This is a genomic window from Flavobacterium bizetiae (genome assembly GCF_024271895.1).
In the GTDB taxonomy this organism is placed as follows: Bacteria; Bacteroidota; Bacteroidia; order Flavobacteriales; family Flavobacteriaceae; genus Flavobacterium; species Flavobacterium bizetiae.
The window spans coordinates 1,387,570-1,445,240 of record NZ_CP091861.1; the positions used below are offsets into that span (position 1 = coordinate 1,387,570).

Sequence of the window (57,671 nt, forward strand, 5' to 3'; positions counted from 1 at the left end):
GCATTCAGAAAGACCCGGACATCGTATGTACGAGCAATATCATTCGTTAGGAGTTGTGGGGATTATTTCGGCATTCAACTTTCCGGTGGCAGTTTGGTCCTGGAACACCGCTTTAGCTTGGATTTCCGGAGACGTTTGCGTTTGGAAACCTTCTGAAAAAACACCTCTTTGCGGGATTGCCTGTCAAAACATCATCGCACAAGTTATTAAAGAAAACAATTTACCGGAAGGTATCTCTTGTTTGATTAATGGCGATTATAAAATAGGAGAATTAATGACGGCTGATACCCGTATTCCGTTAGTTTCTGCTACTGGTTCAACCCGAATGGGAAAAATTGTAGCTCAAACAGTTGCCGGACGTTTAGGGAAATCATTATTAGAACTTGGAGGAAATAATGCGATCATTGTTACTCCTGATGCTGATATTAAAATGACTGTCATTGGTGCTGTTTTTGGTGCAGTAGGAACAGCAGGACAACGTTGTACTTCTACACGTCGTTTGATCATTCACGAAAGTATTTATGATAAAGTAAAAGATGCCTTAGTAGCAGCTTATAAACAATTACGAATAGGAAATCCGCTTGACGAAAATAATCACGTTGGACCACTAATTGATACGCATGCAGTCGAACTGTATACCGTTGCTTTGAACAAAGTAGTTGCCGAAGGCGGAAATATTTTGGTTGAAGGCGGAGTACTTTCAGGAGAAGGTTATGAAAGCGGATGTTACGTAAAACCTGCAATTGCCGAGGCTAAAAATTCATACGCAATTGTACAACACGAAACATTTGCTCCGGTTTTATATTTAATTAAATATTCTGGAGATGTAGATAATGCTATCGAAATTCAGAATGGAGTAGGGCAAGGATTATCATCGGCCATTATGACAAATAATTTACGTGAAGCCGAAAGATTTTTATCTGTTGTAGGTTCTGATTGCGGAATTGCAAACGTAAACATCGGAACTTCAGGAGCTGAAATTGGTGGTGCTTTTGGTGGAGAAAAAGAAACCGGCGGCGGACGTGAATCCGGATCTGATGCCTGGAAAATCTATATGCGTCGTCAAACCAATACAATTAATTATACAACGAGTTTACCTTTGGCACAAGGAATTAAATTTGATTTGTAAAATCTACTTTTAGATTTAGTATATTAAAAAGGCTTCCATTTTAGGAAGCCTTTTGCTTTTAAGATTATAGATTTATTTCTTTAAAATAGTTTGATTAAATGAACCTTCACTAGTGTATATTTTTACTAAATAAGTACCCGCAGTTAGATTACTTACGTCTATAGTTTCCAGGTTTTTATCAACTGTTTTTACCAGCATACCTGAAATATTATAAATCGCCGCTTTCTCTATATTTTGAGAAGCACTTGTAATTGATAATGAATTGGTAACAGGATTAGGGTATAAAACTGGTTTCGCAATTTCTATCGTTTTTGTTTCTTCAAAATTTGCTTTGCGCAAAGTACTTCCTGTATATTCTGTGCTGATGTAGAATAAGTTGGCAACCGATCCTTTTGTTATTGTATTCGTTCCAACTGGTATCGTAGCAGTAACAATTCCGGCTGCTGCGGTATAAGAAGTATTATTAACTTTTACCGTTCCCGTAAAGTTAGAATCAAAAACCAATGTTAATGTAGAAGCACTTGTTGTGGTATAAGTAATCGTCGTGCTTGATTCGATTTTTAGGCGTTCAGTCAAAGTTAATCCGTTATATGTTACAGATCCCGGTGTGGAATTCATGTTTCCTGTAATAGTATAAAACGAACTTGTTTTTCCTGAAGTTGTAAAATTATGAATCTCATTAGTATTAGGATTGCTGGCTGTTACAGTGATTGTACCACCTCCTGTCGCCGCTGTTCCTGTTCCTACTGTAGCAATAGAATACGAAACTGTAGCTATTGGTGTACCTGAAATCGTAATTGTTTTTGCTGAAGTGTTTTTTACAAAGCTAATTCCGGATGCCGGTAATCCCGTTACTGTTGCGTCAGTTGCGCTTCCTCCCCAAGTAAAAACAACAGCACTTATTGCTGTTCCGCTTGCCACTGTTTGATTATTATTAGAAGTAGAAGAAAGTGTTTGACCATTTACGGCTGAAACAGTAATTGTTCCTGATCCCGTAGCGACTGTTCCTGTTCCTATTGTGGCAATAGAATAAGATAAAGTAGCTGTTGGTGTTCCTGTTATGGTAATCGTTTTATTCGTTGCATTTTTTACAAAGCTAATTCCAGATGCCGGTAATCCTGTTACTGTTGCATCAGTTGCGCTTCCTCCCCAGGTAAATACTATAGAACTAATCGCTGTTCCGGTAGTCACCGTTTGATTGTTATTAGTTGTAGAAATTAATGTTTGTGGGTTTGCTGGTGGAGTTCCTTCTCCTTGTACAGCAACTAAAGAACCGGTGTAATTTGTAAGGGCCGATTTTAGCGCAGCAATTACCAGTGAAGATTTATCATCTACACTATTGTTAAAAGTCCATTTAAGATCACCTCCAGAAACGCGTCCTGCGTATTGCGTTACTTTTGTTTTGGCAGTAGCAGGCTGATCTATAACTAAGTTTTTAACGTATAAAGCAGCATTTGTATCAAAATTGTTATACGTATTTGCGCCTGATTTAGACTTTACATTGCTGCTTACCACTTCTCCTCTTGAAGTAGCCAGATAAGCATCAAAATCTGTTGTAGAATTGGTTTTTCCGGCAATGTTGTATAAAGGATTGGTATCGCCATAAGCTACAAAACGCATATTATTAGTGGCAATATCCGCGTCGAAAGTATTGTTGAATGCTTTAATAGAACCTCCGGCTTCACCTGAAAATGTTCCCATAGTTCCCGCATTATTTACCTGATTCGCTTCATCCCAAATATCACTTCCCTGCAAAGAGGTTAACATCGGGTATTTGCTATTTCGATAATAATTTCCTTCTACAAAAAGGGATGATCCCAGAGTTGATCCGGCGCCATATTTTGCAACACCATCATAATAATTATTGTAAATGTGTGCAGAGTAATAACGAACGCGAGGATGACGAGAATCTGAATGATCAAACCAGTTATGATGGTAGGTTATGTATAATCCTGTCGTAGTTCCTTCGCTTAAACCTAAAAGACTTGCTTTTCCGTTATCCCAAAAATGATTGTAAGAAAAAGTAACATAAGTAGATCCTTTGTTATCCATTGCTCCATCACCTTTAATCTGGTCAGCATCAGAACCTGCGTTGCCATAAAATAAATCGCAATTATGTACCCAAACGTGATCGTTTTTATCTTGCAAGCCAACATTGTCGCCAGCAGTACTGTCACAATTCATGAAGCCAAGATTATTAACTTCAATATTCGATGCCGATTTAAGGCGTATACCCATTCCGTTTATAACAGCATCATTTCCAATACCTTCTATTGTTAAATAGCTGTTGGCATTGTTCGCATTTTCGATAGTAATATCTCCGCCTTCCATTACGGTCATATCTGTGATATTTCCGATAAGACGAATAATAAACGGACGTGTATCTTTTCCTTTTTTAATGCCATATAAAATGTTTTGTAAACCAACACAAGGGTTTGTACTCGCACCTGTAATGTCCATCGATATGGTGTTTTTTGTATTTTGGGTAATGTATAAAATTACAGCTCCGGTTTTTGGCGTTCCATCAGCATTATAACCGCCGGGAACTCGTCCTCCATCAAAAGCAAAACCATTGCGATCGTGAGCTAAAACGGTGAGGTTGCTTGTTGTAGAACCTGTTCCTTCATTTCCTGAAATTACAGGCTTTATTTTTACAGTATAAGTTCCGGCTTTAAGTCCCGGAATATCTGCGCGAAAATAAGATCCGTAACTTCTAATAAGCTGATCGTCTATTTTTTTATCTACCAGACCGTTTCCGGTATAGTAAACATTATAAGTTTGAGCATTACTTACCGGCTGCCATTTTACAAAAGCAGATTCCAGCCAGCCAGAAGCTTCGTTAATTTGAACTTGTTGTGCCCATGTTTGAATACTGACAAGAAAGAATGTCAGGAATAGTAGGTTTTTTTTCATAATTGTGGTTTTTTCGTTAATAAAGTTTTTGTGGTTTTTTGGGTATCGAAACAATTAAATTAATTGTAATCGATTACACAAAAGTATTATTAATTTTTGATATTTAAAAAAAAGTTATAAAAAATAAATTATAGTTTAAAAATTACACCATATAAATGAGTATTATGTAATAAATTGCATTAAATGCAATTTATTACATAATGACAAAAACCGTTGTGTGCCTTTATTTTTATTGAATTTTTGTAAATGAAAAAACTGGAACTTATTACTATTTGAAAGTAATTTTAATATTGAATAAGATTAAAATAACAGATCCTAAAAAGTAAGAAAAAACAGTAATAAAATAAGTGAATTTTAAATAAATTGAAGTTGAATTTCTTTTTTATGAAGGAATATTTGCGAATGATTAGTCTAAAAAAGAAGATAAAGGGAGAGTAGATTTAAAGCTAAACCAGATGATAAATGAAAAATCTTTGAACGAATTTTAAGAAATATTCGAAATAATATTTAAGCTTTTTGGAGACAATATTTTAATTTAAAACTTCAATAGAAAGCATAAAAAAAGCCTTTCTGATTTCTCAAAAAGGCTTTGTATTTATTATTAAAAGAATTAATCTTTACTTGATAACTTAGATAGTAATCTTAAGAATTCGATATATAACCAAACCAGAGTAATCATTAATCCCATAGCGCCGTACCATTCCATGAATTTTGGCATTCTTTCCTGAACTCCTCTTTCGATTTGATCAAAATCTAAGAAAAGGTTCAAAGCAGCAATGATGATTACAAAAACACTAATTCCGATACTCATCATTCCGTTTCCGTAGTGAACAGGAGTAAAATTAAAAATTAGAGAAGCGATCCACGAAATCAAATAATACGTGGCAATAGCTAAAGTAGCAGCAATAACTACTGACTTAAATTGTTCTGTAACTTTTACAATTTTAAATTTATATAAACCTAAGCACACTAAAAACGTTACTAAAGTTGCGCTAACAGCGTTGATTACAATTCCCGGATACTTTGCTTCAAAAATCGCAGAAATTCCTCCAATAAATAATCCCTCAAATAAGGCATATCCAGGAGCTAAGTAAGGAGAAAGGTGAGGTTTGAATACTGATACTAAAACCAAAATAAAACCTATTATTGCTCCACCAATTGCTGGTAGTAATGCATTCATTCCGTTAAATGCCATCCACCATGTTACCATTGCAGATCCGCATAATATTAAAAATAAAATAGCTGTTTTATTGATAGTACCTGACAAAGTCATTTCCTGATTGTAATCAATAATTTGAGCTTGGTGTACTTCTTCAGCTTTTGAAACAGCATTTGATGAAAAACGCTTGTTGCTTAAAAATGGATTTTTTGAGTTGAAGTTCATATTTCTAATACATTTAAATGAACCCAAATATATGGAGTTTTTTTGAAGCTCGTATTGTTTAAGTTAAATTTTTAACATGAATTTCTCTTCTGAAATAGAATGTTCTTAAAATAAAAAATCCATTCGCGATAACGAATGGATTTCTTTATATTTTGAGTAAAATTTTAGTTCAATAAATCTAAAACTAAAGAAGGGAATAAACCTAAAACAATATTTAAAGTGATTGAAATTACCGCCACTGCATAAATAAGAAAAGGTTTTCCGGTACGTTCCTGGTTTGGTTCTTTAGAATACATTGCCAATATTAATTTGAAATAATATCCAACACTAATAATAGAGTTGATAACGGCAACAATTACTAAAGCGATATATCCGGCCTCGATAGTTTGATTGAATAAGAATAGTTTAGCAAAGAATCCGGAGAAAATAGGAATACCCGCCATAGATAATAATGAACCTGTCAGGATTGCCGCCAATAAAGGATTTGTTTTTCCTAAACCGTGAAAATTTGTAATATCTTCATTATCCTGATTTTTGCAAACATATAGTATAACACTAAAAGCAGCAATTCCGGCTAATGCATAAGCAGCAGTATAATACAATAAAACACCTGCTGATGTTGCAATAGTTAATAAAGTCATTAACATAAAACCAGCATGAGAAATTCCTGAGAATGCTAACATACGTTTTACGTTTACCTGACGCAATGCCATTATATTACCAACAGTCATAGAGGCAATCGAAATGATTACTACAATGTTTTCAAATGTTCCTAAAAGATCCTGATTGTCTAAAGACGGAACAAAATTTAATGCCGAAACCAATTTATAAAGCGTTGCAATAGCTACAACTTTTGCTAAAGTACTCATTAATGCAGTAGTCAAAGCAGGAGATCCTTCGTAAACATCCGGAGCCCAGAAATGAAAAGGAACTGCAGCAACTTTAAACAACATACCAATAATCATTAAAATCATTCCGATAGGAAACCAGATTGGTAATTCAGCAGATAAAGAAGTTTCATGAATTTCAGCAACATCAAAGCTTCCCATTGCTCCGTAAATCAAACAGATTCCGAATAAAATAATTCCTGATGCAAAAGATCCCATCAAAAAATATTTCATACCTGCTTCATTACTTTTTAAATTTAGTCTTTCGCTTGCTGCCAATACATAAAGCGCAATTGATAAAATTTCGATTCCTAAGAAAAACATTGCTAAGTTTCCAAAAGAAACCATTGCTACTCCTCCAGCCAATAAAAATATTTTTATAGCCACAAAATCAGAGATTTTTGTTGGATGATTTTCGTAAAAATTATGACTTAATGCTACTAAGAAAATAGTTAGAATAATAAATAATGATGAAAACGAAGTAGAGAACTTACTTACCGTAATCATATTATTATAGTAACTTGCTGTTGATCCAAATTCGTAATAGTTAATTGCCAAAACACCCAACAAACCAATAATGGTAATTGGAACAATGGCCTTTCTTAAATTAAGAATTTCAAACAATAGGCAGAAAATACCCAATCCTGTTATAGCTATTAATGTATTCATTTTTGTTTTTTTGATTTAGGAAATCTCAAACTAATGATGCCCTAATTTATTTTTATTAAAATATTAATTTTTATTGATAACGTTTAGAATTGTTTCTAAACTTGGCGTAATCAAGTCTGTAATTGGTTTAGGATAAAATCCGAAGAATATTAAAACCGCAATAATTACTACGAATGAAATTCCTTCATTTACAGAAACATCTGCAAAATTTTTAGAATTCGTTTCTCCCAACATTACATTTTGAAACATTTTAAGCATATAATAAGCTCCTAAAATAATAGTTGTTCCACCTAAAACAGCAAACCAAATATTGATTTGAGAAAGACTATACAAAACAGTAAACTCTCCAACAAAGTTAAAAGTACTTGGTAAAGCTACAGAAGCTAATACTAAAATTAAAAACATAGAAGTGAATTTTGGAGACTGAGTACGAATTCCGCCCATCTCACTAATTTCTCTTGTTTCGAATCTTCTAAAGATAACTTCGGCAGCATAGAATAAACCTACTACAACAAAACCGTGTGCAATCATTTGCAATACCGCTCCGCGTAAACCATCAATAGTCAACGTGTAAGTTCCGGCGGCAATTAATCCAACGTGTGCTAACGAAGAATAAGCTAATAATTTCTTTAAATCTTTTTGTCTTAAAGCAACGATCGATCCGTAGATAACTCCCGCAATTCCTAAACCAATGAAGATATTCATGTATTCTTTTGCAGCCAAAGGTGCAATTGGCAATTGCCAACGAATAACACTGTATAATCCCATTTTTAGCATGATACCAGATAAAAGCATTGTTCCAACAGTTGGTGCTTTTTGGTATACACTTGCCTGCCATGTATGGAAAGGAATAATAGGAATTTTAATTGCATAAGCCAAGAAGAAAGCTAAGAATATCCAAAGTTGTTCAGTAGCTGATAAGTTTACTTTGTATAAATCTTCAATTAAAAAGCTACCAGCTTTTTGGTATAAATAGATAAAAGCAATCAACATGAATAATGAACCTGCAAGTGTATAAATAAAGAATTTAACCACTGCTTTTCTGCGTTCTTCAGCATCACCGTTACCCCAAATAAGAGCAATAAAGTAAATAGGGATAAGTGCTAATTCCCAGAAAATATAGTATAAAAGACCATCTGCTGCAAGGAAAGTTCCTGTCATGGCAAATGCCATAAATAGAATTAAAGCATAAAAACCTTTTGCATTTTTATATTCATTTCCAAAAGAAGAGAATACAATAATTGGCGTTAAAGCCACAGTCAGCAAAAGCATTGCAATTCCTAATCCGTCTGCTTTTAGAGCAAAAGAAATGTTAGGTTTAGTAATCCAGGTGCTTATTAAACTGATGTCGTCACCAGCATAAAAATGATTTAGTAATACAATTGAACAACCTAAAGCCGCCAAACTAAAGAACAAAGCTACTTTAGATGCTAGTTTGTCACCGGCAAAATAAGTGGCAAATGCACCAATTAGAAGAATAATTAATATAAGAGAAACGTTCATAGTTGTAAAATTATTTAGCTAAAAATATATAGGAAACAATGGCGCAAAGACCTAAAACAAAGGCAAAAAGATATAATCCGATACTTCCGTTTTGTAATTTTTTACCCTGAAAAGCGATTTCATTGGTTACTTTTCCTAATCCAAAAACAAGGGCAGATAAACCAGTTTCAATATAGTCTCTGAAAAATCTTGATAATCCGTTAATAGAGCGAACAAATATTGCATCGCAAGCTTCGTCTACATAGTACTTGTTGTATAAAACTTTGGTTAAACCAGTAATGTTTTCATCTGCTTCAGGAACATTATCTTGTTTGAAGTATTTAATGTAAGCAATCAAAATACCTAATAATCCACCTAAAACAGCAACTCCCATCAAGGTATATTCTGTTGTGCCTAAATGATGTTCTTCACCAGCTACTTTTGTGAAAAGAGGCGCTAAATATTCATTTAACCAACTATTTCCAGGTAAGCTAATGATTCCGCCAAAAGTAGCCAGAATAGCTAAAATAATTAAAGGGAAAGTAATTAATCCGTCACTTTCATGTAAATGATGTTTTTGCTCTTCGGTTCCTCTAAAATCTTTAAAGAAAGTAAGGAACATCAATCTAAACATATAAAATGCTGTCATGATAGAAGCAATAGATCCTATAGCGTAAAGCGTTTTACTATGTTCGAAAGCCGTTAATAAAATTTCATCTTTAGAGAAGAAACCTGAGAAAAACGGAACTCCTGAAATAGCCAATGATGAAATTAACATTGTCCAGAAAGTGATTGGCATTGCTTTACGCAAACCACCCATTTTACGCATATCCTGTTCTCCGTGTAAACCGTGAATTACAGAACCTGAACCTAAGAACAAACAAGCTTTGAAGAAAGCGTGTGTTATTACGTGAAAAACAGCTACATCATAAGCGCCAAATCCTAAAGCTAAAAACATTAAACCTAACTGAGAAACAGTAGAGTAGGCCAATACTTTTTTAATATCTGTCTGAACTAAACCAATTGTTGCAGCAACTAATGAAGTGATAGCCCCAATAACAGCAATAACATTTTGAACATCATGTGCTAAATCAAAAACAAAATTTAATCTCGTTATCATAAAGATACCAGCCGTAACCATTGTTGCAGCGTGAATCAATGCCGAAACCGGAGTTGGTCCAGCCATCGCATCAGGTAACCAGGTGTATAATGGGATTTGTGCCGATTTACCACAAGCTCCAATAAATAAACATAAAGCAGCTAATGAAAGCAAAGTAGTATCTAAGTTTGTAGCTCCCGCAATCGCAGTTTTTAAAGTTGCATAATCTAACGTTGAGAACATCGAACCAAGAATAAACATCCCGATTAAAAGACCTAAATCTCCAATTCTGTTCATGATGAAAGCTTTTTTCGCAGCATCATTGTAATCCTGGTTTTTATGCCAGAATCCAATTAATAAGTACGAACAAAGTCCAACACCTTCCCAACCAATAAATAGAACTAATAAGTTACTTCCAATTACAAGTGTAATCATGAAGAATACGAACAAATTCAAATATGCAAAAAACTTGTGCATATTTTCATCATCGTGCATATAACTTATAGAGTATAAGTGTATCAATGAACCAATACCCGTTACAAAAAGCAACCAAAGCAACGATAATTGATCTAATAAAAATCCAAGATTAATTTTGATGTTACTAATTTCAATCCAGTCAAATAAAGAAACCTGAATGGCTTGTTTTGTTTGGCTTAATTGATTGAAAAAGAAAAGTGTTACGGCAAAAGAAACTACTACAGCAGCAGTCCCAATGATTCCTGAAACTGTTTTCCCTAAGCTCTTGCCAAAGAAAACATTGATTAAAAATCCTAAAAAAGGAGATAAAACTAAAAGTAAAGCTAAATTGGTATCCATTTCTATTTATCCTTTTAAATTTTTTAAATTATCGATACTAATCGAACCTAAATTTCTAAAGATCGAAACTAAAATAGCCAATCCAACTGCAACTTCTGCTGCAGCAACTGCCATCGAAAAGAATACAAAGACTTGTCCTTGCGCATCTTGATGATAAGTTGAAAAAGCAACAAATAAAAGGTTAACAGCATTCAACATGATTTCGATAGACATGAAAACGATAATAGCATTTCGTCTGTACAATACACCAAAAATACCAATACAGAAAAGTACAACACTTAAAAAGATGTAGTTTTCAATACCTATTTGATTTAATATATTACCCATTATTTATTTAATTTTTCTTTTTTAGACAATAGTACAGTTCCAATCATAGCTACTAAAAGCAAGATCGAAGCGAATTCAAACGGAACCATATATTCGTTCAATAATATTTTACCTAATACCTTAATCGATTGGAAATCTTCTCCGTTAGACGGGTCGTATTCAACAATTGGCTTAGAGTTGATGAAAATTGCAATTAATACAATGCAAATCAAACAAAAAGAAACAATAGCGCCTAAACGTGTAATTCTAGGTCGGTGTACTTCTCGTTGTTCGTTCAGGTTCATCAACATGATCGTAAACAGGAATAAAATCATAATTGCTCCGGAGTAGACTATAATATGTACAATAGCCAAAAACTGAGCATTTAATAATAAATAGTGACCAGCAATCGAGAAGAAACAAATTACTAAATAGATAGCACTATGAATTGGATTTCTGCTAAAAATGGTCAAAAAAGCGGTAATCACCGTAATAAACGCTAAGAAACAAAATATAATTTGTACAGTTGTTGCGTGTGCAAAATCAGGAATATGTATCATTTAGTTAGCATTATTAAGTTGAGCATTTTTGATCGCCACATCAAGAGGCATCACTAATCTGTCTTTTCCAAAGATGAAATCTTCTCTTTCGTAGCTAGAAGGAACCAATACTTTCGAAGTCGTCAAATAAATGGCGTCTTTTGGACATGCTTCTTCGCATAAACCGCAAAAAATACAACGTAACATATTGATTTCGTAGATCGAAGCATATTTTTCTTCTCTGTACAAATGTTTTTCATCAGCTTTACGCTCAGCAGCTTTCATAGTAATTGCTTCAGCAGGACATGATAAAGCACATAATCCGCAAGCGGTACAGTTTTCACGACCTTGCTCATCACGTTTTAACTGGTGCTGACCACGATAAACCGGACTCATTTCACGCACTTGCTCAGGATAATGAATCGTGATCTTTTTTCTGAATAAGTGTTTAAGTGTGATAAACAATCCTTTCACAATCGCCACAAGATACAATCGCTCTAAAAAAGTCATCTCTTTATTAGAGACCATCTTTTTTCTACCCGATAATGATATAGTTTCTATTGACATTTTTTAATGTATGATTTACGATTTACGGTTTGTATGAAACAAGGCAAATCTGTTTTATTATTATTTTGAAGCTAATCCTGCTATCCGCTATATCTTTATTTTTTTAAAGAAAAAAAATAAAGGATGCCGCTTCTATCAGGGCTAGGCAATACAGTTCTTAGAATCCTAAAGCTGCTGCAATATCATGTCTTAAAATTACAACACCTGTAATCATGATATTAATAATCGAAAGCGGAATTAAAATTCTCCAGCCTAAGTTCATTAATTGGTCATATCTAAATCTCGGAATTGTCCAACGTACCCACATGTAGAAAAATATGAAGAAACATAATTTTGCAAACAATGCAGCAATTCCTAATAGATTAGCAACGTTAACACCTACATTTTCTACCATCCATTGCATTCCAGGATAATTGTATCCACCGAAAAACAAAACAGAAATAATAGTAGCAGAGATAAACATACTCGCATATTCAGCAAATAAATAGAATCCCATTTTCATAGATGAATATTCTGTATGGTAACCTCCAATTAATTCGTTTTCACATTCTGCTAAGTCAAAAGGAGTTCTGTTTGTTTCTGCAAACGAACAAATAAGGAAAATTAAGAATGATAAAGGCTGATAAAAAACGTTCCAGTTCATTCCGGCTTGTTGCTCAGAAATTGTTTTTAAGCTTAAAGTTCCGGTCATCATTAATAAAGCAATTATTGATAATCCCATAGCAACTTCGTACGAAACCATCTGAGACGCAGCACGAATAGCTCCCATTAATGAGAATTTATTATTAGAAGCCCATCCACCAATCATGATGCCGTAAACTCCTACTGATAATACTCCAAAAATGTATAATATACCAATATTAATATCAGTTGCCTGTAAAACTACATCACGGCCAAAAACATGCAATTTATCTCCCCACGGAATAACAGCACTTGTCATTAATGCCGTACTCATGGCAATTGCAGGTCCTACAACAAATAAAAATTTGTTTGGTGTGTTTGGGAAAAACTCTTCTTTCGAGAATAATTTCATACCATCGGCAAGAGGTTGTAATAAACCACCCCATCCTGCACGGTTTGGTCCTACACGATCTTGTAGAAAAGCTGCAACTTTACGTTCAGCCCAGGTAGAATACATTGCCATAACCATCGTTATCGCAAAAACGACAACAATAACGACACTTTTTTCTATAATAAATGCACTTTCCATTTCTTAAGATTTTTTATCATTTGTAGTTAATGGAATTGCAGCCATACTAATTTTTTTACGATCAATATCTCTACCTAAAAGGATCGTTTTTTCTGTATCGATTTCTACTTTCTCTAATTTTTGAGTGTAGTTATTTTGGTTGATAACAGAGTCTTTTTCAAATTCTCTAGGTCCTTCAATTACCCAGTCGTTCACGTTTTTGTGATCAAAACGACAACTGTTGCAAATGAATTCCTCTACTTCGTGGTACTCATCTTTACGACCAGTTACACGCTGAATTTCTCCACCAAACATCCATACAGTTGTTTTACCACAACATCCAGGAGTAGTACATTCTCTGTGAGCGTTGAAAGGTTTGTTGAACCAAACTCTTGATTTAAAACGGAAAGTTTTGTCTGTTAAAGCTCCAACCGGACAAACGTCGATCATGTTTCCAGAAAACTCGTTGTCGATTGCTTTAGATATTCCGGTTGAAATATTAGCGTGATCTCCACGATCTAATACTCCGTGAACTCTGTTGTCTGTCAATTGATCTGCAACTTGTACACATCTTTGACATAAAATACAACGGTTCATATGTAGTTGAATATTCGGACCAATATCTTCTGGTTCAAATGTTCTTTTTTCTTCAATAAAACGTGATTTTGGGTTTCCGTGCTCAAAACTTAAGTTCTGAAGATCACATTCACCAGCCTGATCACAAATAGGGCAATCTAATGGGTGATTGATCAATAAAAATTCAGTTACAGATTTACGGGCTTCAGTTACACGAGCCGATGATTTGCTGTTCACTTCCATTCCGTCCATACATCCTGTTACGCAAGATGCCATTAATTTTGGCATTGGTCTTGGGTCAGCCTCACTTCCTTTAGAAACTTCAACTAAACAACAACGACATTTTCCGCCGCTACCTTTTAATTTTGAGTAATAGCACATGGCTGGCGGAACCAAATCTCCACCAATCATACGTGCAGCCTGCAGGATCGTTGTTCCTGGCTCTACGTCTATACTTTGACCGTCTATGGTTACTTTCATCTCTTTATGATTTGAATGTTGAAAGTCGAAATATTGAAAAGAATTGCTGTCCTTTTTAACATTATGAACTTTATAACTTTCTGCTTTTTATTTTTATACGATTACTTTACCGCCTACTAAATGCTTTACTTGCGAAAAAGGCTCAGCAACAAAGTGATCTCTATTTTTGATTTTTTCAGGGAAACGAACGTGATATTCGAACTCATCTCTAAAGTGACGAATTGCTGCGGCTACTGGCCAAGAAGCTGCGTCACCAAGTGGGCAAATTGTGTTACCTTCAATTTTACTTTGAATACTCCACAATAATTCGATATCCTCCTCACGGCCTTGACCGTTTTCGATTCTCCATAATATTTTTTCTAACCATCCTGTTCCTTCACGACAAGGTGTACACTGTCCGCAAGATTCGTGGTGGTAAAAACGAGCAAAATTCCAAGTGTTTCTTACTACACAAGCAGTGTCGTTGTAAACGATAAATCCTCCTGAACCTAACATCGATCCGGTAGCAAAACCACCATCACTTAAAGATTCGTAAGACATTAATCGGTCTTCACCATTTGCTGTTTTAAAAATTAATTCAGCTGGTAAAATTGGCACTGAAGATCCTCCCGGTACAAATGCTTTCAAAGGTCTGCTAGAAGACATTCCTCCTAAATATTCGTCAGAATTCATGAATTCATCAACGCTTAAACCTAATTCAATTTCGTAAACTCCCGGATTTTTGATGTGTCCTGAAGCAGAGATTAATTTAGTTCCTGTAGAACGACCAATACCAATTTTAGCATAATCATCTCCAGAATTGTTGATGATCCATGGCACAGTAGCGATAGTTTCAACATTGTTTACCACGGTTGGGTTAGCCCAAAGTCCTGAAACTGCAGGGAATGGTGGTTTAATACGAGGATTTCCTCTTTTACCTTCTAATGACTCAATAAGCGCAGTTTCTTCTCCGCAAATATAAGCACCAGCTCCACAGTGAACATATAACTCTAAATCGTAACCTGTACCTAATATATTTTTTCCTAACCATCCGGCAGCCTTAGCTTCGGCGATTGCTCTTTCTAATATTTTGAAAACCCACATATATTCTCCACGAATGTAGATGTATGAAAGGTTAGCGCCTAAGGCAAAACTTGAGGTAATCATTCCTTCGATCAATAAGTGAGGAATGTATTCCATCAAATAACGATCTTTAAAAGTTCCCGGTTCAGACTCGTCGGCATTGCAAACTAAGTGTCTTGGTTTACCTGATTTTTTATCAATAAAACTCCATTTCATTCCTGCAGGGAAACCTGCACCTCCACGACCACGCAGACCTGATTTTTTTACTTCTTCAGTAACTTCATCCGGTGTAAGTGTTTTAAGAGCTTTTTCTACAGACGCATAACCACCATTTTGGCGATATACTTCGTAGGTTTTAATTCCTGGAATATTGATTTTATCTAATAATATTTTTTGTGACATCTTATTTATCGTGTAATATTATTTTATCATCTTTACAATCAGCGATTAACTGATCAATCTTATCTTCTGTCAATTTTTCTTTGTAGAAATCGCCTAATTGCAACATCGGAGCGTATCCGCAGGCACCTAAACATTCTACGCCGGCAATGGTAAACATTCCGTCTGGAGTTGTTTCTCCCATTTTAATGCCTAATTTTTCAGAAGTATAATCCATTAAATTTTCAGCACCATTTAAACAACAACAAGAAGTCTGGCAAAACTCGAACATGTATTTTCCAATTGGCTTTTGGTTGAACATGGTATAAAAAGTAACCACTTCATACACTTCAATTGGTTTTATCTGAAGAATTTCGGCAACTTTATCTTGCAATTCAATGCTAAGCCAGTTGTTATGCGCATCTTGCACTTCATGCAAAACAGGCAACAAAGCTGATTTTTGTTTGCCTTCAGGATAATGACTGATTAATTCATTGATACGGGTGATCAATGCCTCTGTCATATTTATTTCTTGTTTGTAATGTTTACGTTCCATTTTTAATTTTAGATTTTAGATTTTAGATTTTAGATTTTTTTAATCTTTGTCTACAATCTATGATTCTTCAATCATTGTTTAAGTTTTAGATTCTTCAATCTGAATTTTTCAATTCCTAAATTATAATTTTTAAATCTAAATTCTAAAACCTGCATTTTCAATCAGTAATCTAAAATCTATAATCTAAAATTTACAATCTGTTAGGCGTCTAATTCTCCTGCAATTACATTTAAACTTGATAGAATAACAATTGCATCAGAAAGTAATGAACCTTTAATCATTTCAGGATATGCCTGGTAATAAATAAAACAAGGTCTTCTAAAATGTAATCTATATGGAGTTCTGCTTCCGTCAGTAACTAAATAAAATCCTATTTCTCCATTTCCTCCTTCAACAGGGTGGTAAATTTCTGCAACTGGTACAGGAACTTCTCCCATTACAATCTTAAAGTGATAAATTAGAGATTCCATAGAAGTGTAAACATCTTCTTTTGGAGGAAGGTAGTAATCAGGAACTTCTGCATGATATTCGTTTCCGGCTGGCATTTTATCCAACGCCTGACGAATGATGCTTAAACTTTCGCGAACTTCTGCATTACGAACACAGAAACGATCGTAAGTATCTCCTGATTTTCCAACAGGAACAATGAAATCGAAATCTTCGTATGAAGAATAAGGCTGAGCCACACGAACGTCATAATCAACTCCGGCAGCACGTAAGTTTGGACCTGTAAATCCGTACGCCATTGCCTGCTCTGCAGTAATTGCACCTACGTTTACGGTTCTGTCAAGGAAAATTCTGTTTCTTTCGAATAAGTTTTCAAATTCTTGCCAAGCGACAGGAAATTCTTTTAAAAACACATCTAATTTACGGAAAGCTTCTGGTGACCAGTCTCTTTCGAAACCACCAATTCTTCCCATATTTGTTGTTAAACGAGCTCCACAAATTTCTTCGTAAATCTCGTATACTTTTTCTCTAAATTGAAAAACATATAAGAAACCAGTATAAGCACCAGTATCAACACCTAAGATTGAGTTACAAATTAAGTGATCTGTAATACGTGCCAATTCCATTACAATAACTCTTAAGTATTGAGCGCGTTTAGGTACTTCAATATTTAGTAATTTTTCTAAAGTCATCCACCATCCCATATTGTTGATAGGAGAGGAACAATAGTTCATACGGTCTGTAAGAGGTGTAATCTGGTAAAAAGGACGATTTTCAGCAATTTTCTCAAAAGCTCTGTGAATGTAACCAATGGTTGGTTCAGCTTCAAGAATTCTCTCACCGTCCATCAACAGGATATTTTGAAAAATACCGTGTGTGGCTGGGTGTGTTGGCCCTAAATTCAGTACCGAAAGCTCGCTTCCGTCTTCGTTTAGTTTATCCTTAACTATTTTAGCATATCGATGCTCTGGTGATAATAATAGTTCTGACATTTTATAATGTTGAATTATTTATTTTTAGCAATTTGTTGTTGTTCTTCCAAAGAATCTGTCGTCTTTATCAGTTCTTCCGCTGTCTTCCATTGGGAATTCTTTTCGCATTGGGAAAGACACCATTTCATCCATATTCAAAATACGTTTCAATTGCGGATGTCCAATAAAGTTGATCCCGAAGAAATCGTATGTTTCTCTTTCCATCCAGTTTGAACTTAAGAAAATATTCGAAATGGTTTTAATTTCTGGTTTTTCACCATTTAGAAAAACTGTAATTCTGATTCTTTTGTTTTCGTACCAGTTGTGTAAATGATATACTATGGCAAACTGACGATCTGTTTCGTTATCTGGATAATGAACTCCGCATAAATCAGTTAAAAAGTGAAAACGTAAATCAGAATCGTTTTTCAAAAAAAGAATCAAAGCAGTTATTTTATCTGCTGTTGTTTCTAGTGAAAAAATATCTCTTTCTTGGTGAAAGTTAAAAACACTTGTATCAAATGTTTCTGTAAGTTTATCTTGTATCAGGGTATTTTCTAAAGCCATCTTATGAAATGTTATATGAAGCTAGTAATTCTTGGTATTCCGGTGAACTTCTGCGTCTAACAGATTCGCTTTTTACCAATTCCTGAAGTTTCATTACTCCATCAACAATTTGTTCTGGTCTTGGCGGACATCCCGGAACGTAAACGTCAACCGGAATTACTTTGTCAATACCTTGCAAAACTGAATAAGTATCAAAAATTCCACCTGATGAAGCACAAGCTCCAACAGCAATTACCCAGCGAGGCTCAGACATTTGCTCGTAAACTTGTCTTAAAATAGGAGCCATTTTTTTAGAAATCGTTCCCATAACCAGCAACATATCTGCCTGACGAGGAGAAAAACTCACACGCTCAGAACCAAATCGTGCTAAATCGTAGTGTGAAGCCATTGTAGCCATGAATTCGATACCACAGCATGAAGTTGCAAAAGGCAATGGCCATAATGAATTGGCTCTTGCTAAACCTACAACATCATTTAGTTTTGTAGCGAAGAAACCTTCTCCTACAACCCCTTCTGGTGGTGCAACCATATTTACATTTGAATTGCTCATTTTATTTTAGATTTCTGATTTTAGATTTTAGATTTGGAAAATCGTAAAAGCTAAAATCAATTTTTTTAAATCAGTATTAAATTCAATTGAAGCTAAATTTTAAATTTTAATTCGAGATGTATAATCTAAAATCAGAAATTTAAAATCTAAAATCATAATTATTCCCAGTCTAATGCTTTTTTCTTGATGATATAGAAAAAGCCCACTAAAAGAAGCGACATGAAAACAATCATCTTAAGCATTCCTTCAATTCCCAGTTCTTTGAAGTTTACCGCCCAAGGATAAAGGAAAATTACCTCTACGTCGAACAATACGAATAAAATGGCCACCAGGAAGTATTTTACTGAAAACGGGATACGAGCATTACCAACAGACTCGATACCGCACTCAAAGTTCTTATCTTTGGTTTCAGAGCTTCTTTTTGGTCCTAATTTTCCGGAAATAATGATAGTTCCTACCACAAAACCAACAGCTAAAATGAACTGCATTAAAATAGGAATGTAATTGTATTGATCAGATTGCATAAACTTAGGTTTTTTACTTAAAGAATAAGCCACAAAGATAACTTTCAACTCTGTAAATCACAAGCTAAAAAAGGATTTAAGTGTGTTACATAAGGGTGAATATTTGTAATTTTTATTCATTATAAATAATACCAATCTATTTTAAGATTTTTTTAAGATTTGAGCAAAAAAAAACGTCCCGAAATTTCGAGACGTTTTTAAACCATTCAGAGGCAAAAAAAATAAATTGCTATATTTTTCTTAGATTACTGCTACTTTAGCAGCAACTTTCCCTTTTCTTCCTTCTTCTTCTTCATAGCTTACACGGTCACCTTCGCGTAATTCTTCCGCGTTAATTCCTGAAGCGTGAACGAAGATATCTTTTCCTGTTTCTTCGTCTGTAATGAATCCATAACCTTTAGATTCATTGAAAAATTTTACTGTACCTGTACGCATTGTAATTGTAATAATAATTTATAATGAAGCAAATGTAATATATAAATTCATACAAAAGACAATAAGGTGTTAATTTTTTGTAAAAATTATTGATTCACAGTGTTTTCGCTATTTATATTGCATCAATTTTGATATGGAAGTATTTTATTTAAGAATCATTAATTGTAAGAATAAAAGTTAAAAAAGTAGCTTATAGTTTACAAATTTTTCTTATATTATGCACAAGCCGATCGGTAAAACTGTGTAAATGTGGCAAAATACTTGTAATTACTGATGTTCTCCCTTTATCGCATTACAAAATTTAGGTTAAAAAACGAAAAAAATCAAAAAAAATGGCAGCTAAAATTAATAGCTGCCATCTGTAATTTTAAAATTCTGAAAATTTATATCGCATCAATTTTGATGTGTAATTCTTTTAATTGAGCATCATCGATTGTAGCAGGTGCATCGATCATTACATCACGTCCTGAATTATTTTTTGGGAACGCGATAAAATCTCTGATGGTTTCCTGACCTCCCAAAATTGCTACTAATCTGTCAAGACCAAATGCTAGACCTCCGTGAGGTGGTGCTCCAAACTGAAAAGCATCCATTAAGAAGCCAAATTGAGCTTTTGCTTCTTCTTCGGTAAAGCCTAAATATTTAAACATTAATTGTTGAGTCGCTTTATCATGAATACGAATCGATCCTCCACCAATTTCATTTCCGTTTAATACCATATCATATGCATTAGCACGAACTTTTCCAGGTTCTGTTTCTAACAAAGCCATATCCTCTGGTTTTGGAGATGTAAATGGATGGTGCATTGCATGGTAACGACCGCTTTCTTCATCAAGTTCTAATAATGGGAAATCTACAACCCAAAGTGGTGCAAATTCTTCCGGATTACGCAATCCTAAACGAGTTGCCAATTCCATACGAAGTGCAGAAAGCTGAGCACGTGTTTTGTTTGCCGGACCAGAAAGTACAAAAATCATATCTCCAGGTTTTGCACCTGTAATTTTTGCCCATTGTCCTAAATCATCCTGATCGTAGAATTTATCTACAGATGATTTAAATGTTCCGTCGTCATTACATTTTGCATATACGATTCCTGATGCGCCAACTTGCGGACGTTTTACCCAGTCAATTAATGCGTCAATTTCTTTACGGGTATAATTTCCTGCGCCAGGAACTGCAATACCAACCACTAATTCAGCAGCATTGAATACAGGGAAATCTTTGTGTTGTGCAAATTTGTTCAATTCACCAAATTCCATCCCAAAACGAATGTCCGGTTTGTCATTTCCGTATGTTTTCATGGCATAATCGTAAGTAATTCTAGGGAATTTATCTACTTCTATACCTTTAATTTCTTTTAATAAATGTCTTGTAAGGCCTTCAAAAACATTCAAAATGTCTTCTTGCTCTACAAATGCCATTTCGCAATCGATTTGTGTAAACTCCGGCTGACGGTCAGCACGTAAATCCTCATCACGGAAACATTTCACAATCTGGAAATATTTATCCATTCCACCTACCATCAATAATTGTTTGAAAGTTTGAGGAGATTGTGGCAATGCATAAAATTGTCCTTCGTTCATACGGCTTGGTACAACGAAATCTCTTGCTCCTTCAGGAGTTGATTTAATTAAGTAAGGAGTTTCAACTTCGCAAAAATCTAAATCAGATAGATATTTACGAACTTCCATCGCTACTTTATGACGAAATAACAAACTGTTTTTTACAGGATTTCTACGAATATCTAGATAACGATATTTCATTCTGATATCTTCTCCACCATCAGTTTCATCTTCAATTGTAAACGGAGGAGTCAAAGCAGCATTTAGAATAGTTAATTCAGTAACTAAAATTTCTATGTCACCGGTAATCATGTTTTTGTTTTTGTTCTTGTCTTCACGTTCAATAACAAGTCCTTTTACCTGAATTACAAATTCTCTACCAAGAGTTTTTGCCAATTCAAAAACAGTTTTATCAGTACGACTTTCGTCGAAAATAAGTTGTGTAATTCCGTAACGGTCGCGTAAGTCAACCCAATTCATAAATCCTTTATCGCGTGATTTTTGAACCCAACCCGCTAGTGTAACTTCCGTATTAATATTTGAGGCGCTTAATTCGCCACAATTATGACTTCTATACATGATCAAAATTTTAGACTGCAAAAGTAAACACAAAATTCAAGATAATATAGTAAAGTGATAAAGTTGATACGTTGAAATTTGAAATATTTTGTTAATTCTTAAATTTTGAAGCTGTAATTTCTTTAGATTTGAATCACTAAAAACAAACTTTAATTTATATGAACAAACTTTTTGTTACTGGTCTGTTGATTTTTAGCGCTTTGAATGTTATAGGTCAAACCAAAAATCAAATTAAATTTACGGCTAAAATTACCAATAGAAATAGCGATACTTTAGTGATTAGAGGAAGGGATAATTTTAAACAAGTGATCCCTATTAATAAAAAAGAGGTTTTTGCAGCCAATTTTGATGCTCCAAAAGGGTTTTATATGTTTTCTGACGGAACAGAATCTTCTAATTTATATTTAAAACCAAATTCAGACATTAATTTGACAATGAATGCCAAAGAATTTGACGAAACGATTGTATATAAAGGGAAAGGTGTTGATGAGAGCAATTTTATGGCACAGCAAGCTTTAAAGGATGAACAATTTCAAAAAGAAGCTTTTACTAAGGAACCGGCTGAATTTGCTTCACTTTTAGAAGCAAAGAAAAAGACAGATATTGAAAATGTTGAGAAAGGTAATTTTGATCCTGAATTTAAAACAGCCTTAAAAAGTAGTTTTGAAAGCTTCAACCAATATGCAGCGCAAGAATATGAAAGAGCGTCTAAAGCAAATAGACTAAACGGAAAACCGTCTCCTGATTTTGACTATGATAATCATAAAGGCGGAAAAACAAAATTGTCTGATCTGAAAGGAAAATATATCTATATCGATTTGTGGGCTACTTGGTGTGCGCCTTGTAGAGCAGAGATACCTTATTTGCAGAAAATTGAAGAAAAATATCACGGAAAAAATATTGAGTTCGTAAGTATTTCAATTGATAAGGTAAAGGATAATGAAAAATGGAAAAAATTTGTAACAGATAAAAACTTAGGAGGAATTCAATTATTCGCTGATAAAGATTGGGAATCTGAGTTTGTAACCAGCTATGGTGTAACGGGAATTCCAAGATTTATTATCGTTGATCCAAAAGGAAATGTTTTAAGCGCAGATGCAGCAAGACCTTCATCTCCAGAGCTTCAAACGCAGTTAGACTCATTATTGAAGTAATTTATTTACCAAATTTATAACGTTATAGTAAATTTATATATTTTCTAAAAACCCAGTAAAACCAGTGCTTCAGCGCTGGTTTTTTTGTTTTAGATAAATTTCCAATGTTAAGCTTTTACTCAATGTTACCAAATTGTTAAGTAAAAGTTTTTTTAATGTAAACAATTAATTATATTTGATAAAGATTTGATAACATTAAATACCTAAAGATATGAAAAAGTGTGTAATTTTAGTTGCAATATTGTTCTCTGGAATTTTAGTTGCACAAGAGATAAAACCTGAATTAGAAGTTGTTGGAAACAAAGTAAAAGCTACTTACTACCATGAAAATGGACAAGTACAACAAGAAGGTTTTTTTAAGGATGGTAAATTAGATGGTGTTTGGGTGTCTTATGATGAAAAAGGAAACAAAGTTGCCGTAGGAGAGTACACAGACGGATTGAAAACTGGAAAATGGATTTTCTTTAATGAAAAAAACCTTTGCGAGGTTTCTTATGAAAACAGCAAAGTCGCTTCAGTTAAAAACTTACAGAAAAATGCATTAGCAAATAGAAATTGATACTATTTCGAATAACTTAGAAAACCGCTTTAATTAGCGGTTTTTTTTGATCAAAATATTATTATTTTAACTGCAAAGAACGCAAGTTTTTATCTTATGTTCTTTGCGGTTAAATTTTTAGGCCTTTATTTTTTTGCAGGATTTATTTCTTCGTCCGTACCAAATTACAAAACCGGTTACAGGCAAAGCGGCCGCAATTAAGCTGATTATAAAAGCTATAATTTTTCCTGGCAAGTCTAATATTTGTCCGGTATGAATTCCGTAGTTCATTTCGACAACTTGCAGGCCTAGACTCTTTTTATCAAAAGGCTGACTTTGTATTAATTTACCATCACCCGGATGAAAATAATAATTGCTTTGATGATCGTATCGTAAAGTATGAGGATAAGCTCCGGTATTGATTAAATCTCCTTTTTGCAGAGGGTAAGTTATAAAAATCATTTCGGCTTTTGGTTGTAATTTCATCGTTTCGATAAAAGCACGATCGACAGCAGTAATTTTATTATTGGCAAATTTAGTCGTGTCGATTACAGGCGCTTTTGTTTCTAAAGCTTTATCTCCCCCAAAATTGAAAGTTTTGTAAATGCCATCTCCAACCCATTCGTAAGTAAAAGTTAAACCTGTAATGGCAATAATAGCGGCAATAATTGCAATATAGAATCCGGAAGTATTGTGCCAGTCGTAATTTACCCTGCGCCATTTTGCAGACCATTTTACGGTAAAACTTCTTTTAAGATCGCTTCGGCGTTTGGGCCACCATTGAATAATTCCTGAAATCAGTAAAAGGATAAAAATTATGGTAGCGCCGCCAATAATATGTTTGCCAATATAATCGGGCAATAATAAGTATAAATGAATGTATTCTACAATGATGAAAAAATCTGTTTCAGGATCTTCGGTTTTTAAATATTTTCCGGTGTAAGGATTAAAATAAAGATATCTATTTTCTGTATCAGAGTAAGTGTAAACGATTGCAGTTCTATTTTTTCCATAAAAAGAAACCATTGATTGTTTGTATTCCGGAAGAATTTCTTTGGCTTTTTCCTGTAAAACAGACGGAAGTACAAAAGGTTTGTTTTGTGGTTCAACCAATCGCCATTCTTTTCGGGTAATGTCTTTTATTTCGTCATGAAAACAAAAAATACAACCAGTAATACTGATAATAAAAACAATAAGCCCGGAAATTAATCCGAGCCATTTATGTAGAAAACGTATTTGTTTTTTGAAACTCATGTTTTGTGTAAAGACATTCTGCGGGGCAAAAATACCATTAAAAGGTAGATTGTGCGGTAAAGTTTTTTATAAATTCGTTTTAAAATTTATAAGTAATACTTCCCATAAAAGTTCTCGGCGCTTGTACATTAACAGTTGTATAACCATTAAAATAAAGTTCATCTGTAAGATTATCTACTTTTAATGAAAGTCTGTATTTGGGCTGATCGTAATACAATGTTGCATTTACGACATTATATGATGGTAAAACAAAAGCTTCAACATCGGCAGGATTTCCTGAGCCGGTTGGGTTTCTGTTGTAAACAAAAGTTTCGTCGCCATAATTTCCTCCAATACCAAAACCTAATCCTTTTAGTTTAGAAGTTTGCAAACTGTAACTAATCCAGTAATTAATTAAATTTTCAGGTCCTGCCGTTTCAGGTCTTAATCCGTTTACATCAGCATTTGCATTGTTGAGTTTGCTGTTGTTGTAGGCGTATCCAAAAATAAAATTCAATCCTGAAATTGGGTTTGCAGTCACTTCAAGTTCAACACCTTTGCTGGTTTGGTTTCCGTCCTGTACATTCGTATTCACAACTTGTCCTGCGCGAACGATATTTTTTACATCAATATTGTAATAGCTTAAATTGGCACTTAATTTATTTTCGAAAGCATTTAATTTAATACCTGCTTCGAACTGATTTGCTTTTTCAGGATCAAATTGTTTCAGTTCCGGATTTCCGCCTACGTTGGCAAATAAGTAACCAATGTTTTTAAAACTATTTTGGTAATTTCCAAAAATGGCTACTTTATCTTTTATAATCTGGTAAACAAGTCCCAATTTTGGAGAAAAAGCATTTTGCGAAAAATCTCCTGATGTAATATTTGTTGCCGGATCGTAAGTTCCGTTATTTTTATAATGATCAAAACGCAATGCAGCCGAAAGAATTAGCTGATCTGTAATATTGATAACATCTGCGGCATAAACACTGTAAGTTGTAAGCGATGTAATGGTTCTGTATTGATAACCGTTTACAAATAAAGGCTCAATATTATTTGGGTTAAAATTATAATAATTAGCATTCGCTCCAGAATAATCTACAATGTCATATTCTGTTTTAAAAGGATTGTTGGGATCTCCGCCAAGATATCCAAGGCTGCTATTGGTTTCTGATCTTAAAATATCTCCACCAATAAGCAATTGATGTTTCATACCAAAAAGTTCCGTCTTGCCATTAAAGTTTTGTTGAAACTCAACAATATTATCTTTACCTATCATATTCCAGGCATTTCTTGACATTTTGTTATTTCCTAAAAGATAAAACCAAGCCTGAGGTCCGTCTGATTGATTGGCGCTTGAGCTAAAAATGGTTTGCGATTTCCAGTTCTCACTGATTTCATAATGAGCCTGTGCAAATATATTGGCCGTTTTGGTATTCATCATAAATTCGCCTCCTGTAAAAGATCTTTTCCAGTCTCTTGCAATCTGATTGGCATTATATAAATTAATACTTTTTGGAGTTTGTCCGTAAGGAATATAAGTAAATGCCGGCGATGATGAATTTACAGTAGATAATTCGGCATCAATAGAAATGGTTAATTTGTCATTTATTTTATATGAAAATGAAGGAGCAAAAAAGTAGCTTCTGTTTTTTCCGTAATCCTGAAAAGTGTTAGCGTCATTATAAGCACCATTTACTCGTAGTAAAGCTGTTTTTTCTTCATTTAAAGGAACATTAATATCTGCTGCTAATCGGTTTAAACCATAACTTCCGGATTGATAGCTAATATCTCCTCTAAAAGTTTCTGTTGGTTTTTTGGTAACCCTGTTAATTAGTCCGCCGTAAGAAGTTAAAATGCTTCCAAAAAGTGTTGCCGATGGTCCTTTTATACTTTCTATTCTTTCTAAATTGGCAGCATCAACGCTGTTTGTGATTTTTCCGGCAATTCCGTCTCTTAATAAACTTTGTGTTACAAATCCGCGGGAAGCGAAATAAGAACCTCCGTCACCCACTTTTCCTGTTGCGGCCCAAAGTTGGTATAATCCCGGTACGTTTTTTAAGGCCTCGTCCTGATTAATCACCAACTGATCTCTCATTAAACTTTTGGTTACAACACTGTAAACCTGAGAATTTTCAAGGTTTTTAATCTGCATTTTAGATACAAAAGGACTTTCAGATTTATTGTATTTATTGATGTTTCCTTTTATAAAAACTTCTTCAAGTTCTTCTGTGTTTGTGTTAATGGTAAAGTTTTCTATGATTTCGGCTTCACCATTTACAGTAATTTTCTTTTCTTTTGATGAATGGCCAAGCGCAGATACTCGTATGGTGTAATTGCCTGAATTGATGTTTTTAATTTCGTACAATCCCTGACTATCTGTTAGAATTCCTATTTTGGTTCCTTTTAACTGAACTGAAACATTTTCTAAAGCTTCGCCGTTTACAGCGGTAATCGTTCCTTTTATAGTTGTTTTTTGTTGTGAAAAAACCGGAGTCTGAGCCAATACTAAAAAGCAAAAACCTATAAACGCTATTGTAAATCTTATCTTCATTTTATTTAGAATAAATACTGATAAGGCAAAAATAGTGCTTATAGGTTATATAGCAAATTATTTATCACTAAATTATAGGAAAAAAACTATAATTAGGTTTTAAATGTTTGTTGTGGGCTTTATACAGTCTTTTTTTGATTTAAATGATATGCCACATAAAGGGTTAGCGAAGCCAAAACAATCCAGAAAACATCAATAAAGAAAACCTGAATCTGATTGTGCATAAACGAATGCCAAAACCAGTTTCCGGTTACGATTCCGTTTGTAACAGGAATTAAAAATCCTAAAATACTTCCCGAAATTAAACAGAATTTGTTGGTAAATGCATCGTTCTTTTTAAGAATAAAAAAGATTGTTAGGACCAGCCATCCTCCAAAATAAACCGTAAAGAGATTATTCTGACTTAAAGGATAAAATATTTTAGTAACAATAAAAGCCAGCGCGGTAATTGGGTACATACTTAAACATATTGCTAAATAAATACGAACAACGGCAGCGTTGAAACGTCTTTTCTTTTCAGGTAAATTATTCTTTTGTCTGGCAACTAACCAAATCATTACACCAGAAATAATAACGAAACACGTGATGATTCCTAAAACGAAACTTACAATTCTTAAAGTATAACCGCCATAATCGCCAAAATGAATTTTGTATAAAACATTTTTTACAACATCAAGATAGTTGTTTTGCGTAATAGGGTTTTTCTTCGCGATTTCTTTTCCGTCGGCAATTCGGTAAATTACTTTTCCTATGCCTGTAAATTTTTTATGACTTAGCATTTCGCCTTCAACTACTACATGCATATTGGCATCGCCATAATTCTGAATAAAAACGCGCGTAATTTCAAAATCATTCCAGTTGCTTTTTGCTTTTGCCACCAACTTATCAATATCAAAAGGTGTTGCTAGTTTTTTGTTTTCAAACTTGTAGACAGGATCGTTGTATTCTAATTCGTTATATAATTTATCCTGATCTCCGTTATATAACGCCATTACAGCAGGAGCAACAATCAAAAGTTTGATCATAAAAAAAGCTCCCGTTACGGCATATACAAACTGAAATGGCAGGCCAATCATTCCTAAAGCGGTATGAGCATCTGTCCATAATGTTTTTAATTTTTCTTTTGGACGAAAAATATAGAAGTTAGAAACGATTTTTTTCCAATGTAATAAAACACCGGTTATAATAGCAAATAAGAAAAATAAAGCAACAAATCCAGAAAGATAATAACCAACCGGATACGGAATTTGCGCTAAGAAATGCAATCGGTATAAAAATTCGCCCAACGAATACGATTGTTCGTAGGTAAATGATTTTAAGGTTTTGGTATCAAGATAAAAAAAGGAGCCTTCTTTTTGTTTGGCTGGAGCCAAAGTATCTTTGGTGCCTTCCATATAAACGGCAACTCTTCTTTCGTTACTGTTTTTAGAAATGGTTACATTTCTTCCGTGCAGTACGTGTTCTTTGTCTAATTGTTTTAAAGCGGTATTGTAGTCAAGTTGAATTTCTTTGGTAATAGCAGTAGATTCATTTCTTTCCCAGTTGTTAATGTCGTCTCTGAAAAAAGAAAATGATCCTGCGAAAAAAATCACAAAAAGTACTACACTGATAACAATTCCGCTAACAGTATGAGTGTGAAAATAGATATTATAATTGCGGTTATTCATAGGTTATTTTGCTATCGGATTGTAAGTATTACCAAGATAAATAAGGAGAGAAAAAACTAGAGTAAGGAGTATGTAAATCCCCCAAATTTTCAATCCGCTTTTTGCTAAGAAAGCAATTATCATAAGCGCCACCCAAAGAATGAATCCGCTAAAAGCCATTGTCATTAAAATATTAGCGCGGTTGAACCAGGATGCTAAAGCCAAATGAAAACTGACTGAAACAAAATAGCCGCCAATAATAGCAGCTGTAATTTTGGCAAATCGTTGCCATTTTGATTGGGTTAAATATTTTGGGTTTGCTGGCATATTTTGGTTAGAAATAAGTTAGTTGTAATAAAATTCTAGTAAAGCAACAATTACAAAAAGAGCAATAATGGCAAATCGGCTAATTTTTTTTAATGGAGCCAAAATGATAATTAAGCTTCCAATTGTCATTAGCTGAATAAAAAACATTAAGGTTCCGCAACAAAGCGATTGTGTAAAAAGCCAAAGGGAGTAGGCTAATAAAAGAAGACCTAAACCCATATATTTGGTTGGTTTAGGATTGCTTTTCATCCATTTCTCAAAACCCAGATCATAAGATAAAGTGGCTCTTTTCGAAGTGTAGTAAAGCGTATAAAAAGCTAAAAAAACGATGAGACTTGCTATTGTTATCATAATTTCATAGAATTTAAAAAACACCTTTCTGCTAAAAGCGAAAGGTGTTTTTGTTATTTGTTTTTTAGAATCTGTAAGAGAAACTTGCGATCAAAGCTCTCGCATCTTTTGGATGGATAGTTGACCATCCATCATATATTTCTTTGTTTGTAATGTTGTTTAATTTAAGCGTGATTGTAAATTTTTCAACATTATAAAATAAAGATGAATTTAAAGCTGTGTATGCAGGTATTGTAAATGTTCCTGCAGTATTTCTGTTCATGATCATATTGTCGCCAACATAATTTCCTCCAAAACCTAAACCAAAGCCTCTTAATAAACCGTTTGTAAATTTGTAACTAGCCCAAAGGTTTGCCAGGTTTCTTGGTCCTGCATTTTCAGATCTGTGACCTACAAAATCAGGATCTCCTTTTGTTAAAACTGCATCATTGTAGCTGTATCCTAAAATAATGTTTAAACCATTAATTGGGTTTGCAACAAATTCTGCTTCAAAACCTTTGTTTCTCTGCGCACCATCCTGATACGAAGTCTGATTGTTTGGTAATTCAGCTGTTGGGTCTGCCGGATCTACATAAGGAGTTTCTATTACATACACCTGATCAGAAACCTGAATATCATAATAGCTAAAAGTAGCGTACAGTTTGTCTTTGAACAGGTTTAATTTAGTTCCAACTTCAAACTGATTTGCGCGTTCTGGATTAAATATAACTGGTGTAGTTACATTCGACACACGATTTTGTCCCGGAGCAACGTTTACGAATCCATTCATATAATTAGCAAAAATGGAAACTTTGTCTAAAATTGGCTGATACACTAATCCTAATTTTGGAGAAAAGGCAGTTTGATTGTATCCGTCATTTTTTGCATTCATAAAACGGTCAGCACGTAAACTTAACATAGCAGAAAATGCAGGTGTAAAGTTGATTACGTCAGAAACATAAGCACTGTAAACTTCTTGTTTTGTATTGTTGTTGTTTCTTGGACTATTTGCAATAAGGGCATCTGAACCTGCTTTTGTTAAATCTCCAGAATCTCCATTAGTTTGTTTTCCAACAATGTTGTTAAATGTTTGTAAGTCATTACCAATGTATACAAGACCATTTGCAACATATCCCGAACTACGGTCAGAAGCAGTTCTTTTGAAATAATCAAAACCTATAACAATTCTGTTTCTGAAATTTCCAATTTTGAAATCACCATTAAAGTTTTGTTGAATATCAGTTGTTATATTTTGATTGTCCTGATCTGTAAATTGTCTGCCTAATACAATCCCGTCTTTAAGTGAGGCGAAAAGTTTATTACTTGTGCCTTCGTATAGGTAAGTATAGTTTCCTTGTGATTTTGCTGAACTGGTAGAGAACACAGTTTGAGAACTCCATTGGTCAGAAAATTTATAATTCATCTGAGCCTGAATGTTGTATGAAGGAGTTTTCATTGTTAGTTCATTACTTGTATAAGAACGTTTGTTGTCATAATTTAACTCCTTAATATTATGCACGCGTAATGGTGTTCCTCTGTCTAAAAATAGCATCGTTGGGTTTGTAGCCTCGCTGCTCATAAATTCAGTATTCACTAAAAATGATAATTTATCATTTACATCATAAGATAATGAAGGTGCTATAAAAAAAGATTCTTTGAAACCGGCGTCCTGAAAACTTTCTTGTTTATTGTACGCTGAATTTACTCTGAAATTTAAAGTTTTTGTATCATTAAGAGGTGTGTTTAAATCTACAACTGCGCGGTGTAAACCATAGCTTCCTGTAGTGTAATTTACTTCTCCTCCAAATGTTTTGTAAGGTCTTTTTGTAGTGGTGTTAATTAAACCTCCGTAAGAAATTAAGCTACTTCCAAACAAAGTTCCTGATGGACCTCTGATGATTTCAATTCTGTCAATATTAGCAGGATCTAAACTTCCGTTTGTTAAACCTGGCAAACCATTCACCATTGTTGGCTGAACCGGAAATCCTCTTAAAGAGTAATAAGCAGCTCCGTCGCCGGCACGTCCTGTTGCTGCCCAAAGTGGTGTAATACCAGATGCATTTTTCAACGCATCATCAAAATTAGTTACAACCTGCTCTTTTAATAATTCTCCTGTAATCGTAGTATATACTTGTGGATTTTCAAGATTTTTAAGTGGTAATCTTGAAACTTGTCGGTTGTCTTTGCGTGCAAAGTGATTTTTCTTACCGCTATTAACCACTACTTCTGTTAAGTCTTCTGAGTTGGTAGAAATAGAAAAATTCTGAGTTAAGTTATCGCCTTCTTTTAGTACAATTGTTTTTTCCTGAGTAATGTATCCTATTGAAGAAACTTTTATAGTATAAGTTCCAGGCTTGATATTTTTTAAAATATAATTACCAGAATCATCTGTTGTGGTTCCTGATTTTGTACCTTTTAAAACAACAGAGATATTCTCTGGAGATTCGTCACTATTTAAACTAATTTGACCTTTAATAGAGGCTCTTTCTTGTGCTGAGATACTTGTAGCAGCTAATAGGAAAAAGCAAAAGCTCAAAAAAGAAATTGTAAATTTATATTTCATTTTTATTTAGAATTGGTTTTAATAGCGCAAATTTAGTTGTTGATTATCAACTATACAAGCTATTTTTATTTATTCTAAATAAAATATTTTTTAAAAGGTAAAATTTACATTTGTGTAAAAAATTAACATCTTAAGCAAGATTTAAGCTAATATTAAGAAAAAAAAGCCTGTTCAAATGAATGAACAGGCTTTTTTGTATTGTTGAAAATTATTACAATTATAATTCTAAAGCACGTTTAGCGTCTCCGTTCATCAATAATTCTAAAGGATTTTCTAAAGCTTCTTTTACAGCTACTAAGAAACCAACAGACTCACGTCCGTCGATGATTCTGTGGTCGTAAGAAAGAGCAACGTACATCATTGGGTGAATTTCAACTTTTCCGTTTACAGCAATCGGACGCTCAATAATATTGTGCATTCCTAAAATTCCTGATTGAGGAGGGTTGATGATAGGAGTAGATAACATACTTCCAAAAACACCACCATTTGTAATAGTGAAAGTTCCGCCAGTCATATCGTCAACAGTAATCTGACCATCACGAGCTCTAAGTGCCAATCTTTTAATTTCAGCTTCAATTCCGCGGAAAGATAAGTTTTCAGCATTACGAACTACAGGAACCATTAAACCTTTTGGTCCTGAAACTGCGATAGAGATATCAGCAAAATCGTAAGCTACTTTATAATCACCATCCATCATAGAGTTTACGTCTGGATATAATTCTAAGGCTCTAGTAACTGCTTTTGTAAAGAAAGACATGAAACCTAAACCAAGGCCACCATGTTTTGCTTTGAAAGCGTCTTTGTATTCGTTACGGATCAGGTTGATTGGTGTCATGTTAACTTCGTTGAAAGTTGTTAACATTGCTGTTTCGTTTTTAGCAGCAACTAATCTCTCTGCTACTTTACGACGTAACATTGATAATTTTGTGCGCTCAGATCCACGGTTTCCTCCAGTTGGAGTTCCCATAGAAGGTACTGCGTTTACAGCATCTTCTTTAGTAATTCTTCCGTCTTTACCAGTTCCTGAAATAGTTGCCGGTGCTATGTTTTTTTCGTCTAATATTTTTCTTGCTGCCGGAGATGGAGTTCCTGTAGCGTAAGTCGCTGCCGGAGCTGGCGCTGCTTTAGGTGCCTCAGCTTTTACCTCTGCTTTAGGAGCTTCAGTTTTTGCTTCTGCTTTTGGAGCTTCTGCTGCCGGAGCAGATCCTGATGGTTTTGCTGCACTTGTATCAATTAAACAAACTACAGCTCCTACAGCAACTGCATCACCTTCTTCAGCTTTTAGCGTAATAATTCCGCTCATTTCAGCAGGTAATTCAAGAGTTGCTTTGTCTGAATCAACTTCAGCAATAGCTTGATCTTTTTCTACATAATCTCCGTCTTTTACTAACCAAGTTGCAATTTCAACTTCTTTTATTGATTCCCCTGGTGATGGGACTTTCATTTCTAAAATCATCTTTGTTTTTGTTTAAGGTTTGTATTGTTTAAAGCTTAAAGTGTTTGGTTCGACTTTAAGCCTTAAACGTTAAACTAATTTTTTATCTGAATAAATCTTTATCGAATACCATTCTAATTGCATCTGCATGACGACGTTTTGCACGTGTATAACTTCCTGATGCTGGTGCAGCGTAAGCTTTTAATGAAGCCAATCTCCATTTTACAAGATCAAAGTTCATTAACATAAAGCTGTAAGCTCCCATGTTTTTAGGTTCTTCCTGAGCCCAAACATAATCATCAGCATTTGGATATTGTGCAATGATTTCTTTAAGTTGTGCAGCAGGGAAAGGGAATAATTGCTCGATACGAACAACCGCAACATCATTTCTTCCGTTGTTTTCTCTTTCAGCAACGATATCATAGTAGAATTTACCGGTAACAAAAACTAGAGTTTTTACTGCTTTTTTATCTACTGTATTATCATCAATTGTTTCCTGGAAACTTCCGTTTGCTAACTCGTCAACTGTAGATACGCATCTTGGATCACGTAATAAACTTTTTGGAGAGAAAACTACTAAAGGTTTACGGAAATTTGTTTTCATTTGTCTTCTCAACAAGTGGAAGAAGTTGGCTGGCGTTGTACAATCTGCAACATACATATTTTGTCTTGCGCAAAGTTGTAAGTAACGCTCCATTCTTGCAGAAGAGTGTTCTGCACCTTGACCTTCATATCCGTGAGGTAATAATAAAACGATACCATTTTGGTTGTTCCATTTATCTTCACCACAAGAAATATACTGGTCAATCATGATTTGTGCTCCATTAGAGAAATCTCCAAACTGAGCTTCCCAAATCGTCAAAGCATTTGGATTTGCTAATGCATATCCATAATCAAAACCAAGAACTCCATATTCAGATAAAAGAGAGTTGAATACTCCAAATTTTCCTTTTTTGTTCTCGATACTATTCAATAAGATTACCTCTTCTTCAGAATCTTCAACTTTTACAACAGCATGACGGTGAGAGAATGTACCACGCTCTACGTCCTGACCAGAAATACGAACATCGAATCCTTCTGTTAAAAGCGAACCGTAAGCTAATGCTTCTGCAGTTCCCCAATCAAGAGTATTGTTGTCGTATCCTGCTTTTCTGTCGGTAACAATTTTAGTTATCTTATTGATAAACTTTTTGTCTGATGGTAAAGTTGAGATCGTATTGATGATAGAATCTAATCCTGTTTTATCAAAAGTAGTATTTACTTTTTCAAGCATTTGCGTATCTGTTACCTGAACAAATCCGTCCCATTCGTTTTTCATGAATGGAGTTATGATTGTTAAATCTTTTTTACGGGAAGCTTCTAAGTTTTCCTCTAAAGCAGATTTGTATTCTTTTTCTAAAGCATTTACATAAGATGCATCGATTACGCCGTCTGACAATAATTTCTCTGCATAAATATCTCTAGGATTTTTATGTTTTGCGATGATTTTATATAAAACTGGTTGTGTAAAACGAGGTTCGTCACCTTCGTTATGACCGTATTTTCTGTATCCTAATAAATCGATAAATACGTCACGACCAAATTGCATTCTGTAATCTAATGCAAAAGATACTGCATGTACAACAGCTTCAGCGTCATCAGCATTTACGTGCAATACTGGTGATAAAGTTACTTTAGCAACATCTGTACAATAAGTAGATGAACGAGCATCTAAGTAGTTTGTAGTAAAACCAACCTGGTTATTAATTACAATATGGATTGTTCCTCCGGTTTTGTAACCATCAAGTTGAGCCATTTGAATGATTTCGTATAAGATACCCTGACCTGCAATTGCAGCATCTCCGTGAACGGCAATAGGTAATACTTTAGAGAAATCATCAGCGTAATATTTATCTTGTTTTGCTCTTGTGATTCCTTCAATTACAGCTCCAACCGTTTCTAAGTGAGAAGGGTTTGGTGCTAAATTGATATTGATGTTTTTTCCTGTTCTTGTTTTTTTGTCAGCTGTAAGACCTAAGTGGTATTTTACGTCACCATCAAAATATTCCTGATCGTAATCTTTACCGTCGAACTCACCAAAAATATCCTGAGTCGATTTTCCGAAGATGTTTGCCAAAACGTTCAAACGACCACGGTGAGCCATTCCCATTACGAATTGTTCAACACCTTTTTCAGCAGCTTGCTCGATCAAAGCATCTAAAGCAGGAATGATAGATTCTCCACCTTCAAGTGAAAATCTTTTCTGACCTACATATTTAGTGTGAAGGAAGTTCTCGAAAGAAACCGCCTGATTTAATTTGTTTAAGATAGTTTTCTTTTCTTCAGAAGAGAAATTAGGCTGGTTAACATTTACAGCCAGTTTATCCTGAATCCATTTTACAACGCCAGGATTTCTGATGTACATATATTCAATACCAATATGTTGGCAGTAAATAGATTTAAGACGCGTTACAATATCTTGTAAAGTAGAAGGTCCCACTCCGATAGTTTGAGCAGCATCAAAAACTGTAGAAAGATCAGCAGTTGTTAATCCGAAATTTTCAATATCTAATGTTGGGGAAGATGTTCTACGATCACGAACCGGATTTGTTTTTGTAAACAAGTGTCCGCGAGTACGGTAAGCATCGATTAACTTTAGTACATTGAATTCTTTTTGTAGTTTGTCAGAAACAAGGCTACAATCTGTGTTGTCGCTAGTCACATATTCAACAATTCGTTGAACTGGATTTTCGTCATTATAAGTAGTTTGTCCAAAGTCGAAACCTTGAAAAAAACTTCTCCAGCTTGGCTCAACGCTATCTGGGTTTACTAAATACTGATCATATAATTGTGCGAAAAACTCTGTATGCGCTGCATTTAAAAATGAAAACCTATCCATAATATGTGTGAATATACTTTTTGTTAAATAGAAAGGCAAAAGTACAACAATCGCATTTATTTAAATCTTTTTTTTACGTACTTTTACGTAAAAATTTGTTAAAAATAGACTCAACTATGAATTATAATCAAATCTCAATCGTTTTCAAGCCTTTTTTTGTGATTTTGGTGATGTTGTTTTCAATTTCAGCATTTTCGCAGCAAAAGTATGTTATAGATAACAGCAATCATTTTTGGGAGAAAGTTCAGTTTGGTGGAGGACTTGGTTTAGGAATTGGATCCGGCTACACCGATATTTCTGTAATGCCAAGTGCCATTTATAATGTAAATGAAATTGTGGCTGTTGGTGTTGGTTTGCAGTTTGGTTATTTGTCTTCTAAAAGTTATTACAATTCTTATGTTTACGGAGGAAGTTTAGTGGGACTTGTAAATCCAATTCCGGAAATTCAATTGTCTGCAGAATTAGAGCAGGTAAGAGTAAATACTGATTATAATTCAACTCCATACAGACCAAGTTATTCAGATAATTATTGGAATACGGCCTTATATCTTGGTGCAGGTTACAGAACCGGAAGTGTTACTGTTGGTGCTCGTTACGATGTTTTGTATGATCCTAATAGAAGTCTTTACGGTTCAGGATTTATGCCTTTTGTGAGAGTATATTTCTAAGAGGTTCACAGGCTCAGAGGGACAAAGGTTCAAAGGTTTTAAATCTGAAAAATTTGAAGAAATATATTTTCATACTTATTGTTATTGTATTGTGGAGTTGTAATGACTCTAAAAAAACAAATATTGAAAGTCAAAAAGTTGTAAAGAAACAATTGCGACCTTTTTTTGATTCCGATAAGATTGATCATTATTATTTGAATTTTTCTGAGAAAGATTTTTTTACACTGATTGCTAAAGATAATAACACTAAAAAGGAAAAAGAATTTCTTAATATTTTCGAGTTTAATTTTCCCGATACTATTCCACAAAAAAACTTTGAAAAAATTCTATTAAATCATAATTACAAGAAATCCAATCTTTCAGTTAACCAGCAAAAAGAAATAGAAAATGTATTTAGCGAAAAAGATTCTTTGCAGATGACTGCATATGCTTGTGTAGCTGAATACCGAGATATTTTTATTTTTAAAAACAAAGAAGAAACCGTAGGTATAGCAAAGATTTGTTTTAAATGCGGTCGTTTCCAGATCGTCGGAAGTAAACTAGATACTAGCGGATTTGGGCTTTGGACTGAATTAGACAGATTAAAAAATATTGTAAGACCAAATAGTAAAACTTAGAACCTTAGCATCTTAGTAACTAAGCACCTTTACTTATAATAATTTCTAAACCAAACTTTCTGCCATTCTCTTTTTAAAATCAAAAAGGAAACTTGTTCGGCAAGAATTACCAAATCAGAACCGTCTAGTTTTTTGATGTCATTTTCCGGAACATCAATAATATAAAGCAGATTGAGATATTCAGCAAATTTGTACTGAATCATTCGGTAGATTTTTTCGTGAAGCTGAATTTTTAATTCTTCGGGAGAAATACTCATCGGGAAATCAATTCCTTCATTGGCCAAATTAAAGTCCTTATTGATTTGCTCAATCAAACTTAAATATAGATTTCCACTTTCGGCATCAGCCAATAAAATATCGGTATTTTCAGGAATCGGAAACATTGATGCTTTTTAAGATTGGGACAAAGTTAAAACTAAAAAATCATTTAACCGTTGATTCTCTTTCAATGATTCTTGTAGGAAGTTCAATAATTTGATGCGTCACCGGACGATGTTCTTTTATGTCGACAATTTCATCAATTAAAAGCGAAACTGCCTGATGTCCCATTTCGAATCCGGGCTGATCGATTGTGGTTAATTTTGGTGAAATAACCGTACTCATAAACCAATTGCTAAAACCAAATACCGCAACTTGTTCCGGCGTTTTTATTCCGGCTTCATTAAAGTATTTGATAATCCCAATGGCAACTAAATCTGTAATCGCAAAAATGGCGTCGATATCCGGATTTTCGGTCATTATTTTTTGAGCGTTTTCGTAACCGTCTTCAAAATCAGTATTGTTGTCGCAAACGTAAACCAATTTAGAATCGTATTCAATTCCATGTGCTTCAAGGGCTCGTTTATAACCTAAAAAGCGATCGATCGAGTTTTGCGGAACATACGACCCTCTAAAATGTGCAATTCTTTTGTATCCTTTATTAATAAGGTACGAAACGGCATCAAAAGCCGCTTTTGCATCATTAATAACGACTTTAGAGCAATCTACTCTTTTGGCAATTTTATCAAATAAAACTACCGGAGTATTTTTTCGAATGGCTTCATTAATATGAGTGAAATCATCGGTTTCATTCGAGAGTGACATTAAAACGCCATCAACTCGCTTTTGAATTAATAAAGCAAGCTGTTTTTTCTCGAGTTCGTACTTTTCGTTAGATTGTAATATAATGACCAGATAACCTCTTTTTTCAGCTTCTTCGAGAATACCATTTAATACACTCGAAAAAAAGTGATGCACAGTGGCCGGAATAATAACACCAATGGTTTTGGTTTCATTGGTTCTAAGATTTACCGCTACAGAATTGGGCATATAGTTCATCGTTTCGGCCATTTCGATAACTCTGGCGCGGGTAGATTTACTAATATCCGTATATCCTTTTAACGCTTTTGAAACCGTAGTAACCGAAATTCCTAATGCCGAGGCTATATCTATTAATTTTGTGTCATTCATGAAATAAAAGTACTAAAAATAAACTGCATTGATAAAGTTTTAAGTTCCGAAAACGTTTTAGGTGTTTTCGAAAACGTTTTCGATTTTTAATTCCTATATTCCTTATTATTTGTTGTTAAGTTTGACAGTGATAACCATAATTACTAACTAACCGAACAAAAAAAATGAAAAAGCTACACCAGTATTTAGGTACATTACTTGTAATGTTGTGCCTATTTTTTTTACCAAATAAAGGGTTTGCCCAAAATACCAATACGGTTTCCGGAAAAGTGCTCGACGATAGCGGCGTAACCGTTCCCGGAGCAAATGTATCGATTAAGGAAACAGGAAAAAGTACTGTAACCAATGAAAATGGAGAATATTCGTTCTCTAATATCGAAGCTGGAACGTATACCATTATTGCAACGAATGTAGGATACAAAACCTTCGAGAAAAAAATTGCGATAAAACAAGGAGAATCTCTGGAGGTGAATTTACTTCTTGAAGGAGAATCACAAAGTTTAAAAGAAGTGGTGGTAACAGGATCATCAACGCCAAGATCTAAACTCGAATCGAGTGTTGCTATTACCACAATGGGAGCCAAAGCAATCGAAGACAGAGCGCCATCTAGTACAGCGGCTTTGCTTCAAACTATTCCGGGATTTGTAGTAGAAGCGTCAGGAGGAGAAATAGGAAATAACCTTTTTGCAAGAGGAATACCATCTGCAGGAGCGTATGAATATGTGCAAATTCAGGAAGACGGATTACCGGTTTTTGAAGATGGAGCTTTGCAATTTGCTAACGCCGATACTTTTTACAGATTAGACGAAACGGTAAGTAAAATGGAAGCCGTTCGTGGAGGTTCTGCCTCAATTTTTGCCAATAATGCTCCTGGAGGAATCATCAATTTTATTTCGAAAACGGGTCAGAATGAATTTATGGGAAGAGCAAAATTCACAACATCAGATTACGGAATGTTCAGAACCGATCTTAATTTGTCAGGCGCTTTAATTAAAGATAAATTATTTTTTAATGTTGGAGGTTTTTACAGAGCCGATAATGGTGTAAGAAATACAGGTTTTACAGCAAACAAAGGCGGACAAATAAAAGGAAACATCACATATAAATTTGATGATAATGATTATTTAAGAATCAATTTTAAACACCTTGACGACCGAAATGCATTCTATTTACCAATTCCGCTAAAAAGCAATAACGGAAAAGTAGAGGGAATCCCTGGATTTAACCCGAATTACGGAACTTTAACGTCAGTAAACTTAAGTCACTTAAACGTACCTCAGTATGGTGGAGGAACTTTTAGTGCAGATTTAGAAGATGGATCTCACCCAATTATCAACTCTATTGGAGCTGAATTTAAAAAGAAAATATCAGAAAAAGTAACGTTTAAAAATGCTTTCAAAAACACCAATATCGATTTAAATTACAATGCCATTTTTCCTAACGGAGGACCTTGGACACAAGATGCATATGCAGCAGATGTTCAAAATACTACAGCAAGCAATTTGACATATTCTTATGTAGATAACGGACAAAAATTAGATCCAAATGCTTTAATCATGAGAGCTGATCTTTGGCACATCGAGAAAAAGATGAACAATTTTGCGAATAATTTCTCTTTCAATTTTGACTTAGATCCTGTAAAATTAACAGCTGGTTATTATTATTCTAATTGGAAATCAAATCAATACTGGAACTGGAATTCTTATTTAGTAGGCGTTTCTGATAACCCAAGATTATTAAATGTAAAAGACAATACAAGCGGAGTAGATCATACATGGAATGGTATAGAAAGAATCACCTGGTTAGAAAGAGACGCGCAAACAAAAGGAGTTTTGAATGATATTTATGCTGATGCAGAGATTAAAGCAACTGATAATTTAACATTCAACGCAGGTTTACGATACAACAAAGACAAATATTCTGGCTACAGAGACAATGCGAGATTTTTTGCTGAAAACTTAGGAATTTTAGACAATAATACAGCTGATGATAAGGTGACAACGGTAAAAGGAAATCCTTATACCTACTGGAGATATGATGTAAGCGAATGGTCTTATACTGCTGCGGGAAATTATAAATTTAATGACAAAATGGCTTCGTATGTTCGTTACAGCCACGGATTTAGATCACCAATTGAAGAATCTTTTTATGATAATGCAGCTGATTTAAGCAAATTAGAAAATACAGAAGTAAACCAGTTTGAATTAGGGTACAAATATGCAAGTTCATTTTTCTCTGTAAATGCGAATTTATTTCACATGAACTTAAAAAATGTTGCTTTCACGGATATTTTATCTGATGGATCTTCAGAAAATAAATTTGCCGACGTAAACAATATTGGTCTTGAAGTAGAAACGAATGCAAGATATAGTATTGTAAAACTGAACTTTACATTTACCGTTCAAAAACCGGAGTACGATAATTTTACAGGAACAAATGCTGATGGTTCTACTTTTGATTTTAATGGAAATACGGCAAGAAGAATTCCTAAATTTTTCTGTAACCTAAGACCTGAAGTAGATATTACAAAAGATCTTACCGCTTATGTTCAGTTTTCTTATTACGATAAAAAATTCACAAATCAGGATAACAGACAAGTTTTGCCAGCTTATAAAGAAGTGGGAGCAGGTTTAAATTATACTTATAATAATCTTCGTTTTGCAGTTGATGCTTCGAACTTATTCAACGAAATTGGTTTGACCGAAGGAGATCCAAGACAAACAACATCTGCGGCAAGCGATGTGTTTATGGCAAGACCTATTTTAGGACGCGCATTTAGATTTTCGGTAGCGATTAATTTCTAAATTTATAATTATAATAAAATATAAAGTTACTGTAGAGGCGCACAGCAGTGCGTCTCCGCACAGTAACCACAAAGCAAAGACAAATAAAAAAATGAAAAACATAGGAATCAAAATCTCACTTTACCTCAATTATTTTGTCTTCGCTATTTTATTAAACAGCGTAGGTATTGTGATTTTAAAATCGCAAAAAAATTACGGAGTCGATGAAGTTCAGGCAAGTATTTTAGAAGCTTTCAAAGACATGCCCATTGCTATTGTATCCTTTTTTATAGCCTCTTTTTTACCCAGAATAGGCTATAGAAAATCGATGCTGATAGGTTTGGCTTTAGTTACTTTAGCTTGCATTTCTATGTATTTTGGAAACTCATTCGACAATGCCAAGATTCTTTTTGCAACCGTTGGAGTTTCATTTGCCTTAATCAAAGTTTCGGTTTATTCGCTAATTGGCACCGTGACCGAAACCAAAAAAGAACACAATGCTTTGATGAGTAGTATCGAAGGGTTTTTTATGGTGGGTATTGCGTTGGCTTATTTTTTATTTCCCGCTTTTAATAACGAAAACGATCCTAATTCATGGTTAAATGTATATTGGTTTTTGGCTGCATTATCGTTCCTGTCATTTTTGTTTTTATTTTTTGTAAAATTCAAAGAGCCCGAAGTTTCGGCAGGAGCAAATCTCAAAGATGATTTCATGCAAATGTTCAAATTAATGGCAAAATTGCTTACCGTTATTTTTGTTATTAGTGTCTTTTTATTTGTTATGATCGAGCAGGGAATCCTTTCGTGGTTGCCAACATTCAATACAAAAGTGCTTCATTTACCGGAAAATATTAGTATAATGATGGCGAGTATTTTGGCTATTTCATTGGCTGTCGGGAGATTAATTGCAGGTATTGTAACCAAAAAAGTCAACTGGATCTGGGTTTTAAGTTTCTGTATTTTTTCGGCAATGTTAATTGTTGTTTTTGTACTTCCTAAAACTGTAGGTCTCGAGGTAAAAAATATCGATACACTTTCAGATATACCCTTAATTGGTTTTGCATTTCCTTTAATAGGATTATTTATAGCGCCCATTTATCCCTTACTAAATTCTATTGTGTTAAGTGCTTTACCAAAGAATTTGCAAAGCTCAATGACCGGATTAATTGTAATATTTTCTGCCCTTGGCGGAACATTAGGTTCCAGAATAACAGGCTGGTTGTTTAAAAATGAAGGACCGGAAAAAGCCTTTTACTTTACTTTAATTCCAATGTCTTTATTATTAATATCCTTTTTTATTCTCAAAAAAATAACTGCAAAAGATGAAATTTAAAATCCATATAGCCCAAACCATCGAAAAATTATTGGCTCAGGAAGATACTGATGGCGATAAAAAAATAACGATTGACGATAATGGTCCAAAAAAGTTTTTGTTGCATGATGAAAACGGAAATTCTGCTTTAATCGAAGGAACTTATCAGCTTTCGAATTTATTGCAGGAATTGGCTTTGGCTAAAAAAAACAATACCGAATTTGCTGAAATTGATCTCAATGAAATTACCGAAGATCCGGTAAAAAGAATTTCCGGAAAAATAAAAAATCTGTACTGGAAAGGTCTTACCCGAACAATTGATGCTGATGGCGTAAAGAAAATTCTGGAAGACAATAAGATCGAAAATGAACTGGCTTATTTGTATGTGCCTTTTGGCGACGAAATAGTTTTTGATTATTTCAAAAAATTAGAAGCTGTAACGCCAAAATTGAAAGTGGTGCAAATGCCTAAGAATATTTCGCCAGAATATGTTTTGTCGCTTAATAAAAAGCCCGGAATTTTAGCTTTGGCACTTCAGATAAAAAACAATGAAATTTCAGGAGTTCCGTTTGTAGTTCCCGGAGGAAGATTCAATGAAATGTACGGTTGGGACAGTTATTTTATTGCCAAAGGACTTTTGATTGATGATAAAATCGAGCTTGCTTTAGGTATTGCGGAGAACTTTAAATATCAGATTGATCATTATGGAAAAATCCTAAACGCAAACAGAAGTTATTACTTGACCCGTACGCAACCGCCGTTGTACACATCGTTGATTATTGATGTTTTAGAAAAGTCAAATCCGGATATTTTCTGGATCGAAAGACATCTGAAAACAGCCATAAAAGAATACCAAACCGTTTGGATGGAAGAAGGAAAACGTCTTACAGCAAATGGATTAAATCGTTATAAAGCAGAAGGAATCGGACTTCCGTTTGAGGTAGAAGAAGGCCATTTTGATGATATTCTCGAACAATATGCGCCAAAATATAATCTCTCAACACGCGATTTCGAGAAGAAATATCTCGAAAGAGAAGTCATCGATGCTGAACTCGATAAATATTTTATTCATGATAGAAGTATGCGCGAAAGCGGACATGATACAACTAACAGATTGGTGGGAGTTTGTGCCAATTTAAATACAGTTGCCATCAATAGTTTACTTTATAAATACGAAACCGACATTGCTTTTTTGATTAAAAAGTATTTTAAAAACGAATTTCAATATTTTGAAGACAAATCTTTTTCAAGTGAATATTGGCTTTCTAAAGCCGCTTCCAGAAAGGGCAAAATCAACGAATTATGCTGGAATACAGAATATGGATGTTATCTTGATTATGATTTTGTGAATGAAAAACAGCATTTCTTTGAAGCTGCGCCAACATTTTATCCGCTTTGGGCAAAAATAAGTACGCAGGAACAAGCTGAAATTTTGGTTAAAAAGACACTTCCAAGATTTAAAATGAAAGGCGGAATTGCCGGAAGTACCAAAGAATCGATTGCCAGTGTTGATGAAAATGCACCAATACGACAATGGGATTATCCGTTTGGATGGGCTCCGCACCAAATGCTTTTATGGGAAGGTTTGCTCAATTATAATTTCAATGAAGAAGCGCAGGAAATGGTGTATCGCTGGCTTTGGCTCATTACCAGAAACGCAGTTGATTATAACGGAACCATTCCGGAGAAATTTGATTTATCGATAAGCTCGCACAAAATCTTTGCAGAATACGGAAACGTAGGAACCGAATTTGATTTTATAACCGAAGAAGGTTTTGGCTGGATGAACGCTTCTTACCAATACGGATTAACAATTTTAGAAGACGATTTAAAACAAAAATTATCAGATTTAGTAGATCCTGATGATTTGTTTTAGAATAGCCACAGATTAAAAGATTTTCACTGATTGTATTAGTTTTCAAATAATAAACCCGACAGGTTTTTAAAACCTGTCGGGTTTGCTGTATGTAAATGTGAAATTTTTTTGCCACGACTCGAGTGATAGTGAACAAGCGAAGCAATTTCACCAATTTTCACTAATTTAATTACGATAAAAATTCGCGGAGATTCGTGAAATTCGTGGCGAAAAAAAATCTTTTAATCCTTTTAATCTGTGGCAGAAAAAACTAAACCTTTCTTCCCATTAAATTCTCACCAAAAGTTCTAAGAATATCTTTCTTTTCAGTGCTGATATCCATTTTGTCTAAAGTTTCAAAAGCTTTAAAAGTGTACATTTCTATGGCATCCTGAGTCGCAGCTGAAGCTCCCGATTCATTAAAAATAGCTTTTGCAGTGGCTATTTTTTCGGTATTATCATCTAGTTGTAAACTGAATAATTTTTCTAATTTTAATGCTTTTTCAGCTGATGAAAATTCGCGTGCTTTCAGGTATAAATAAGTTTTTTTATTGACCATGATATCACCGCCAACTTGTTTTCCAAAAGTTTCCGGATCTCCAAAAGCATCCAGATAATCATCCTGAAGCTGGAAAGCCAATCCTAAATTTAATCCGAAATCGTAAATAAAATCGGCTTCTTTTTCGGTAGTTTTGGCTACAATTGCACCCATTTTCATGGCAGCAGCAACGAGAACAGCAGTTTTATATTCGATCATTTTTAGATATTGCGGAATCGTAACATCGTTTCTTTTTTCGAAATCAACATCCCATTGTTGTCCTTCGCAAACTTCAAGCGCTGTTTTGCTAAACAGTTTTGCTAAGTCTCTAAAAACAGCCGGTTCGTATTGTTCAAAATATTGATAAGCCAGAATCAGCATCGCATCACCGGAAAGAATTCCCGTATTCAGATCCCATTTTTCATGTACCGTTTCCTGTCCTCTTCGCAAAGGCGCATCATCCATAATATCATCATGAACCAAGGAGAAATTATGAAAAACTTCAACCGCCATTGCCGCCGGAAGCGCTACTTTATAATCGGTATCAAAAACTTCTGAAGCCATTAAAGTAAGTACAGGACGCATGCGTTTTCCGCCAAGATCTAAAATATATTCAATTGGTTCATAAAGGTTTTTAGGCTCTTTACTAATGGTTTGTTTTTCTAAATAACTGATAAAAAAATCCTGGTATTGGCTAATATCGTGCATAAAATATAATCTGAATTGCGAGCTCCAAAGATACGATTCATAATGAATTATTCCTTTCTTAAAGTTTTAAATGCGAGTTTCCACTTCAAAATGCCTCTAAAACCCTTAATTCTTAAGGTGTTAAAATTATTTTTTAAAAAACTTGGAAACTTTTTTGGTGTTTAGAGTTTCCTGTCTATATTTGCACTTTTAATTGGAAACTCAGAACACTGTAAAAGTTTCCATTGGAAATTTGAATGATTTATAAATTCACTAAAATCAAATATTTATGAAAACAACATGGACCTTAGATTCTAGCCAATCAGATGTTTTAATCAAAATGAGACATTCGATAATTGCTTATATGGGAGGAACGACTAATAAATTTGATGGTTATGTGAACATCGAAGACAATGAAATTGAAGATGCATCGGTTGAGTTTTCTTTAGATATCAATAACAAAAAAGATAGTTTTCAACAAATCGATACTTATTTACAACTTCAGGATCTTTTTGATGTAAATGAGCACCCTATTATTAGTTTCAAATCGACTTCTTTTCAAAAAGTAAACAATAACATCAATTTCTTCAAAGGAGATTTAACGATAAAAGATGTAACCAGAGTAGTAGAACTTGATGCTGAGTTTATTGGCGTTAACAATTACAATGGCGAGAAAAAAGTAGCTTTTGAAATTAAAGGAGATATCAAACGTCAGGATTTTGGTTTAGATTATAATTCGTTCAATCATAACGGAGGTTTAGCTTTAGGAAAAGATATTAAACTAATTGCAAATTTAGAGTTTAGTATATAAATCTTACACAATGAATAAGTTAATGTAAAATTATTACAAATATCATGGAAACTATTTTTCTGATTTTAGTTTCCTGAGTATATTTGTAATATAATTTGAAAATTAAAATGAAAGAGAAAATTATATCAAAAGCGACCGAGTTATTTTTAAAACTGGGTTTTAAGAGTGTTACGATGGATGATATAGCAGGTGAAATGTGTATTTCGAAAAAAACGATCTACAAATATTTCTGTAATAAAGAAGTCCTGATCGAAGAAAGTACCTCTACAGTTCACCAGCAAGTTCATGACGTTATTGATACTATTGTAGTGAAAAATTATAACGCCATTCATGAAAATTTTGAAATTAGAGAAATGTTTCGCGATATGTTTAAAAACGCAACCGATACATCACCTCTTTATCAGTTAAAAAAACATTATCCTGAAATCTATCAAAATATAATGACGCATGAAATCGATCAGTGCAATCATTATTTCAGAGATAATATCTTAAAAGGAATCCGTGAAGGTCTTTACAGACCGGACTTAAATATAGATTTATATGTAAAATTTTATTACACCTTAATTTTTCATATAAACGCCACAACAGTCTCAGAAAGAGAAGCACAAAAAATAGAATTAGAAGCATTGGAATACCATACAAGAGCTATGGCAACCGAAAAAGGAATACTGGAATTAGAAAAACAACTTAAAAAAATTACTATTTAATCATCAATCTATGAAACGAATAATTCTTATATTTTTGTGTTCAATTGGCTTGTCTGCCAACGCACAAGTCAAAACACTAACCCTGAAAGATGCTCTTGTTTATGCGCTTGAAAATAAAGCCGATGCAAAAAAAGCAAGATTACAGGTTGAAAATAGTGAGTACAAAATTCAGGAAGTGCGATCAAGAGCGTTGCCTCAAATTTCTGCAAACGGAAACTTAACACACAATCCGATCATTCAGACAACTGTTATTGATGGAGCAGGATTTGGTCAGCCAGGAACTACAATTCAGGCAGCATTTGGTCAAAAATGGACTTCAAACGCAGGAGTTTCATTAACTCAGACGATATTTGATCAATCTGTTTTTACAGGATTAAGAGCAGCGAGATCTACTCGTGAGTTTTATCAAATAAACGATCAGCTGACAGAAGAGCAAGTAATTGAAAGAGTAGCTAATAACTACTATTCAGTTTATGTACAAAAAGAAAGATTAGTTTTATTAGACAGTAATTACGTAAACACAACAAAAGTTCGTGACATCGTAAAAGGACAATTTGATAACGGTTTAGCTAAAAAAATTGACTTAGATCGTATCATAGTTAAAATGTCGAACATAGATACAGAACGTCAGCAAATTAAAAATCAAATTACTTTACAGGAAAATGCATTGAAGTTTTATATGGGTATGCCTATCGAAACTATAATTGATATGCCAAAAGAAGAGTTTGAAGTTGTTCCTGCTGCATTAACAGAAGTACCAAATGTTGAAAACAGAACAGAATATTTGCTTTTGAAAAAACAAGAAGAGCTTTTAGTGTACAATAAAAAAGCTGTTGAAGCAGGATATTATCCAACACTTTCTTTAACTGCCGGTTATAATTATATTGGTCAGGGGCCACAAATGCCTTGGTTTGCAAAACCTTCAGATGGTGTGTATTGGTCAGATTACTCAGCAATTGGATTAAACCTGCACGTGCCAATTTTTACAGGATTCGGAACTCGTGCTAAAGTAAGACAAGCCGATGTAGAAATCAGATCGCTTCAGGAAGATATGAAAGATACCAAACTTTCACTTGATTTAGATTACAGAAATGCAATGGCTGATATTGATAATAATCTTGTAACGATTAAGAATCAAAAAGAAAACATGCAATTGGCTACTGAAATCTTAAGCAACACAAAAAACAATTACCTTCAGGGATTAGCATCATTAACAGATTTGTTAGATGCTGAAAATGCACAACTTGAAGCTCAAAATAACTTTACCAGAGCAGTATTGAATTACAAAATTGCCGAAGTAGCACTAATCAAATCAAAAGGCGAACTTAAAACTCTTATTAAATAACTAAACAAAATGAAGAAAACTATTATAACAATCGTAATCATAATCGCAGCGCTGGGTGTGATTGGATATGTCTTAAATAATAATAAGAAAGAGAATAAAGAAAAAACAGATATCGTAGCAGAAAAAAATGCTGCAGTTTCAGTAAAAGTAGCTCCTGTAAAAACAGAAGAAGTTTCATTAGATTTCGTAGCAAACGGAAACTTTCAACCCATTCAGCAGTTAACATTCTCTGCTGAGAAATCAGGAAAAGTAATTAGTGTTTTAGCTAAAGAAGGAGATTACGTAAAAGTAGGTCAGACTTTATTAACAATGAGAGGTGATGTAATTAATGTAAGCGCTCAACAAGCTCAGGCTGTTTATCAAAATGCAAAATCTGATTATAGCAGATACGAAAATGCTTTTAAAACTGGCGGAGTTACAAAACAACAATTAGATCAGGCAAAATTAGCTTTAACAAATGCTGAGTCTAATTTAAAACAAGCAAACATTAATGTTGGAGATACTAAAGTAAAAGCTCCAATTAATGGTTTTATCAATAAAAAATACATTGAGCCGGGATCTATCTTAACAGGTATGCCTGCAACTGCTTTGTTTGATATCGTAAACGTTTCTAAATTAAAATTAGTGGTTACAGTAAACGAAAATCAGGTTGCTAGTTTAAAAGTAGGAAACCAAATTAATGTAACAGCAAGTGTTTATCCTGATAAAACGTTCTCAGGGAAAATTACTTTTATTGCTGCAAAAGCAGATGAGTCTTTAAACTTCCCGGTTGAAATTGAAATTACAAATAATGTAAATAACGACCTAAAAGCGGGTATGTACGGAACTGCAAACTTTGCATCAAACCAACAAAAACAACACCTTATGGTTGTACCAAGAAATGCTTTCGTAGGAAGTGTGAGCAGTAACGAGATTTTTGTAGTTGAAAATGGTGTTGCAAAATTAAGAAAAGTAACTGCTGGAAGAATTTTAGGAGATCAGGTTGAAATCATCAAAGGATTATCTGACGGAGAAACTGTAGTAATTACAGGTCAAATTAACTTACAAGACGGTAATACTGTAGAAATTATTAAATAATTGTAGGCTATAAGCCGTAAGCTATAGGCTTTAAGCGTTTCTCAAAAGCCTAAAGCCTATAGCGTAAAGCTTAAAGCATAAAAAAACATATATGAAATTAGCCGAAATATCCATAAAACGTCCATCGTTAGTAATTGTATTGTTTACGATTCTAACCCTTGGTGGATTGTTTAGCTACAGCCAGTTAGGCTATGAGCTGATCCCAAAATTTGAACAAAACGTTATTACTATTTCTACTGTTTATCCGGGAGCTTCTCCAAGTGAGGTAGAAAATACCGTAACCAAGAAAATAGAGGATGCGATTGCGTCTTTAGAGAATGTCAAGAAAATTGACTCCAAATCATACGAAAGTTTATCTATCGTTTCGATTACTTTAACATCAAATGCAAAAGTCGATTTCTCTTTAAATGATGCACAGCGTAAAATAAACGCGATCATTAGTGATTTACCGGATGATGTAAAAACGCCGGCACTAACCAAGTTCTCGCTGAGTGATTTACCAATCATGACACTGGGTGCCAACGGAAAAATGGATGAAGCAGCATTTTATGACTTAATTGACAAAAAAATTGCGCCTATTTTATCTCGTGTACAAGGTGTTGCTCAGGTAAATATCATTGGTGGTTCAGAACGTGAAATTCAGGTAAACCTTGATGCGTTAAAAATGCAGGGTTACGGATTATCTGTTCCTCAGGTACAACAAACTATTTTGACTTCGAACTTAGATTTCCCAACAGGAAATATCCAGACTCGTGATCAAAAAATATTAATTCGTTTAGCGGGTAAATATAAAAGTGTTGAGGAATTAAGAAACTTAGTAGTTTCTTCTCAAAACGGAATTCAGGTTCGTTTAAGTGATATTGCCGATGTTCAGGATACTCAAAAAATTGCTGAAAAAATATCACGTGTAGATCAAAAAAGTGCTATCGTTTTACAAATCGTAAAACAATCTGATGCGAATGCGGTGGCGGTAAGTGAGCAGTTATTAAAAACAATTGCTATTCTTGAAAAAGATTACAAAGAAAATCAGTTAAAACTAGAAGTTGCAAAAGACAGTACCGTTTTTACGCTTGAAGCGGCAGACTCTGTAGTACACGATTTATTAATTGCGGTAGTTCTGGTAGCATTTGTAATGTTGTTCTTCCTGCACAGTATTAGAAACTCGTTGATCGTAATGGTTTCTATTCCGGCATCATTAATTGCAACCTTTATTGGTATATATTTAATGGGATACACCTTAAACTTAATGAGTTTATTAGGATTATCTCTTGTGGTAGGTATTCTGGTCGATGATGCGATTGTGGTATTAGAAAATATCTACAGGCACATGGAGATGGGTAAAAGCCGAATTCGTGCATCATACGATGGTACGGCCGAAATTGGGGGAACGGTAACTTCGATCACATTAGTAATTGTGGTAGTATTTTTACCAATCGCGATGAGTTCAGGATTGGTTTCTAATATCATTACACAATTTTGTGTTACCGTAATTATATCAACTTTACTATCACTTTTAGCTTCGTTTACTATTATTCCTTGGTTATCATCTCGTTATGGTAAATTAGAGCATATTGAAGGAAAGAATTTATTTGGAAGAATTATTCTTGGTTTCGAAAGTTATTTAACACGTTTCACTAACTGGGTTTCTGAATTATTAACTTGGTGTTTAGATCATTATTATAAAACTCTTGCTGTTGTATTAATATTATTCTTCGGATCTACAATAGGATTAATGGGAGGTGGATTCATTGGAGGAGAGTTTTTCGCATCATCTGATAGTGGGGAATTCTTAGTTCAGATCGAAATGCCAAAAGATGCTTCGTTAGAACAAACGAACTTCATGACTCAAAAAGCCGAAGCTTATTTAAAAGCGCAAGAATATGTTCATAGCCAGATTACAACGGTAGGACAAACCTCAGAAGGTTTTGGAGCATCGCAGGCTACAGCTTACAAAGCAGAGATCGACGTAAAAATGATCGAACAAAAAGATCGTAAAGATGACGCGAATGTTTATGCTGCAAAAATTAAACGTAAGCTTGAAAAAGTATTAGTTGGAGCAAAAGTAAAAACAGTTCCTGTAGGTATCTTAGGTACTGCTGAAGATGCTACATTAGGATTAATTGTAACAGGTCCTTCTACAGAAAGTGCAATGGCATTTGCTAAATTAGCTGAAGCTGAATTACGTACAATTCCCGGAACAACAGAGATTAAATTAACTGTTGAAGACGGAAATCCTGAGATCAACGTAAAAGTAGATCGTGATAAAATGGCTGCTTTAGGATTAACACTTCAAACAGTTGGTTTAACCATGCAAACTGCTTTTAGTGGTAATACAGATGGTAAATACAGAGCTGGTGAATACGAATACGATATCAACATCAGATATAATGCATTCGACAGAAAAAGTATTACCGACGTAAGTAATTTGATATTTATTAATGCAGCAGGACAACAAATTAAGTTATCGCAATTTGCTGATATTACAGAAGGTTCAGGACCTAGCCAGTTAGAGCGTAGAGATAAATCTGCTTCTGTAACTGTAAAAGGACAAAACGTTGGGGTTCCTTCAGGAACAATCGTAACACAATGGCAGGCAAAATTAGACAAACTTAAAAAACCAGCCGGAGTAAACTATATCTGGGGTGGTGACCAGGAGAACCAATCTGAAGGATTTGGTACTTTAGGAATCGCTTTATTGGCTGCAATTATTTTGGTTTACTTAGTAATGGTGAGTTTGTACGACAGTTTCGTTCACCCGTTTGTGGTATTGTTTGCTATCCCGCTTTCGTTTATCGGGGCGATGTTAGCCTTAGCATTAACAAACAACTCGTTAAATATCTTTACGATTTTAGGTATCATCATGTTGATTGGTCTGGTGTGTAAGAATGCGATCATGCTTGTCGATTATACCAACCAAAGAAGAGCAGCTGGAGAATCAATCAGAACGGCATTAATTCAGGCGAATCACGCTCGTTTACGTCCGATCCTGATGACAACAATTGCGATGGTATTTGGTATGTTCCCAATTGCATTAGCATCTGGAGCAGGAGCTGAATGGAAAAACGGATTGGCATGGGTAATTATCGGAGGATTAATTTCTTCTTTATTCTTAACCCTGATCGTAGTTCCGGTTATTTATAATATCATGGAGAAAATAATTCATAAGTTCTCTAAAGGAGAAAAAATCGATTACGAAGCTGAAATGGTCGCTGATTATACGCCAACAGAAGTTAGTGAAGACGGTTTTAATCCTAAACATACCCATTAATTGATTTAATTTTAGACTGAAAAATCCCAAATTCCGAAAGGAGTTTGGGATTTTTTTTATGCATTAAATTCAAAAGTTTAAAATTGGAATTTGGAATTTTTTTATTTGGAATTTAAAGTTTAAGGTACAAATAATGATTATAATAATCGATAATCGCTTTGCCTTCCAATAGAACATCAGCACCAATAATACCGTGAACCGGTTTTGCTTTATAAGCCTCTAAAGCCTCATTTACATGCGAAAGATCAAAAATCACAAGGTTGAAATCTTTGTTTTTCCAGCTTCCTAATTGCAAGTGGTTGTTTGATGAAATTTGCGTTTTCATGCCAGTTCCTCCAGCGCCTGAAGCTTTGGTTTTCGATTTTTTGGCATTGAGTTCAAAACGTTCGATGCTTTCAAAACCCACACAAGAATTCGATGCTCCGGTATCTAAAATGAAATTTCCTGAAACACCATTAATCTTTGCTTTTATTAAAAGGTGTTGTGTCTTGATAACCTTAAATTTTATTTTCTTGTATTTCTCTTTTTTGAGAACTTCGTGAAGATTTTCCATTTTTGATAATGATTGAAAACCAAAAATAAACCAATTACAATCAATAAACTAATGATGTAATAGATATAATTTGTTGATTTTTCTTCAGCCGAAACAGAACCGTAATACACAAATGAGCTCCAGTAATAAGGAGATTTCTTCGCATTCGGGATTGATTTGTCTTGTAAAAAAGCAAGTTTTGCATTCGTATTGGCTTCAAAATACGGAATATCATTTTTGATGTTTTTATAAAAATCAGTCATAAAAACCGATGTGGTATAATCGTTGACCTTCCATAAAGAAAACAATAAATTTTGTGCTCCGGCAAACTGAAAACCTCTCGCCACACTCATCGCACCTTCGGCTTTGTAAAGTTTGCCAATTCCGGTTTCGCAGGCACTTAAAACCACTAAATCCGGATTAATATTTAAGTTATATAATTCTGAATATAAGATTTCCTGATCATAGAATTTAATGCTTGCCGGAGTTTCGATATCGCCGGAAGAAGCGTGTGTACTTAAATGTAAAATCGAGTATAGGTTGGCATTATTTTTAAAGTTAGAAAAACTTGCCTCAGAATTTTCTAAATATTTTCCTTTAAAATTACTTTTGATAGATTCTAATTCTTTCTTCGAATAACTCAATTCAAAAGCAGTTTTTTCGAAAATCGGGAAAACTCCCAAAACTGTTTTTTTTAAGTTTGAAATGGGGTTAGAATTGAAATACATAGTTGCAGAAGTATTATAAGCAATCTTGAAATCATTCAATAAATAATGCATTTTGGCAAAATTTGTTGTTGATGATTCTTGCGTAATCAAAGCTTCAAAAGGCAGGAAATTCAAAATTCCGTCAGGAACAATTATTAGATTTTGATAAACATAATTTGTAGGTAATTTTAATAAATCGTAAGCTGTTTTTCCAGAGTGATTATAACCCGAAATGTCATTCGTAATTGAATTTGAATCATTGAAGTAATTTATAAAATGTATAATATTATAGATCTTTCCGTCACCAACTTGAAGTCTATTTAATGAAATTCGATTATTTTGCAAAGTAAAACAATATTGATTCTCAAATCCCATAAAATAATAAACCATTATTGCTTTGTCATTTTCTAATTTCGAAAACAAGGCTTTTAAATCGCATTTTTCAGGAATATAGTTGGGGTTTTCTGATTGAACTTTTTTCAACGAAAGCATCATTTCGTTTTGTTTTTTTATAAACTTATTTATTGCTGAAATATTAGCCAAATTACCTTTCTGCTGTTCTTTTAAAATAGCATTATTTAAGTTTTGAAGTTGGTGTAAAAACTGTTTTTCTTCTGCAGAAGCATTCTTAATATTCGAACGATAACGTTGCAATATTCCAGCTTTTGTTTTTTCAGAAATTTTAAAAGCTTCTTCTAAATATTTGATTTTACCTTCTTTTTGATACAATCGATCATAAATAGAAATACACTTTTCTGTGCGATCACGTGATCGCAATTGTGCAATAATTTTAGCGTTTTCGTAAATCAAAGAATTCATCAATAAATTTTCGATGTAAAATGAAAGTTCAAAAGCCTGAAGTGCTTTTGTAAGTTGTTTTAATTCTAAAATTTCAGCCTGCAGATCGAGCGCGTCAATCAAAACCGTTTCTGCATATAATTGGTTTTGATCTGGAAGTATATTTTTGGAATTGTAATTAGGAATTAAAATTCTAAAAATTGCCTGAATTTGTTTTTCGCTTTCAACATATTTTCTTTCTTCAAAAAGTAATAAAGCCTTTTCGTGATAAAGTTTAGCTAGTTTTCTTGGTTGTTGACTGGGAGTTTGTAAAAAGAGTTTTTCTGCTTTTTCTAAATAAGAACTGGCAATCTCAAATCGTTGCCATTGTCTGTTTAATGACGCAAGATTTCTATAAGAATTCGATAAAGTTTCTGATTGATTTTTTTCGTTTTGTAAATATGTTATTGAAGATTGAAATGCGTTTTCAGCTTTCCGATGATTTTCAGGTCTCATCAAATTCCCGGTAGAATTCAGCAAATAACTATTCCCCAAATTATTCAATAAAATTCCTTTTTGCGAATTGGATAGTTTTTCTGTTTTTAGAGTATTTTCTAATAATTCGATTGCCAACGAAATTTTACCGGAACTCTGATACACATTCGATAAATTCAGGATCGCAGCAAACTTTTGTTTCTGAGCGTCGGGATAATTTTTAGCAGTATTTACAATAAAAAAGTATTGCTTTATCGTATTTTCGGCGCTGTCATAATCGCCCAAAACCGTATATAAATTGCCTAAAGGTTTCAGGCAATATTCTATAATATCATAACTGCTCAGTTTGTTTTTCTGATAAATTTGCCAAGCTTTTTCGTAGCTCGAAATCGCTTTTTCGGTTTGGCCGAATTGGTTTTCATAATAGGCTTTATTGCAATTTAAAACTACAATTGCCAGTAGTTCATCTTTGGTTTTTGGTTTTAAATTTTTCCAAAAAGCCGATTCAATCTGGTTTAAATTTTCTATGGCTTTCGCCGAAGGATTTGCTACAAAAACGTCAACTGCATTATATATTTTATCTTCCTGACTCTGCGCTGACAGATTCAGACTAAAAAAAAGAAAGATTAAACCATATAAGTTATATAAGTTCATATTATATTGGTACGCATAATTTTAAAGTTAAGGCATAAAGTGCATATTACAATTATGTTGATATGCTTTTGTCCGTCTGAGCGAAGTCGAAGACCTTTTCTATAAGTCTTCGACTTCGCTCAGGGTGATATTTGTATTTAATACAACAAAGTAAATAATATGAACTTTTATAACTTATATGGTGAAAAAAAATCAAAACTTCCAGATTCCGTAAAATTGAAAGTAGTTGAAATTCTGTTCAAAATTCATCACATATCTTGCGCCCAAACTTGGTCCGATTCTCGCGAAACCTAATGTCAAATCGAATAAAAGACCTGTTTTTAAATTGGCAAACGAATTTTTCTCCGAACTCGATTCGGTTCTGGTATCCATTAAAAACTGATCAGTTCCGCCTTCGAAGCTTTCAATTTTTTTGTTTATCGTTTGTTCTGATGAAACATCAAAATTGGCCTGAACTCCCGCGCCAACGCCAATATAATTATTAATGTTATATCTTATCAAAACCGGAATTTCCCAGTTGACGCTTTTGTTTTCTGTAGTGGTGGTTGTGCGTTGAAATTGTTTTACACCATTTGGGTTTACCACATTTTGATCGACTACTGTTGCAGCATCTTCGTATTTGTTGATCGCGTTTAACCATTCGGCCTGCCAGTAAAAACGATACGATTTAAAAGGCGAAATGGTCGCACCCACAAAATAACTGGTCGATTTTTCGAGATCAGGATACACATTATAACCCGCTTTTGCACCAATCGAAATTCCGGGCAAGAATCGCGTAGTGGCATAATTGGTAATTATAGGTTCGTTTTTATCAAAGATAATTGCCGTTCTGCTTCGGGTTTTTACTTTATGAAAATCTTCGGCAAATTTCATAGAGTATTTTACAAAGCCTTTTGTACTGTCTTTTTCGTGCACATTTTTTTGCTCGCTTCCTGGCAAATAAATGTTTTTGAATGTAAAGAAAATTTGATTTTTTTTGATAATCGTATCGAGACAACTCACGGTAGGAACTTCATCTTTTGGACAAATCGGACATTTTGGGTACATGTCTTCGACCTTAAATG

45 protein-coding genes (2 of these 45 only partly in view) are annotated in these 57,671 nt (G+C 34.0%); 13 read left to right on the top strand and 32 right to left on the bottom strand.

Going from position 1 to position 57,671, the window contains the following annotated elements; translation table 11 throughout:
- Window positions 1-1,129: the 3' portion of an L-piperidine-6-carboxylate dehydrogenase gene (gene amaB / locus L0669_RS06235; RefSeq protein WP_263762120.1), read on the top strand. The gene continues 425 nt to the left of window position 1, outside the view; the window shows 1,129 of its 1,554 coding nt (coding positions 426-1,554); its start codon lies off the left edge, out of view; the stop codon is at window positions 1,127-1,129.
- A 72-nt stretch (window positions 1,130-1,201) separates the two neighbouring features.
- On the opposite strand, the gene L0669_RS06240 is transcribed toward amaB, so the two are convergent.
- The 18 genes from L0669_RS06240 to aspS form a co-directional block, all read right to left on the bottom strand.
- Window positions 1,202-4,042 carry a pectate lyase family protein gene (locus L0669_RS06240; RefSeq protein WP_263762122.1) on the bottom strand — a complete coding sequence of 947 codons (2,841 nt, stop codon included), beginning with the start codon at window positions 4,040-4,042 and terminating at the stop codon, window positions 1,202-1,204.
- Between the two features lie 610 nt (window positions 4,043-4,652).
- Window positions 4,653-5,426, bottom strand: a complete 774-nt coding sequence (locus L0669_RS06245; RefSeq protein WP_263762124.1) for a Bax inhibitor-1/YccA family protein — start codon at window positions 5,424-5,426, stop codon at window positions 4,653-4,655.
- Between the two features lie 164 nt (window positions 5,427-5,590).
- Window positions 5,591-6,982, bottom strand: a complete 1,392-nt coding sequence (locus L0669_RS06250; RefSeq protein WP_263762126.1) for an NADH-quinone oxidoreductase subunit N — start codon at window positions 6,980-6,982, stop codon at window positions 5,591-5,593.
- A gap of 63 nt (window positions 6,983-7,045) precedes the next feature.
- A complete protein-coding gene (locus L0669_RS06255; protein WP_263762128.1) occupies window positions 7,046-8,485 on the bottom strand; it encodes a complex I subunit 4 family protein in 1,440 nt (479 codons plus the stop codon).
- Between the two features lie 10 nt (window positions 8,486-8,495).
- Window positions 8,496-10,379 carry an NADH-quinone oxidoreductase subunit L gene (gene nuoL / locus L0669_RS06260; RefSeq protein ID WP_263762130.1) on the bottom strand — a complete coding sequence of 628 codons (1,884 nt, stop codon included), beginning with the start codon at window positions 10,377-10,379 and terminating at the stop codon, window positions 8,496-8,498.
- Window positions 10,380-10,385: 6 nt separating this feature from the next.
- Window positions 10,386-10,706, bottom strand: a complete 321-nt coding sequence (gene nuoK / locus L0669_RS06265) for an NADH-quinone oxidoreductase subunit NuoK (RefSeq protein ID WP_017494599.1) — start codon at window positions 10,704-10,706, stop codon at window positions 10,386-10,388.
- Window positions 10,706-11,245 carry an NADH-quinone oxidoreductase subunit J family protein gene (locus L0669_RS06270; protein WP_173969071.1) on the bottom strand — a complete coding sequence of 180 codons (540 nt, stop codon included), beginning with the start codon at window positions 11,243-11,245 and terminating at the stop codon, window positions 10,706-10,708. The genes nuoK and L0669_RS06270 overlap by 1 nt, the downstream gene beginning before the upstream one ends.
- Window positions 11,246-11,791: a NuoI/complex I 23 kDa subunit family protein gene (locus tag L0669_RS06275; protein ID WP_173969070.1), complete on the bottom strand. Its 546-nt coding sequence runs from the start codon at window positions 11,789-11,791 to the stop codon at window positions 11,246-11,248.
- 157 nt (window positions 11,792-11,948) lie between these two features.
- A complete protein-coding gene (gene nuoH, locus L0669_RS06280; RefSeq protein WP_173969069.1) occupies window positions 11,949-13,001 on the bottom strand; it encodes an NADH-quinone oxidoreductase subunit NuoH in 1,053 nt (350 codons plus the stop codon).
- 3 nt (window positions 13,002-13,004) lie between these two features.
- Complete coding sequence (locus tag L0669_RS06285) at window positions 13,005-14,036, bottom strand: NADH-quinone oxidoreductase subunit G (protein WP_173969068.1); 1,032 nt, start codon at window positions 14,034-14,036, stop codon at window positions 13,005-13,007.
- Window positions 14,037-14,129: 93 nt separating this feature from the next.
- Window positions 14,130-15,500 (bottom strand): NADH-quinone oxidoreductase subunit NuoF, encoded by a 1,371-nt coding sequence (gene nuoF / locus L0669_RS06290; protein WP_263762132.1) that lies wholly within the window; start codon window positions 15,498-15,500, stop codon window positions 14,130-14,132.
- Window position 15,501: 1 nt separating this feature from the next.
- Complete coding sequence (locus tag L0669_RS06295) at window positions 15,502-16,032, bottom strand: complex I 24 kDa subunit family protein (protein WP_173969066.1); 531 nt, start codon at window positions 16,030-16,032, stop codon at window positions 15,502-15,504.
- A gap of 200 nt (window positions 16,033-16,232) precedes the next feature.
- Complete coding sequence (locus L0669_RS06300) at window positions 16,233-17,471, bottom strand: NADH-quinone oxidoreductase subunit D (protein ID WP_173969065.1); 1,239 nt, start codon at window positions 17,469-17,471, stop codon at window positions 16,233-16,235.
- A 24-nt stretch (window positions 17,472-17,495) separates the two neighbouring features.
- Entirely contained in the window at window positions 17,496-18,017 is a 522-nt protein-coding gene (locus tag L0669_RS06305; RefSeq protein WP_263762135.1) for an NADH-quinone oxidoreductase subunit C, read from the bottom strand.
- Window position 18,018: 1 nt separating this feature from the next.
- Entirely contained in the window at window positions 18,019-18,567 is a 549-nt protein-coding gene (locus L0669_RS06310) for an NADH-quinone oxidoreductase subunit B (protein ID WP_173969063.1), read from the bottom strand.
- A 158-nt stretch (window positions 18,568-18,725) separates the two neighbouring features.
- Window positions 18,726-19,091: an NADH-quinone oxidoreductase subunit A gene (locus L0669_RS06315; protein WP_173969062.1), complete on the bottom strand. Its 366-nt coding sequence runs from the start codon at window positions 19,089-19,091 to the stop codon at window positions 18,726-18,728.
- Between the two features lie 240 nt (window positions 19,092-19,331).
- Entirely contained in the window at window positions 19,332-19,526 is a 195-nt protein-coding gene (locus L0669_RS06320; RefSeq protein WP_007137066.1) for a cold-shock protein, read from the bottom strand.
- Window positions 19,527-19,909: 383 nt separating this feature from the next.
- Window positions 19,910-21,667: an aspartate--tRNA ligase gene (aspS, locus tag L0669_RS06325; protein ID WP_263762137.1), complete on the bottom strand. Its 1,758-nt coding sequence runs from the start codon at window positions 21,665-21,667 to the stop codon at window positions 19,910-19,912.
- 158 nt (window positions 21,668-21,825) lie between these two features.
- On the opposite strand from aspS, the gene L0669_RS06330 reads away from it, so the two are divergent.
- Together L0669_RS06330 and L0669_RS06335 are read left to right on the top strand one after the other, a co-directional pair.
- Entirely contained in the window at window positions 21,826-22,821 is a 996-nt protein-coding gene (locus L0669_RS06330) for a TlpA family protein disulfide reductase (RefSeq protein WP_263762139.1), read from the top strand.
- A 211-nt stretch (window positions 22,822-23,032) separates the two neighbouring features.
- Window positions 23,033-23,380 (top strand): toxin-antitoxin system YwqK family antitoxin, encoded by a 348-nt coding sequence (locus L0669_RS06335; protein ID WP_173969056.1) that lies wholly within the window; start codon window positions 23,033-23,035, stop codon window positions 23,378-23,380.
- 117 nt (window positions 23,381-23,497) lie between these two features.
- Here L0669_RS06335 and L0669_RS06340 read toward each other — a convergent pair whose 3' ends face one another.
- The 8 genes from L0669_RS06340 to L0669_RS06375 all read right to left on the bottom strand — a co-directional run bounded on the left by L0669_RS06340 (window position 23,498) and on the right by L0669_RS06375 (window position 36,325).
- On the bottom strand, window positions 23,498-24,613 hold the full coding sequence (locus L0669_RS06340; protein ID WP_263762141.1) for a PepSY-associated TM helix domain-containing protein: 1,116 nt from the start codon (window positions 24,611-24,613) through the stop codon (window positions 23,498-23,500).
- A gap of 79 nt (window positions 24,614-24,692) precedes the next feature.
- A complete protein-coding gene (locus tag L0669_RS06345; RefSeq protein WP_263762143.1) occupies window positions 24,693-27,146 on the bottom strand; it encodes a TonB-dependent receptor in 2,454 nt (817 codons plus the stop codon).
- A gap of 119 nt (window positions 27,147-27,265) precedes the next feature.
- Window positions 27,266-28,813, bottom strand: a complete 1,548-nt coding sequence (locus L0669_RS06350; protein ID WP_263762145.1) for a PepSY-associated TM helix domain-containing protein — start codon at window positions 28,811-28,813, stop codon at window positions 27,266-27,268.
- 3 nt (window positions 28,814-28,816) lie between these two features.
- On the bottom strand, window positions 28,817-29,119 hold the full coding sequence (locus tag L0669_RS06355; RefSeq protein WP_173969049.1) for a hypothetical protein: 303 nt from the start codon (window positions 29,117-29,119) through the stop codon (window positions 28,817-28,819).
- 18 nt (window positions 29,120-29,137) lie between these two features.
- Window positions 29,138-29,470 carry a hypothetical protein gene (locus L0669_RS06360; RefSeq protein WP_173969047.1) on the bottom strand — a complete coding sequence of 111 codons (333 nt, stop codon included), beginning with the start codon at window positions 29,468-29,470 and terminating at the stop codon, window positions 29,138-29,140.
- A 64-nt stretch (window positions 29,471-29,534) separates the two neighbouring features.
- A complete protein-coding gene (locus L0669_RS06365) occupies window positions 29,535-32,012 on the bottom strand; it encodes a TonB-dependent receptor (RefSeq protein ID WP_263762147.1) in 2,478 nt (825 codons plus the stop codon).
- 217 nt (window positions 32,013-32,229) lie between these two features.
- Window positions 32,230-33,468, bottom strand: a complete 1,239-nt coding sequence (gene odhB / locus L0669_RS06370; protein WP_173969939.1) for a 2-oxoglutarate dehydrogenase complex dihydrolipoyllysine-residue succinyltransferase — start codon at window positions 33,466-33,468, stop codon at window positions 32,230-32,232.
- Between the two features lie 82 nt (window positions 33,469-33,550).
- Complete coding sequence (locus L0669_RS06375; RefSeq protein WP_173969940.1) at window positions 33,551-36,325, bottom strand: 2-oxoglutarate dehydrogenase E1 component; 2,775 nt, start codon at window positions 36,323-36,325, stop codon at window positions 33,551-33,553.
- Window positions 36,326-36,441: 116 nt separating this feature from the next.
- Between L0669_RS06375 and L0669_RS06380 the strand changes: the two genes are divergently transcribed.
- Window positions 36,442-36,993 (top strand): hypothetical protein, encoded by a 552-nt coding sequence (locus tag L0669_RS06380; RefSeq protein ID WP_173969941.1) that lies wholly within the window; start codon window positions 36,442-36,444, stop codon window positions 36,991-36,993.
- A gap of 53 nt (window positions 36,994-37,046) precedes the next feature.
- Complete coding sequence (locus tag L0669_RS06385) at window positions 37,047-37,610, top strand: hypothetical protein (protein WP_263762149.1); 564 nt, start codon at window positions 37,047-37,049, stop codon at window positions 37,608-37,610.
- Between the two features lie 29 nt (window positions 37,611-37,639).
- Here the strand turns inward: L0669_RS06385 and L0669_RS06390 are convergent, their stop codons facing one another.
- Both L0669_RS06390 and L0669_RS06395 read right to left on the bottom strand, forming a co-directional pair.
- Window positions 37,640-37,993: a hypothetical protein gene (locus tag L0669_RS06390; RefSeq protein ID WP_263762151.1), complete on the bottom strand. Its 354-nt coding sequence runs from the start codon at window positions 37,991-37,993 to the stop codon at window positions 37,640-37,642.
- 40 nt (window positions 37,994-38,033) lie between these two features.
- Window positions 38,034-39,059 (bottom strand): LacI family DNA-binding transcriptional regulator, encoded by a 1,026-nt coding sequence (locus L0669_RS06395; RefSeq protein ID WP_173969944.1) that lies wholly within the window; start codon window positions 39,057-39,059, stop codon window positions 38,034-38,036.
- A gap of 164 nt (window positions 39,060-39,223) precedes the next feature.
- On the opposite strand from L0669_RS06395, the gene L0669_RS06400 reads away from it, so the two are divergent.
- The 3 genes from L0669_RS06400 to L0669_RS06410 all read left to right on the top strand — a co-directional run bounded on the left by L0669_RS06400 (window position 39,224) and on the right by L0669_RS06410 (window position 45,030).
- A complete protein-coding gene (locus L0669_RS06400; RefSeq protein ID WP_263762153.1) occupies window positions 39,224-41,863 on the top strand; it encodes a TonB-dependent receptor in 2,640 nt (879 codons plus the stop codon).
- Between the two features lie 91 nt (window positions 41,864-41,954).
- On the top strand, window positions 41,955-43,175 hold the full coding sequence (locus L0669_RS06405) for an MFS transporter (RefSeq protein ID WP_263762155.1): 1,221 nt from the start codon (window positions 41,955-41,957) through the stop codon (window positions 43,173-43,175).
- Window positions 43,165-45,030, top strand: a complete 1,866-nt coding sequence (locus tag L0669_RS06410) for an alpha,alpha-trehalase (protein WP_263762158.1) — start codon at window positions 43,165-43,167, stop codon at window positions 45,028-45,030. The genes L0669_RS06405 and L0669_RS06410 overlap by 11 nt, the downstream gene beginning before the upstream one ends.
- A 250-nt stretch (window positions 45,031-45,280) precedes the next feature.
- On the opposite strand, the gene L0669_RS06415 is transcribed toward L0669_RS06410, so the two are convergent.
- Window positions 45,281-46,255, bottom strand: a complete 975-nt coding sequence (locus tag L0669_RS06415) for a polyprenyl synthetase family protein (protein ID WP_263762160.1) — start codon at window positions 46,253-46,255, stop codon at window positions 45,281-45,283.
- A gap of 268 nt (window positions 46,256-46,523) precedes the next feature.
- On the opposite strand from L0669_RS06415, the gene L0669_RS06420 reads away from it, so the two are divergent.
- The 5 genes from L0669_RS06420 to L0669_RS06440 all read left to right on the top strand — a co-directional run bounded on the left by L0669_RS06420 (window position 46,524) and on the right by L0669_RS06440 (window position 53,442).
- The gene (locus tag L0669_RS06420) at window positions 46,524-47,045 is read left to right on the top strand and encodes a YceI family protein (protein WP_173969949.1); all 522 of its coding nucleotides are present in this window, start codon (window positions 46,524-46,526) and stop codon (window positions 47,043-47,045) included.
- A gap of 107 nt (window positions 47,046-47,152) precedes the next feature.
- Window positions 47,153-47,752, top strand: a complete 600-nt coding sequence (locus L0669_RS06425) for a TetR/AcrR family transcriptional regulator (protein WP_173969950.1) — start codon at window positions 47,153-47,155, stop codon at window positions 47,750-47,752.
- Window positions 47,753-47,762: 10 nt separating this feature from the next.
- Complete coding sequence (locus L0669_RS06430; RefSeq protein WP_173969951.1) at window positions 47,763-49,097, top strand: TolC family protein; 1,335 nt, start codon at window positions 47,763-47,765, stop codon at window positions 49,095-49,097.
- Between the two features lie 9 nt (window positions 49,098-49,106).
- Window positions 49,107-50,174 carry an efflux RND transporter periplasmic adaptor subunit gene (locus L0669_RS06435; protein ID WP_173969952.1) on the top strand — a complete coding sequence of 356 codons (1,068 nt, stop codon included), beginning with the start codon at window positions 49,107-49,109 and terminating at the stop codon, window positions 50,172-50,174.
- 91 nt (window positions 50,175-50,265) lie between these two features.
- The gene (locus L0669_RS06440) at window positions 50,266-53,442 is read left to right on the top strand and encodes an efflux RND transporter permease subunit (protein ID WP_263762162.1); all 3,177 of its coding nucleotides are present in this window, start codon (window positions 50,266-50,268) and stop codon (window positions 53,440-53,442) included.
- A 112-nt stretch (window positions 53,443-53,554) separates the two neighbouring features.
- On the opposite strand, the gene L0669_RS06445 is transcribed toward L0669_RS06440, so the two are convergent.
- From L0669_RS06445 to L0669_RS06455, 3 genes are all read right to left on the bottom strand, one after another.
- Window positions 53,555-53,995 (bottom strand): retropepsin-like aspartic protease, encoded by a 441-nt coding sequence (locus L0669_RS06445; RefSeq protein ID WP_263762164.1) that lies wholly within the window; start codon window positions 53,993-53,995, stop codon window positions 53,555-53,557.
- Window positions 53,947-56,607: a CHAT domain-containing protein gene (locus tag L0669_RS06450; RefSeq protein ID WP_263762166.1), complete on the bottom strand. Its 2,661-nt coding sequence runs from the start codon at window positions 56,605-56,607 to the stop codon at window positions 53,947-53,949. Before L0669_RS06450 ends, L0669_RS06445 begins: the two co-directional genes overlap by 49 nt.
- Window positions 56,608-56,799: 192 nt before the next feature.
- Window positions 56,800-57,671, bottom strand: the 3' end of a protein-coding gene (locus tag L0669_RS06455; RefSeq protein WP_263762168.1) for a PKD domain-containing protein. Its footprint extends 1,081 nt past the window's final position; only the last 872 of its 1,953 coding nucleotides appear in the window; the start codon falls outside the window, past its right edge; the stop codon is at window positions 56,800-56,802.

What these genes read in the sequence shown, in the direction of transcription:
- L0669_RS06330 (WP_263762139.1), top strand. Translation starts at nt 21,826, where the DNA reads ATGAACAAACTTTTTGTTACTGGTCTGTTGATTTTTAGCGCTTTGAAT.
- L0669_RS06350 (WP_263762145.1), bottom strand. Translation starts at nt 28,813, where the DNA reads ATGAATAACCGCAATTATAATATCTATTTTCACACTCATACTGTTAGC.
- L0669_RS06395 (WP_173969944.1), bottom strand. Translation starts at nt 39,059, where the DNA reads ATGAATGACACAAAATTAATAGATATAGCCTCGGCATTAGGAATTTCG.
- L0669_RS06310 (WP_173969063.1), bottom strand. Translation starts at nt 18,567, where the DNA reads ATGAGCAATTCAAATGTAAATATGGTTGCACCACCAGAAGGGGTTGTA.
- L0669_RS06315 (WP_173969062.1), bottom strand. Translation starts at nt 19,091, where the DNA reads ATGCAATCTGATCAATACAATTACATTCCTATTTTAATGCAGTTCATT.
- L0669_RS06305 (WP_263762135.1), bottom strand. Translation starts at nt 18,017, where the DNA reads ATGGCTTTAGAAAATACCCTGATACAAGATAAACTTACAGAAACATTT.
- odhB (WP_173969939.1), bottom strand. Translation starts at nt 33,468, where the DNA reads ATGATTTTAGAAATGAAAGTCCCATCACCAGGGGAATCAATAAAAGAA.
- L0669_RS06445 (WP_263762164.1), bottom strand. Translation starts at nt 53,995, where the DNA reads ATGGAAAATCTTCACGAAGTTCTCAAAAAAGAGAAATACAAGAAAATA.
- nuoH (WP_173969069.1), bottom strand. Translation starts at nt 13,001, where the DNA reads ATGGAAAGTGCATTTATTATAGAAAAAAGTGTCGTTATTGTTGTCGTT.
- L0669_RS06355 (WP_173969049.1), bottom strand. Translation starts at nt 29,119, where the DNA reads ATGCCAGCAAACCCAAAATATTTAACCCAATCAAAATGGCAACGATTT.
- nuoK (WP_017494599.1), bottom strand. Translation starts at nt 10,706, where the DNA reads ATGGGTAATATATTAAATCAAATAGGTATTGAAAACTACATCTTTTTA.
- L0669_RS06375 (WP_173969940.1), bottom strand. Translation starts at nt 36,325, where the DNA reads ATGGATAGGTTTTCATTTTTAAATGCAGCGCATACAGAGTTTTTCGCA.
- nuoL (WP_263762130.1), bottom strand. Translation starts at nt 10,379, where the DNA reads ATGGATACCAATTTAGCTTTACTTTTAGTTTTATCTCCTTTTTTAGGA.
- L0669_RS06270 (WP_173969071.1), bottom strand. Translation starts at nt 11,245, where the DNA reads ATGATACATATTCCTGATTTTGCACACGCAACAACTGTACAAATTATA.
- L0669_RS06285 (WP_173969068.1), bottom strand. Translation starts at nt 14,036, where the DNA reads ATGAAAGTAACCATAGACGGTCAAAGTATAGACGTAGAGCCAGGAACA.
- L0669_RS06335 (WP_173969056.1), top strand. Translation starts at nt 23,033, where the DNA reads ATGAAAAAGTGTGTAATTTTAGTTGCAATATTGTTCTCTGGAATTTTA.
- L0669_RS06300 (WP_173969065.1), bottom strand. Translation starts at nt 17,471, where the DNA reads ATGTCAGAACTATTATTATCACCAGAGCATCGATATGCTAAAATAGTT.
- L0669_RS06255 (WP_263762128.1), bottom strand. Translation starts at nt 8,485, where the DNA reads ATGAACGTTTCTCTTATATTAATTATTCTTCTAATTGGTGCATTTGCC.
- L0669_RS06390 (WP_263762151.1), bottom strand. Translation starts at nt 37,993, where the DNA reads ATGTTTCCGATTCCTGAAAATACCGATATTTTATTGGCTGATGCCGAA.
- L0669_RS06420 (WP_173969949.1), top strand. Translation starts at nt 46,524, where the DNA reads ATGAAAACAACATGGACCTTAGATTCTAGCCAATCAGATGTTTTAATC.
- L0669_RS06365 (WP_263762147.1), bottom strand. Translation starts at nt 32,012, where the DNA reads ATGAAATATAAATTTACAATTTCTTTTTTGAGCTTTTGCTTTTTCCTA.
- L0669_RS06295 (WP_173969066.1), bottom strand. Translation starts at nt 16,032, where the DNA reads ATGGAACGTAAACATTACAAACAAGAAATAAATATGACAGAGGCATTG.
- L0669_RS06450 (WP_263762166.1), bottom strand. Translation starts at nt 56,607, where the DNA reads ATGAACTTATATAACTTATATGGTTTAATCTTTCTTTTTTTTAGTCTG.
- nuoF (WP_263762132.1), bottom strand. Translation starts at nt 15,500, where the DNA reads ATGTCACAAAAAATATTATTAGATAAAATCAATATTCCAGGAATTAAA.
- L0669_RS06425 (WP_173969950.1), top strand. Translation starts at nt 47,153, where the DNA reads ATGAAAGAGAAAATTATATCAAAAGCGACCGAGTTATTTTTAAAACTG.
- L0669_RS06345 (WP_263762143.1), bottom strand. Translation starts at nt 27,146, where the DNA reads ATGAAGATAAGATTTACAATAGCGTTTATAGGTTTTTGCTTTTTAGTA.
- L0669_RS06410 (WP_263762158.1), top strand. Translation starts at nt 43,165, where the DNA reads ATGAAATTTAAAATCCATATAGCCCAAACCATCGAAAAATTATTGGCT.
- L0669_RS06320 (WP_007137066.1), bottom strand. Translation starts at nt 19,526, where the DNA reads ATGCGTACAGGTACAGTAAAATTTTTCAATGAATCTAAAGGTTATGGA.
- L0669_RS06430 (WP_173969951.1), top strand. Translation starts at nt 47,763, where the DNA reads ATGAAACGAATAATTCTTATATTTTTGTGTTCAATTGGCTTGTCTGCC.
- L0669_RS06275 (WP_173969070.1), bottom strand. Translation starts at nt 11,791, where the DNA reads ATGTCAATAGAAACTATATCATTATCGGGTAGAAAAAAGATGGTCTCT.
- L0669_RS06405 (WP_263762155.1), top strand. Translation starts at nt 41,955, where the DNA reads ATGAAAAACATAGGAATCAAAATCTCACTTTACCTCAATTATTTTGTC.
- L0669_RS06245 (WP_263762124.1), bottom strand. Translation starts at nt 5,426, where the DNA reads ATGAACTTCAACTCAAAAAATCCATTTTTAAGCAACAAGCGTTTTTCA.
- L0669_RS06340 (WP_263762141.1), bottom strand. Translation starts at nt 24,613, where the DNA reads ATGAGTTTCAAAAAACAAATACGTTTTCTACATAAATGGCTCGGATTA.
- L0669_RS06400 (WP_263762153.1), top strand. Translation starts at nt 39,224, where the DNA reads ATGAAAAAGCTACACCAGTATTTAGGTACATTACTTGTAATGTTGTGC.
- L0669_RS06380 (WP_173969941.1), top strand. Translation starts at nt 36,442, where the DNA reads ATGAATTATAATCAAATCTCAATCGTTTTCAAGCCTTTTTTTGTGATT.
- L0669_RS06360 (WP_173969047.1), bottom strand. Translation starts at nt 29,470, where the DNA reads ATGATAACAATAGCAAGTCTCATCGTTTTTTTAGCTTTTTATACGCTT.
- L0669_RS06435 (WP_173969952.1), top strand. Translation starts at nt 49,107, where the DNA reads ATGAAGAAAACTATTATAACAATCGTAATCATAATCGCAGCGCTGGGT.
- L0669_RS06415 (WP_263762160.1), bottom strand. Translation starts at nt 46,255, where the DNA reads ATGCACGATATTAGCCAATACCAGGATTTTTTTATCAGTTATTTAGAA.
- L0669_RS06250 (WP_263762126.1), bottom strand. Translation starts at nt 6,982, where the DNA reads ATGAATACATTAATAGCTATAACAGGATTGGGTATTTTCTGCCTATTG.
- L0669_RS06440 (WP_263762162.1), top strand. Translation starts at nt 50,266, where the DNA reads ATGAAATTAGCCGAAATATCCATAAAACGTCCATCGTTAGTAATTGTA.
- aspS (WP_263762137.1), bottom strand. Translation starts at nt 21,667, where the DNA reads ATGTATAGAAGTCATAATTGTGGCGAATTAAGCGCCTCAAATATTAAT.
- L0669_RS06240 (WP_263762122.1), bottom strand. Translation starts at nt 4,042, where the DNA reads ATGAAAAAAAACCTACTATTCCTGACATTCTTTCTTGTCAGTATTCAA.